The sequence below is a fragment of the Peribacillus frigoritolerans genome (assembly GCF_001636405.1).
GTDB lineage: Bacteria > Bacillota > Bacilli > Bacillales > DSM-1321 > Peribacillus > Peribacillus frigoritolerans.
Genome location: NZ_KV440950.1, coordinates 4,061,195 through 4,118,865, shown reverse-complemented (window position 1 = coordinate 4,118,865; position 57,671 = coordinate 4,061,195). Strand labels below are relative to the sequence as shown.

Genomic DNA, 57,671 nt, shown 5'->3' with positions numbered 1-57,671 from the left:
GAATGGCTCCAAAAGATGATCCGCAGTTGGTCATGTATGTGGCGGTCAAGCAGCCCAAGTTAGGTGTATCTTATGTTGGGGCTGATCCATTGTCAGAGATTTTCAATCCTGTCATGCAAAATAGCCTGCAATATCTAAACATAAAACCTTCTGAAGTTAAAAAACAAAAAGCAAATAAAATTAAAGACTATACGAATCAAACCGAGAGTTCAGCTGTTACAGAACTGAAGGAACTTGGTTATGATGTAAGTATGATCGGAAGTGGACGTAAAGTGCTCGACCAATCCCCGAAAGCGGGGAGTGTACTCTTACAAGGTGAAAAGATAATCCTCAGGACGGAAGGCGAAATGAAAGTCCCTGACATGAAGGGATGGTCCTTGCGCGATGTCATGAAATTGGCTAAGGTTGCAAAACTGGATCTGAAAACCGAAGGTACTGGATACGTGAGTAAACAGAGTCTTAAGGCCGGGAAAAAGGTAAATGAAGGGGAAACCTTCAATATTGAATTATCCCAGCCTGATGGGGCTGGTGAAGATATACCGACAAAAGAGAAAACAGAGTGAAGATAAAGAGGGGATCCAAATGGATTCCCTCTTTGTTTCTTTCAAAGTTTCTAGTCTAGCATCGAGTAGACAAGCATATATTGAAGCATGTATGAAATGGAGGTGCCTGTTTTTGCGTGTTTCGAATGTTACTGTCCGAAAACGGCTGGCAATCGCATTGGCGATCGGTATCGTTGTTTTTTTTATCATTGATATCCGATTGGGAATTGTACAGTTTTATCTAGGGGATAAGTTGACGGGGCTGGCTAAAGATTCCTGGAGCAGGAATATTCCTTTTGAAGCCAAACGAGGAGAAATCCTTGATCGGAATGGTGTCGAGCTGGCAACGAATATATCTGCGCCAACAGTCTATGTCATACCTAGACAGATTGAGAATCCTGGGGAGACGGCGGAACAGCTTGCTTCAATATTGGATATGACAAAGGAAAAGGCTTATCAATGGTTAACGAAACAGGCGATGAGCGTCAGAATTCCGGAAGGCAGAAAGATATCTCACGAAAAGGCGAAGGAAATTAAAGCATTAGGGATAAAGGGCGTATACATCGCTGAAGATTCAAAGCGCCATTACCCATTTGGTGAATACCTTTCACATGTTCTTGGCTTTACAGGCTCTGACAATCAAGGGTTGATGGGTATTGAATTGTCTTATGATAAGGAACTAAGCGGGGAAAAAGGATTCGTTAAATTTTACTCCGATGCGAAAGGGAAAAGGCTTGAGAATATGGCCGATGACTATAAGCCCCCTGTTGATGGTGATAATTTGAAGCTGACCATCGATAGCAAAATCCAGACAATTGTGGAGAGGGAGCTCGATAATGCGGAGGCGACATATGATCCCGATGGTATAATTGCCATTGCAATGGACCCGAACACCGGGGAAATATTGGCAATGTCCAGCAGGCCAACCTTCGACCCTGCCAATTTTCAAAATGTCCCCTCGGAAGTGTATAATCGTAATTTACCAGTTTGGAGTATATATGAACCAGGATCGACTTTTAAGATCATCACGCTTGCTGCAGCGCTTGAGGAAGGGAAGGTCGACTTACAAAAGGAACATTTTTATGATTCCGGACATGTGGAAGTGTCAGGATCAACGCTGCATTGCTGGAAAAGCGGAGGACATGGCGATCAAACTTTTCTTGAAGTGGTCGAGAACTCATGTAACCCGGGTTTTGTGGAATTAGGGAACCGGCTTGGTAAAGACAAGCTGTTTAAATATATAAATGATTTCGGTTTTGGTCAAAAGACGGGAATTGATTTAACCGGAGAAGGAAAAGGAATCATGTTCAACATGGATCGAGTGGGTCCGGTTGAGCAGGCAACTACTGCGTTTGGACAAGGTGTAGCCGTAACGCCCATTCAGCAGGTGACAGCGGTATCGGCAGCCGTGAATGGCGGGACTTTGTATACACCATATATCGCGAAGGAACTCGTGAATCCAAAAAATGGGGAAGTGCTGATGCGAAAGACCCCTCAGGCGAAGAAAAAGGTGATTTCAGAAGCAACCTCGAAGAAAGTCCGGGAAGCGCTTGAATCCGTTGTCGCCCAAGGAAGCGGCAAAGGAGCATTCGTGGAGTCGTACCGCGTCGGCGGGAAAACGGGTACAGCCCAAAAAGCTGAAAATGGCAGATACCTTGAAAATAATTATATTCTCTCATTCATTGGTGTCGCTCCAGCGGATGATCCGCAAATCGTCGTTTATATAGCTGTGGATAATCCGAAAGGAACGGTACAATTCGGCGGGGTCGTTGCCGCACCGATCGTTGGGAATATCATGGAGGATTCACTTAGGGCCATGGGCGTCAAGCCAAGGAAAAACCAGATTGAGAAGGAGACGGTCTGGACGGATCCCGTCATGGTCGAGGTACCAGACGTCGTGGGTCTCAGCAAAAAAGAATTGCAAACCCAGCTCATCGACCTTAAGCTTGATATTGCCGGAAATGGGGATAAAGTCATAAATCAAGCCCCAGATCCAGGTGTTAAAGTAAAACAAGGCTCTACAATAAGAATTTATCTTGGCGAAAATACAGAATAAGTATAATATAATATATGAATAGTTAAAGCGGCTGAAGATTCATCAGCCGCTTTGTTTACGGAGTCGGGATAACCCCGTATAATTGAAATTGGTTTCTCGACAAGCCAAGGCTAATCACATATAATGAATCCTCAAATTAAGTTGAGAGGGATGGAAAAATGAAGCTTCACAAATTACTATCTTATTTACACTCCTTATTTACGTATGAAGGAGAAAATCCTGAAATCACCTCCATTGAAAATGATAACCGTAAAGTCATAGACGGAAGTTTATTTGTTTGTATAAAAGGTTATACAGTCGATGGTCATGATTTTGCCCAACTTGCTGTAGAGCATGGAGCTGCAGCAGTCATTGCCGAAAGGCCGCTTGACCTCGATGTTCCCGTGATCGTAGTCAGGGATTCGAGCAGGGCGATGGCGGTTCTTGCCGATGCATTTTATGGCCATCCGACTCAAAAGATGCGCTTGATCGGAATTACAGGAACGAATGGAAAGACGACGACCAGTCACTTATTGGAAAAGATTTTCGAGGATCGACATGAAAAAACAGGCTTGATTGGCACGATGTATACAAAAATCGCCGATACGGTATATGAAACCAAGAATACGACGCCAGATAGCGTTACACTGCAGAAGGCTTTTCATGAAATGGCCGAAACATCCGTCTCCACGGCCATTATGGAGGTTTCATCGCATGCACTTGAGCTTGGGCGCGTCCATGGCTGTGATTATGATATTGCCGTCTTTACGAATCTCACACAGGATCATTTGGATTTTCATAAAACCATGGACAGATACAGGCAGGCAAAATCCTTATTTTTCTCACAGCTTGGCAATGCTTACATAGAAAATCGCCCTAAATATGCTGTGCTTAATGCTGATGATGAGGCAACTGCCGATTTCATTAAGGCGACTGCCGCTACAGTCGTTACATACGGCATAGACAATGAAGCGGATATCAGGGCCAAAGATATAAAAATTGATGCAAATGGCACATCGTTCACCTTGACAGCAGGTAAAGAAGAGCGATACATTCAGCTGAAGCTAATTGGTAAATTCAGTGTTTATAATGTACTCTCTGCCATCTCTGCTGCTTTGTGTGCCGGTAACGATCTGGATGAGACAATTAGATCCATCGAGGATATAAAAGGTGTTGCAGGCCGTTTTGAGCTCATTTCAGCGAATCAGGACTTCCCGGTCATTGTTGACTATGCCCATACTCCGGACAGTTTGGAAAATGTTCTGAAGACTGTTGGTGAGTTTGCTAAAAAGAAAATTTACGTGATAGTGGGCTGCGGCGGGGACCGAGACAAGACAAAGCGTCCAATCATGGCGCAAATTGCATGCAGCTTGGCGACTGACCCGATCTTCACTTCGGATAATCCACGCAGTGAAAATGCTGCCCAGATTCTCCGGGATATGGAAGCTGGTGTAGCAGGCAAAGAATATACGGTTATTGAAGACCGCAGGCAGGCAATAGCTTACGCAGTTTCCAAGGCGGAAGAGGGCGACGTTATATTAATTGCTGGAAAAGGACATGAAACCTATCAATTGGTCGGTGACGAAGTGCTTCACTTCGATGACCGTGAAGAAGCGGAAAAGGCGATTCAAAGTCGTTTGGGTTCAGTTTGAACCAACGCTGAAATTGACCTGCAACAAAATAGGAAAAGACATCAAGCAGAATTTAATATTTGAATTGTGTTAGGAATGAGGGAATAAGGAATGTTGGAACAAGTGATTTTTTATACGATTTTGGTGGCGTTTTTAGTAACCGTTCTTCTTTCGCCGATTTTCATCCCGTTTTTAAGAAGATTGAAATTCGGGCAAAGTATTAGGGAAGAAGGCCCGCAATCGCATTTGAAAAAAACGGGAACACCCACCATGGGCGGTTTGGTCATATTATTATCTGTTACCATCGCTACACTAGTCATGACTTTGAAATTTTCGGCACCTTCAACCGAAACGTATTTATTATTATTCGTTACTTTAGGTTTTGGTTTATTAGGTTTCCTTGATGATTTCATCAAAGTGGTCATGAAGCGTAACCTGGGACTGACTTCCAAGCAAAAACTGCTTGGACAAATTGTGATTTCGGTCATCTTTTACTTCGTATTCAAGCAGACAGACCGTTTTAATCCTGAATTGACGATTCCAGGCACTGACTTTGCTTTTGATTTTGGCTGGTTTTATCTGTTCATCGTTATATTCTGGCTGGTAGGCTTTTCGAATGCCGTCAATTTGACGGATGGGCTTGATGGACTTGTCTCAGGGACATCAGCCATTGCCTTTGGTGCTTTTGCCATTTTGGCCTGGAGTCAGTCACAATATGATGTCGCCATTTTTTCGGTGGCGGTTGTCGGTGCAGTACTCGGATTCTTGGTATTCAATGCACACCCGGCAAAGGTTTTCATGGGGGATACGGGTTCCTTGGCCCTTGGGGGAGCGATCGCAACCATCGCCTTGTTAACGAAGCTTGAAATCCTCCTGGTAATCATTGGCGGAGTCTTCGTCATTGAAACGCTCTCGGTCATCCTTCAGGTAGGATCTTTTAAAACGACTGGTAAACGTATATTTAAAATGAGTCCGCTTCACCACCATTATGAGCTTTCCGGCTGGTCGGAATGGCGTGTCGTCGTCACTTTCTGGACAGTGGGGCTGCTGTGTGCGGTACTCGGAATCTATTTAGAGGTGTGGATATAATTGAAAGAGACTGCAAAGTATTCAGAGAAAAAGATATTAGTATTGGGTTTGGCAAAAAGCGGAGTGATGGCAGCTTCGCTTCTACATAAATTAGGTGCTTTCGTGACGGTTAATGACATGAAGCCATTATCGGAAAATCCTGAGGCGCAAGGACTTCTTGAACAGGGTATCAAAGTCATCTGCGGCAGTCATCCAATCGAGCTTCTGGATGAGGGGTTCGAGCTGATCGTGAAAAATCCGGGAATCCCCTATCGGAACCCTATCGTAAAAGGGGCATTGGAAAAAGGGATTCCTGTTATCACGGAAGTTGAACTGGCCTACCAGATAAGTGAAGCACCTTTCATAGGAATCACTGGTACAAATGGGAAAACGACCACGACAACATTGATATACGAAATGTTGAAGTCCGGTGAAAAATCCCCGCTGATTGCCGGTAATATCGGGACAGTGGCATCTGGTGTTGCTGAACATGCAAAACCAGATGACTCGATCGTCATAGAATTATCATCGTTTCAGTTAATGGGAATAGACGAATTTCGTCCTGAAATCTCAATCGTGACAAATTTATATGATGCACATTTGGATTATCACAGTTCCAAACAGGAATATGTCGAAGCAAAAGCTGCCATCACGAAAAATCAAATAGCATCAGATTTCATGATTTATAATGCAGATCAAGATCTTGTTTTATCCATGGCGAAAGAGACCAAGGCACAACTTGTACCATTTTCAGCTGAAGTGAAACATGAGAATGGAGCCTATGTGGAAGATGGTGCCGCCTGTTTCCGAGGGGAAAAAATCATTGAAGTTTCAGAGATAGCCCTTCCCGGGAAGCATAATTTGGAAAATGTACTCGCCGCCATCTCAGCGGCCAAGCTTAAGGGTGTAGCTAATGAAGCCATTCAGACTGTATTGAAAACATTTTATGGTGTGGAGCACCGTCTGCAGTTCGTGGCAACGATCGATAACCGTAAATTTTATAATGATTCGAAAGCGACGAACATTCTTGCAGCGTCCAAAGCGTTAACATCCTTTACGGAACCGGTCATCTTATTGGCAGGCGGTCTGGATCGCGGAAATGAATTTGATGAGTTGAAACCGGCGATGAAAAATGTCAAAGCCGTGATAACTTTTGGCGAAACGGCGGAAAAAATTGAACGGGTAGCCAAAGAAATAGGAATAGCGAATATAAAACGTGTCGATAATGTAGAAAAGGCCGTACCGGCTGCATTTGAATTATCAAATGAAGGCGACTGTATTCTTCTCTCCCCGGCTTGTGCAAGCTGGGATCAATATAAAACTTTTGAGCAAAGAGGAGACATGTTTATGGAGGCCGTGCATAAACTTAAGTAAGAGCTTTCGCAGAGAGAAGTGAACCTGCTTCTACGTTGACACCATGAAAAAAAGCGATAATGAGCCGTTATCGCTTTTTTTTTGACTAAAGTGCTGACAAGCAATAAGCACTGATGTTTATATTCGTAGGCTAAAAACTTCCTAGAGGTGGATGTCCGTGCCATTAAAAAAATCGAATCCTGATCTCATTCTCATTATCGTCACCTTAAGTCTTTTGACTGTTGGATTAATCATGGTTTACAGCGCGAGTGCCATTTGGGCAACATATAAATTTGATGATTCGTTTTATTTTGCTAAAAGGCAGTTGCTTTTTGCCTGCGTCGGTGTCATAGCCATGTTTTTCATCATGAATGTGGATTACTGGACGTGGAGGACATGGGCCAAAATCCTTATCATCATTTGTTTCATTATGTTACTGGCTGTGCTTGTACCAGGTATAGGGATGGCGAGAAATGGTTCGAGGAGCTGGATTGGTGTAGGTGCTTTTTCGGTCCAACCCTCTGAGTTCATGAAGCTGGCGATGATCGCTTTTTTAGCTAAGTTTTTATCAGAACGGCAAAAGCTGATCACCTCCTTTAAAAAAGGGATGCTTCCATCCTTGGGTTTAGTGTTTTTGGCATTTGGTTTGATCATGTTACAGCCAGACCTTGGAACGGGAACGGTAATGGTTGGAACGTGCATTGTCATGATTTTTATTTCCGGGGCAAGAATCAGTCATTTTGTCGGCTTGGGGCTAATTGGGGTAGCGGGTTTTATCGGTCTGATTTTGTCAGCGCCTTACCGGATAAAAAGGATCACGTCTTTTCTGGATCCATGGGAAGACCCTTTGGGCAGTGGATTTCAGATGATTCAATCGTTTTATGCAATCGGGCCAGGGGGATTGTTCGGATTGGGGCTCGGGCAAAGCCGCCAAAAGTTTTTCTATTTACCCGAACCGCAGACTGATTTCATTTTTGCCATACTTTCCGAGGAACTTGGCTTCATCGGGGGATCTCTTGTCATTTTATTATTTGCGCTAATGCTTTGGCGGGGCATTCGTATCGCACTTGGTGCCCCTGATTTATACGGGAGCCTTGTAGCGGTGGGAATCATTGCGATGGTAGCCATTCAAGTGATGATCAATATAGGAGTGGTAACGGGACTTATGCCGGTTACGGGTATCACCTTGCCCCTCTTAAGTTATGGCGGTTCATCGCTGACGCTCATGCTGATGGCGATTGGGGTGCTCCTGAATATTAGCCGATATTCGAGGTTCTGAAATAAGTAAAAAATGTGGTTTGGCAAAAGGGAAGTCCTGTTAAACGCAGGGCTCCCCTTTTTTTTCGTTGAAAACCCTTCCAGGAAAAACGATTTTTTTGGGGGGGATTGCCGAAATTTAGAAATAAATGAAATGCCGCTTAAATATTACCATGTATGAATGTTGGAGAATCCACAATAAATATTGGCAATACGTCTTTGTTTAGACTATAGTATAAGAGGGTTAGGCCGTACTGGGGCTTGCTTCTGTTCATTTTTCTGCTAAAAAGGCGTTATTAATCTTGTAATATAAGTGACCTCATGGAAGAGGAAATGAAAATTATAACTTGGAATTTTGGAACAACAAGGAGGTTTATCATGGATAATGTGATAAAGCAATTAACTGAAATGAAAATCGGCAAAGTTCTTGAACAGGAACCGCTTGCAAATCATACAACTATGAAAATTGGGGGGCCGGCTGATTTATTCATCATGCCGTCATCCATTGAAAATATAGAAAAAACGATGCAGGTCATCAAAGAAAATGGGATGCCGTGGAGGGTGATCGGCAGGGGCTCGAACCTGCTGGTCAGTGATGGCGGAATTGAAGGTGCCGTGCTTAAATTGGGTAGAGGACTTGATCATCTCGAGATAAATGGGACGGAGATCAAAGCAGGAGCTGGGGTATCACTTGTCAGCCTCTCCGTACAAATCAGTAAAAAAGGATATGCAGGATTGGAATTTGCCAGTGGGATTCCTGGTTCCGTCGGCGGAGCGGTCTATATGAACGCTGGTGCACATGGTTCCGATATGAGTGAAATCCTCAAGCAGGCACATGTTCTTTTTGAAGATGGAACTCTAGCTTGGCTTTCGAAAGAGGAAATGGAGTTTTCTTATCGAACTTCTCTGCTTCAGAAGAAAAGACCTGGTATCGTACTGGAAGCAATTTTTCAATTGACAGAGGGGGATAAAACCGAAATCGTTGAAAGAATGCAAAATAACAAGAATTATCGTAAAGATACCCAGCCATATAATCTTCCATGTGCCGGGAGCATATTTAGGAATCCACTTCCACACCATGCTGGTAAATTGGTCGAGAATGCAGGCCTGAAGGGACATTCTATTGGCGGAGCTCAGATTTCTCCGATGCACGGGAACTTCATCGTTAATACAGGTAATGGAAGTGCAGCGGATGTTCAAGCCTTGATACAGCATGTGAAGGATACTGTATATGATAAATTTGAAGTTGAAATGGAAACAGAAGTGGAAATTATCGGAAGAAAATAACGGGATTCATTATATCCAAATATTGTGATATAATGTGTTACCTTTAAAGTTTGTTAAGAACATAATATTGAGTTTGTCTTGATTTCGCACTGTCAAGAACCATCCATTTTTTCAGGAAGAGGTGAAGGGGATGGAAAAGGGAAAAATCGTTTCCATTGAGGACCGCATCCCGAAATTAAAACAATTAAGAAAAAGCAAAGCAAACAGGCGACTTGTTCTTTTGCTGTCCCTTTTCTTCATTCTTGTTGCTTGTGTGCTATATTTCCTATCCCCGTTGAGCTATGTGAAATCCGTGCAGGTAGAGGGGAATCGTTATATTACTTCCAAACAGATCATTAAATTGAGTAAGGTGAAGAAGGATCGAAGCATCTGGAAGGTTGATACAGGGACAGCGGCAGCCAATATCAAAAAAAATCAAGAAATAAAAAGCGTTAAGGTGACACCGGTATTTCCTAATTCCATTAAAATTACGGTTTCGGAACATAACAGGATGGCATATCTGTCCAATAATGGGAAGTTTGCACCCATTTTGGAAAACGGGTCCGTTTTAGAGGAGTTAGCAACAGGAGAAATTCCAGTATTTGCCCCTGTTTTAATTGGTTTCAAAGAGGGTAAAGCATTAAAGTTGCTTTTAGAAGAGCTGGACAAGCTTCCTGTCGAGATTCAGAATGCCATTTCGGAAATTCATTACGCTCCTACAAAAACCGATGAATACCATATCGTCATGTTCATGAACGATGGGTTTGAAGTAAGTGCGACAAGCCGGACTTTATACGAGAAAATGATTCACTATCCATCGATAGTCAGCCAGCTGGATCCAAATGTAAAGGGAGTCATCGATCTGGAAGTGGGTTCTTATTTTAAAGCATATGAAGACGCTGAACAAAAGGAAGACACCAATGAGGAAAATTAATGGCAACCGGGTGGTTTTACCCCTGGTTTGCGTGGTTCTCGGATTCATGATTGCCTTCTCTTACAATCTGACCAAAGAAGGTGAAGGTGCAGGGAAGGACAAAGCCTGGGACCAGGAATATGAGCTCAGGCAGCGGCTGATCGAACAAGAGAAGCAGAACCGGGAACTTCAGAAGGAACTCCTCCAGAAGCAAGAAAATGTATCCCAAATAGAAAAAGACCTAGCTCAGGAAAAGCAGCTTTTTTTCAATTTGGCAAAGGAAACGGAAAAATACCGAATGTTTCTCGGAAAAGTGAAAGTGAAAGGCTCAGGCCTTCAGGTGACGCTTGAAGATGGTACAGATATGGAATCAGAAGCCAATGTTAATAATTACCTCGTCCATGAACAGCATGTCTTCAAGGTCGTCAATGAACTATACATATCAGGTGCAGAGGCTGTTGCGATTAACGGCCAAAGGTTAAATCATGATTCATACATAATCTGTAATGGGCCTGTGATTACAATCGATGGCCATCAGCATCCTGCTCCCTTCATCATATCTGCGATAGGGGACCCGGAAATCCTGGGTGCTTCACTGGATTTACCGGGTGGCATCAAGGAACAGCTGGTTAATGAGAATATTATCTTTACAGTGGAAAAGCAAAAGAATATCATTTTTGATCCAATTATTGGAGGGTGATCGTGACCGCCGGATTCGATGAAAGATTGGTGAGAAACTGGAAATGAAAAAAAAGCTTTCTTTTAGTTTGGTTACGTTGATTGCTGGCTTCATGCTCGCTATTCAATTCAATTTGGTGAATCAGCCTGTCGTATCCGATACAAGGGATATGTGGGAACTGAAAAATGATTTATTGAAAGAACAGCAGACCCAGGCGGAATTAATAGAGGGTATCAGTAAGCTTGAGGGAAAAATAGCATCTTATGAAACAAAGAAAAATGAGAGTAAAGAAGAAGTCTTGCGTGACACCCTGACCGAATTGAAGACTGACGCAGGTTTGACCGAAATAAGAGGTAATGGGGTAATCGTATCTATACAGCCTATCAAAGCTGATATCCTTCTTGGTGAGAAGGTCGAGTATATTTCACCAGTATTGATCATTCGGCTTATTAATGAAATGTATAGATATGGCGCTGACGAAATTTCCATTTCAGGACAAAGGTATATATCAACATCGGTTATTCGTGATATTAATGGGCAGCCGAAAATGGACGGATATCCTCTGGTTCATTACCCGGTTGAAATGCAGGCAATAACCGTTAATCCAAAGAAACTGAAGCAGCGCATTGAAGGTTCCGAACTTATGGATGATTTCTTTATAGATAATTTTGAAGTGCAGATTAAGGTGCCTTCCGGCAAGTTGACATTGCCGGCTTACCAAAATGCTATTAACGTGGAACATATGGAACCCATTATGGATGGGGGGTAATCGTGATGTGGCTTTCAGTTTTTGGTCTGTTGATTGGAATCACCCTTGGTTTTTTGGTGGATTTTGATATTCCCCATGAATATTCAAATTATCTCTCCATAGCCGTACTTGCTGCTTTTGATACCTTATTTGGGGGAATACGGGCTCATTTGCAAAATCTTTATGATGAAGTTGTATTTGTAACAGGATTCTTCTTTAATATTATTTTAGCCGCAGGTTTGGCTTTTCTAGGTGTACATCTTGGTGTAGACTTATATTTAGCCGCAATCTTTGTATTCGGTGTCAGGCTCTTTCAAAATATTGCCCTGATTAGAAGGATCCTGATTGAAAAATGGTCCATCTCCCGGAAAAAGCAGAAAAAAAATCTATAATTTTAAAGGGAATTAAGTTATAAATGACGAATAGTTTATGGCAGTATCTAGTTTTTTTAGTAAATCAGTCTCGTAGAGAAGCGAACAATATGCATCATAAAGTACGAGTTTTGTTCGGGAAATACAAAATGAAACGCTTATCTATGAAATTCGTCAGTTGTTGTAAACAGTTCTGTTATTCTATAATGTATAAGTCTTCGATATAAAAATGTTATTCTACTAATACATGTATAAAACTGAAGGAGGTGCCATGGAATGAACAGCAACGAAATATACGTAAGTCTTGACATCGGTACATCCAGTGTAAAAGTTATCATTGGGGAAATGGTCAATGACACATTAAATATAATCGGTGTAGGAAATGTTAAATCAGAAGGGCTCAAAAAGGGTTCGATCGTCGGTATAGATGAAACCGTCCAATCCATTCAAAAGGCTATAGAGCAAGCAGAACGGATGATAGGGATGGAGATTACAAAGGTAATCGTCGGCATAAGTGGAAATCATGTGACGCTTCAGCCGTGTCATGGGGTAGTAGCGGTATCCAGTGACAATAAAGAGATTACCGAGCATGACGTTTTCCGTGTCAGGGAAGCAGCGGAGTTAATAACGATACCATCCGACAGGGAAATCATCGACGTGGTGCCGATTCACTACAAAGTTGATGAACTTGATGAAATCAGTGATCCACGGGGCATGATAGGTGTCCGGTTGGAAATGAGAGGGATTTTAATCACAGGTCTTCGGACAATTTTACATAATACGCTGCGCTGTGTGGAAAGGGCAGGATTGGAAATAACCGATATCGCCCTTCAGCCTTTAGCCGCAGGTTCCCTTGTTTTATCCAAGGATGAAAAAGAACTTGGTGTGGCACTTGTCGATATTGGCGGAGGTTCCACGACCCTGGCAATTTTCGAACAAGGCTATTTACAATATACGTCTGTGATACCTATAGGCGGGGAAACACTTACGAAGGACCTTTCCATCGTTCTAAGGACGACTATGGAAGAAGCTGAGAAAATAAAAGTAAAGCATGGACATGCCTATTATGATGACGCGTCTGAAGATGAAGTATTCCAAATACCGATCATCGGCAGCGATCAGCAACAGACCTGCAACCAGTTAATGCTTTCGGATATCATTGAAGCGCGGGTGACCGAAATATTCGAGTTGATTCAAGATGATTTGAAGAGACTTGGCTTCCAGGATATACCGGGTGGTTTCGTGTTGACCGGGGGCGTCGTCAAGATGCCGGGTGTCCTGGAGCTAGCTCAATATGTGTTCCAAAACCGAGTAAGGACAGCTGAACCCAATTACATCGGTGTTAGGGAACCCCAATACACCACGGCTGTTGGTTTGATTAAACACGCATGCAAGAAAGAGAGAATGCAAAAAAACACCGCTAATAAAACTCCTGTAGCAGCTGGACAAGCTCAAGAAGATAACGACCAGCGCAGCCAGAAGGTTTCTCAGAAAAATAAAGAGAACACGGCTAAAAAACAAGGTGAAAAAGGTGAATCTAAATTCAAAAAAATCCTGGGTTACTTTTTTGAATAACAATCATTAAGAATCGGGAATTTCGTCAAAATAGGAGGATTGTCATGTTGGAGTTTGATTCTAATCTAGAACAATTAGCAACGATAAAAGTAATAGGTGTTGGCGGCGGCGGAAACAATGCGGTAAACAGAATGATCGAGCATGGTGTACAGGGTGTTGAGTTTATTTCTGTCAATACTGACGCACAGGCTCTTAATCTATCAAAAGCAGAAATCAAAATGCAAATCGGTGGGAAGCTTACACGCGGTTTGGGTGCAGGTGCCAATCCAGAGGTAGGAAAAAAAGCTGCTGAAGAAAGCAAAGAGCAGATTGAAGAAGCGCTTAAAGGTGCCGATATGGTATTCGTAACGGCTGGAATGGGCGGCGGTACGGGAACGGGGGCAGCTCCTGTCATAGCGGGCATTGCTAAAGATCTAGGGGCCCTTACAGTGGGTGTAGTTACCCGTCCATTTACTTTCGAAGGCCGAAAACGGGCAACACAGGCACAAGGCGGCATTTCATCCATGAAGGAATCGGTTGACACACTGATCGTCATTCCGAACGACCGCCTCCTTGAAATCGTCGATAAAAGCACGCCAATGCTTGAAGCATTCCGTGAAGCGGATAATGTACTTCGCCAGGGTGTACAAGGGATTTCAGATTTAATTGCTGTTCCAGGTCTTATTAACTTGGACTTTGCCGATGTGAAGACGATCATGTCCAACAAAGGTTCCGCTCTTATGGGAATCGGGATTTCCTCCGGGGAAAACCGTGCAGCGGAAGCGGCGAAAAAAGCCATTTCCAGTCCGTTGCTTGAAACATCGATTGATGGCGCCCAAGGTGTACTGATGAATATTACCGGTGGTACGAACCTAAGTCTTTTTGAAGTCCAGGAAGCGGCCGATATCGTGGCTACAGCATCCGATCAAGACGTCAACATGATTTTTGGTTCTGTTATCAATGAAAACCTTAAAGATGAAATCGTCGTTACGGTAATTGCTACAGGCTTTAACGAGGTTGAAGCTTCAATTCGGCCTACTGGACGTCCAACACTCGGACAGCAGCAGCAATCAAGACCTCAGACACAACAAACGCCACAGTCTAACGTGAAGCGTGAAGTGAAGAGGGAAGAAGTCAATGAACAGCCTGCACGTAATGCCAATCAAGGCGATGAGGCTTTGGATATTCCAACCTTCCTCCGTAACCGTAACAGACGCCGTTAATAACGACGTCATATGCCGTTCCCATTTGGGGACGGTTTTTTGTCGTTAATAAAATGCATCCCTAGACGGAATTGTGCTGGATGTTGCCTGGGCAGAAGGGAGCTTCCATCTTTTGCTCACTTCCATTTATTAATGTAAAAAGATGAGAGAGAAATTATTAAACGTTTATAACATAAATCGACAGAAGTAAAAGGGAGCAGGATAGTCTCTAAGACAGTATTGAAAATATCAATAGCTGATTTTCTACAAAAAGGGTAAAAATGACTGAAAAACTCTTAAGTTTTCAGTACAAAAAGTGACACACTTTCTTAGGGCAGGTACGCTATACTTTTTGCTAGTGGAAGGTTAGTTCATATAAGGAGGGGAGGGTGTTTGACTTTATATTTAGATGTGATCTGGTTATTGAATTGGTTATTTGACTGCCTCCTTTTATATTGGACCGCAATCATTCTCAAACGAAGGGTAGCTCTTTGGCGGGTGTGCATCGGCGGATTGATTGGTTCCTTCATTATCGTATTGGCATTCACTCCTTTTTATGCAATTGCCGACCGGGCATACATGAAGATTTTAGTATCCATGGTCATGGTGCTGGCAACCTTTGGGTTTAATAGGCTAAAAATTTTCGTGAAATCGGTGGCCACTTTATATTTTGTGACATTTTTATCGGGAGGAATCCTTCTGGGACTTCATTACCTATTTGAATTCCAAATCGTGTCCAAGGACCCTGGTCAATATGCCGGAATCAATCGTTTTGGCGACCCTGTCAGCTGGATATTCGTCATGATCGGGTTCCCGCTCGCATGGCAATTTTCCAAGCGAACATTAGAAGGGATGGAAATGACCAAGCTTACACATGAACAAATGGTTTCGGTCTCGGTTAAAATTTCTGACTTTGAAGGAACGTTTCATGGATTGGTGGATAGCGGCAATCAGCTATATGACCCGATTACACGTTCCCCAGTAATGATCATTTCTCTTTCAGGCGAGGAAACGGGAATCCCGATTGATATGCTAGAGCTCTTTAAAAACCCCGATACCCTGATTAGTCAGGAAGTGCAGCCCGAATATTCATGGACGGGAAGAATGCGTGTCATCCCTTATAAAGTCGTAGGTCATGAACATCAGCTGTTAACCGCAATCAAACCGGATTATATTAAAATCGTTCAAGGAGAAAAAGAATTTCATGTCAAGCAGGGTCTCATTTCGTTTACCTTTCAGCAACTCTCTCCCGACAATAGCTATCAATCTATCGTTCACCCGAAGATGTTAACCGGCATACCGGTGCAAACTGCCTCCTGAACCATCGATTCACTCTTAAATTTGACCCATAATCCGTTTATTAGAAGGGAGAATTATTTTGAAGAAATTCATTCTTCGGCTTACTTACTTTTGGTACAAACTATTGTTCAAGCTCGGATTGAAAACGGACGAAATATTTTATATAGGAGGGAGTGAGGCACTGCCGCCGCCCCTTTCAAAGGAAGAAGAGGCAATACTGATCAATAAATTACCAAATGGCGATGAAGCTGCACGCTCGATCTTGATCGAACGTAATTTAAGGCTGGTTGTTTATATTGCCAGGAAATTCGAAAATACAGGCATAAACATTGAAGATTTAATCAGCATAGGCACCATAGGTTTGATCAAAGCTGTGAATACATTCAATCCTGAGAAGAAAATAAAACTGGCTACATATGCATCGAGATGCATCGAGAATGAAATATTGATGTATTTACGCAGAAATAACAAAATCCGCTCTGAAGTTTCTTTTGATGAACCTCTGAATATTGATTGGGATGGAAATGAACTACTGTTATCAGATGTACTTGGAACGGATGATGACATTATCACGAAAGACCTTGAGGCAAACGTTGACCGTAAGTTGCTGACAAAAGCACTTACACAGTTATCGGAACGTGAAAAACAGATAATGGAACTCCGTTTTGGACTTGCAGGAGGAGAAGAAAAAACCCAAAAGGACGTTGCCGACATGCTGGGGATTTCCCAATCTTACATTTCGCGTTTGGAAAAACGGATTATTAAGAGGCTTCGTAAAGAATTTAATAAAATGGTGTAAAAAAATAAAGTGCTTAAATGTCAATCAAATCAATACTTCGGTAGTAATATTGAAAAATAATCGGGATTTTCTGTTCTAGCCATGTGCATATTTTTTCCTCCCGCGGAAATACTGTTTTTTGTACAGCGCTCCTGTGAGGAGGGAATAATTTTGTCTCGTAATAAGGTTGAAATCTGCGGTGTGGATACATCAAAATTACCGGTTTTAAAGAATGAAGAAATGAGAAAACTCTTTAAAGAACTGCAAGATGGCGATATTTCAGCAAGAGAGAAACTGGTAAACGGGAATCTTCGACTCGTTCTAAGCGTCATTCAACGCTTCAACAATCGGGGAGAGTATGTAGATGATCTATTTCAGGTAGGCTGTATAGGGTTGATGAAGTCGATAGATAACTTTGACCTAGGTCAAAATGTTAAGTTTTCAACGTATGCTGTACCGATGATTATTGGAGAAATCAGAAGATATCTTCGTGACAATAATCCGATTCGGGTATCCCGTTCTTTAAGAGACATCGCTTACAAAGCTTTGCAGGTAAAAGAAAAGCTCATAAGCCAGACCCTTCGTGAGCCGACAGCTGAAGAAATCGCCAAGGTGTTGGAAGTACCTCATGAAGAAATTGTTTTTGCACTAGATGCTATACAAGATCCAGTTTCACTTTTTGAACCGATTTATAATGATGGCGGGGATCCGATTTATGTACTCGACCAACTGAGTGATGAAAAAAATAAAGATAGTACCTGGATTGATGAAATAGCTATAAATGAAGGCATGAGACGGTTGAATGACCGGGAAAAAATGATCCTTCGCAAACGGTTTTTCCAAGGGAAGACGCAAATGGAGGTAGCCGAGGAAATCGGCATTTCACAAGCACAGGTCTCCCGCTTGGAAAAAGCGGCAATCAAGCAAATGAATAAAAATATCCAACAGTAGAAGCTGAGCATGAGAAAAAGTTAGCTGAAGCGGGCAGGGCAAAAATGTCGATACCCGCTTCATAGCTACTTATCCATTGCGGCTTTTTTATTTTGTTGAAAATCCCTTCCGGATGGGATCGTGAATCGGGGACGTTTATTTATCGTAATCTTCATCCTTGAGCGCATCTTGTCATATACATAGGAATAGGACCTTCATCTATGATGAATTTTTGAGGAGCTGAGTGATGTGACCAGGATTTCAGAATTTCAAATAAAGGATATCGTCAATATAGCGGATGGGAAGAAGTTGGGTAATATGTCAGACCTTGAAATAAATACGGCCACTGGGAAAATAGAGGCTATCGTCGTTTCAAATGGCACCCGATTAATGGGTTTTTTTGGAAGAGAACAAGACATTGTGATTCCATGGCGCAAAATAAAAAAAATCGGTGCGGATGTCATACTTGTTGAACATCAGACAGTATTTCAAGGAGAACTGAAAGATGAACGTTTTTAAAGGTGCATGGCGCAAATATATGATACACTAGACTAAAAATAAAGAGGTTTATAGCATGAAAGAGCCATTTGTTTTAATAAAAGACCAATATATGCTCATTGACAGCTGGAGACAAAAAAATCTCCAGCTCGTAGCGGGCTTCACCACAAAAAATGGGGGAGTCAGTACAGGTGATTTTCAAACATTGAATACCGGTTTTCATGTCGGGGATAAACTTGGTGATGTCCAGGGAAACCGCAGGATTATAGCCGATAAGCTGATGTATCCGCTAAATGAATGGATAGGGGCCGAGCAGACACATGAAACGAATATCCATCAGGTTACCAGCCTCGATTGCGGGAGAGGTGCTGCGGATTATGATTCAGCCTTTAAAGCGACTGATGGATTCTATACGAAGGACCCAAACGTTCTATTGACCCTTTGCTATGCAGACTGCGTGCCCTTATACTTTCTTGCTCCGGCACATGGTATGATTGGGGTGGCACATGCTGGCTGGAAGGGCACGGTTAATGGGATTGCACGAAAGATGGTTGAGGCATGGCTGAATGAGGGTATAAAAGCAAGTGAGATATTTGCTGTTATTGGACCTTCGATTTGTTCAAAATGCTATGTAGTTGATGATTATGTCATGGATTTAGTGCAGAATTTGCTGGTAGATATTGACGAAAAGCCCTATAATTTAATCAGTGAAGGACAATATCAGTTAGACCTTAAGCAACTTAATGCATTGATTCTTCAAAAATCAGGAATTCCAAATAGTCAGATCGACGTTACATCATACTGTACAAGCTGTGATCATGAATTGTTTTTTTCACATCGCCGTGATAACGGGAAGACAGGCAGATTGATGAGTTTTATCGGTTGGAAGGAGGATTTAGAGTAACAGTGAAAGTAGTGGACAATTTAAAAAACATCGAAGAAAAAATAAATATAGCATGTAAAAATAGCGGAAGGGACCGTGATGCGGTAAAGTTGATCGCAGTGACGAAATATGTTTCGGTCGAGAGAGCGAATGAAGCATTGGAAGCGGGAATACTTGATTTGGGCGAAAACCGTGACGAAGGGCTATTGGCTAAATATGAAGTGCTGAAGGACAAGCCAAACTGGCATTATATTGGTTCCATGCAAACACGCAAAGTTAAGAATGTCATCGATAAAATTTCTTATATCCATTCATTGGATCGCATTTCTTTGGCAGAAGAAATTCAAAAACGCGCTAATGATCCGATAAACTGTTTAGTGCAGGTGAATGTATCTGGTGAGGAATCAAAACATGGTCTGAATCCAGAGGCGACTATTGATTTCATAAAAGGGTTATCTGCTTTTGATAAGGTGAATGTTGCAGGATTGATGACGATGGCTCCATTGACCGATGATGAACGGATTTTGCGGGAATGCTTCCGGAAACTTAAAGGCATCCAGGCTGAAATACAAGCTTTGGAGTTGAAGCATGCCCCCTGTACTGAATTGTCCATGGGTATGTCCAATGATTTCATGATTGCCATTGAGGAAGGCGCTACAATGATCCGGATTGGTACAGCACTTGTAGGCGAATAATTTTAAGGAGGTACGCTATAGATGTCGTTCGTATCAAAATTTAAATCTTATTTCGCGCTGGATGATGAGTATGAGTACAGGGAAGAAGTGGTGGAAGAAGAGGAGGCTGAACCAAAAGTCGTGAAGTCAGCTAAACAGCAGCAGTCCGCTTCTGCAGGGAATAATACCAATCAGAATATCGTAAGTTTGCAAAGCGTACAGAAATCTTCTAAAGTAGTATTATTGGAGCCGCGTGCTTATGCAGAAGCCCAGGAGGTAGCTGATCATTTGAAAAACAGGCGCGCAGTAGTCGTGAACCTTCAACGGATCCAGCATGACCAAGGAAAGCGAATCATCGATTTTCTAAGTGGGACTGTCTATGCAATCAGCGGGGATATCCAAAAAATCGGAACAGATATATTCTTATGTACCCCGGACAACGTCGATGTTTCCGGTAATATTACCGGCTTCGCCGCCGAAGAGGAGTACGAAGAAGCGAGGTGGTAATGGTTAATGGGTCTAGTGCTTCAGGGTTTATATTATTTAATTGAAATTTATTCAATGGCATTAATCGTTTACATATTGATGTCATGGTTCCCCAATGCAAGGGAGACATCAATCGGTCAGTTTTTGGAAAAAATTTGCGAACCTTATTTGGAACCGTTCAGAAAGTTCATTCCGCCACTTGGCATGATTGATCTTTCACCTCTTGTGGCCTTGCTGGTTCTTAATTTTGCCAGCGGTTATGGAATTTATTACTTACAGACATTAATTGGCTGATCAACAATTAACCTGACATGCATATTACTACACAGTCGGAACATTTTCCGCTGTGTAGTTGCAACGCAGAATGAGTTCAATCAATTCCATATGATCGACCATTAATTTGATAACTAAGGAGCATTTATTCAATCATGAGTATTTATCAGCATTTCAGGCCGGAGGAAAAAGATTTTATCGACCAGGCCATGAATTGGATTGATCAGGTTAAACATTCCTACGCTCCGAAACTATCTGATTTTCTTGATCCGCGTCAGCAGGAAATCCTTACTTCCCTAATAGGGAATGATCCGGAAGCGAAACTGCAATTCAATGGCGGGAGCGATTTTGTAGAGCGAAAACGTGTGCTCATTTACCCTGATTATTACTCTCCTGAACCATCTGATTTCAATATCTCCTTATACGATATCTCCTATCCAAAAAAATTTGTAACGCTTGAACATAGGCAAATACTTGGAACCTTGATGTCACTAGGGGTAAAACGTGAAAAATTTGGTGATATAATAGTGACGGAAGAGGATATTCAATTTATAGCTGCCGAAGAGATGGATTCATATCTCACTGGAAATCTGGAGAAAATAGGTAATGCTTCCGTTTCCATAAAACGGCTTCCAATCGGGAATATCGTTCAAGTTAAGGAAAAATGGGAAGAGCAAGTAACCACCGTCAGTTCTCTTAGGCTTGACAGTGTACTATCGGCCGTCCTGAATTTGTCCCGTCAAAAAACCCAGTCCTTGATAACGTCAGGAAAAGTAAAGGTGAATTTCAAGCAAACGGAAAACGTCTCGGAAGAATGCCGTGAGGGTGACACACTTTCCATCAGAGGTTTTGGCAGATGTAAAATAGCTTCAATCGATGGGAAAACCAAGAAGGATAAGTGGAGAATCTCGTTAGGCAGACAAAAATAATTCAAGAAAAAGCAGGAATCATAAATTTATTGTCGAATATAGAGTTTTAACATACTAGAGTAGAAACCGTTCTGGAGGTGCCGTAATGCCCTTAACCCCGATAGATATACATAACAAGGAATTTAACAAAGTATTTCGAGGGTATGATGAAGATGAAGTAAATGAATTTCTCGACCAGGTCATTAAAGATTATGAACTGATTTTGAGGGAGAAGAAGGAACTTGAAGATAAACTGAACGAGACTTTTGATCGTTTGGGACATTTTACGACAATTGAGGGTACACTTAACAAGTCGATTATTGTCGCACAGGAAGCAGCCGAAGAATTAAGGCGCAATGCCCAAAAAGAAGCGAAACTGATCATAAAGGAAGCAGAGAAAAATGCTGACAGGATCGTAAATGAGTCACTTGTGAAAGCAAGGAAAATAGCGATGGATATTGAAGATTTGAAAAAGCAATCCAAAGTATTCCGGACACGTTTCAAAATGCTTGTCGGTGCACAGCTGGATTTGCTGGACAATGACGATTGGGATCATCTTCTGGATTATGAAGTGGATGCGACTGAAATAGAATTAAATGAGAGAGTGGAAGAGGAAATTTAAACGATTCCTTGACTTTGAACACTTTTTTCGCATATAATTTTTTAACAATACAATTCATTATGAAATTAGACGATGACAGGGAAAGTAAATTCTTCACACACTTATTTTTAGCGAACCGGGGATGGTGAAAGCCCGGAATAAGCGAAGATATTGAAGATCACCCTTGAGTTCTGAGTTGAACCTGCTTTTGCAGTAAGTAAATGAAGCGTTTCATTCACGTTACGAATGCTCGAGAGGTTGGATTCACTTTTGTGAATCTTTCTAGCCAGGGTGGTACCGCGGGAAGCAAAGCTTTCTCGTCCCTTTTTTAGGGATGAGAGGGCTTTTTATTTTGGCCGGATATCAAGTCATCGGTTCGAATGAATTTTTTTAAAAGACGGATGGAGGATTTTATGATGGAATACAAAGATACCTTATTGATGCCTAAAACTGAATTTCCAATGCGGGGGAATTTGCCGAAGCGTGAACCGGAAATCCAAGAAAAATGGAAAGAAATGAACATCTATAAAAAAGTGCAAGAACAAACGGAAGGACGTCCTTTATTCATTTTGCATGATGGACCTCCATATGCCAACGGCGATATCCACATGGGCCATGCAATGAATAAAGTTTTAAAGGATTTCATTGTCCGATTTAAATCGATGAGCGGTTTTCAAGCACCGTATGTACCTGGCTGGGATACACATGGGCTTCCAATCGAAACGGCATTGACGAAAAAAGGCGTGAAACGGAAAGAAATGAGCGTTGCCGAATTCAGAAAGCTTTGTGAAGAGTATGCTTATGGCCAGATTGACAATCAACGGGAGCAGTTTAAGAGAATAGGGGTCCGTGGTGATTGGGAAAATCCTTATATCACATTAAAGCCTGAATATGAAGCACAGCAAATCAAGGTATTCGGTGAAATGGCGAAAAAAGGCTACATTTATAAAGGGAAAAAACCTGTTTACTGGTCCCCTTCAAGTGAATCGGCGCTAGCCGAAGCTGAAATTGAATATCAAGACAAACGCTCTGCGTCGATCTATGTTGCTTTTGAAGTCACAGATGGCAAAGGTGTGATCGATGAAGGCGTCAAGATCATCATCTGGACAACAACTCCATGGACGATTCCGGCTAATCTTGGTATTTCATTGCATCCGCAATTAAATTATGTAGTAGTGGCTGTCGAAAATGAAAAATTCTTAATTGCTGAGGCACTTCTTGAATCGGTTACGGAAACATTAGGCTGGGAAAACCCGTCCATCCAAAAAACAGTAAAAGGGAGCGAGTTGGACCGTGCTGTTGCCAAACACCCTCTTTATGACCGTGAATCTTTAGTGATGTTAGGTGAGCACGTAACGACTGAAGCTGGAACGGGTTGTGTTCATACTGCGCCAGGCCATGGTGAAGACGACTTTATCATTGGGCAAAAATATGGCTTGGACGTACTTTGTCCTGTAGATGAAAAAGGGGTCATGACGGAAGAAGCAGGGGAATTTGCCGGATTATTTTATGATCAAGCGAATAAACCGATTACCGAAAAATTAACTGAAGCAGGCGCGTTATTGAACTTGACGTTCATCACCCATTCTTATCCACATGACTGGCGGACGAAGAAGCCAACGATCTTCCGTGCAACAGCACAATGGTTCGCGTCAATCAAGGACTTCCGCAATGAACTTCTGGAAGCGATTGAAGAAACGAAATGGGTACCGGCTTGGGGCGAAACGCGTCTATTCAATATGGTCCGTGACCGTGGGGATTGGTGTATTTCCCGCCAACGCGCTTGGGGCGTGCCAATTCCAGTGTTTTATGCAGAAAATGGCGAGCCGATCATTACGGATGAAACCATCGACCATATTTCAAACCTATTCCGCGAACACGGTTCAAACATCTGGTTTGAGCGTGAAGCGAAAGATCTTCTGCCTGAAGGCTATACACATGAAGGCAGCCCGAATGGTATCTTCACGAAAGAAACGGATATCATGGACGTATGGTTCGATTCCGGTTCTTCTCATCAAGCGGTACTTGAAGAAAGAGACGACTTGCAACGCCCTGCTGACCTTTATTTAGAAGGGTCCGATCAATATCGCGGCTGGTTTAACTCATCACTTTCAACAAGCGTTGCCGTTACAGGCAAAGCACCATATAAAGGTGTACTTAGCCACGGGTTCGCATTGGATGGCGAAGGCCGTAAAATGAGTAAGTCGATTGGGAACGTAGTACTGCCATCGAAGGTCATGAATCAACTTGGTGCAGATATCTTACGCCTTTGGGTAGCTTCGGTGGATTACCAATCGGATGTCAGGGTTTCCGATCCTATTTTAAAACAAGTTTCGGAAGTTTACCGCAAGATCCGTAATACATTCCGCTTCCTGTTAGGGAACCTGGATGGATTCAATCCTAAGACCGATAAAGTGGCTGTTCAAGAATTGCCTGAAGTCGATCGATACATGCTGGTTAAATTAAATAAACTGATCAAACAGTCGAAGCTAAGTTATGAAAATTATGAGTTTGCCACCATTTATAATATGGTCAATAATTTCTGTACACAGGATTTAAGTTCGTTCTACCTTGATTATGCAAAAGACATTCTTTATTGTGAAGCACCAAATGGGAAAGAGCGTATGGCCATTCAAACGGTCCTTTACGAATCATTGGTCAGCTTGACCAAATTGGTATCACCGATCCTCTCTCATACAGCTGATGAAGTATGGGCGTTCATTCCGGGTGTAACGGAAGAAAGCGTGCAGTTGACATTGATGCCTGAAGAAATTTCCATTGAAGATGCTGAAGATATTGAAGCAAAATGGACGGCGTTCATGGATGTCCGGGATAATGTTCTGAAAGCATTGGAAGAAGCCCGTAACCAGAAGGTCATCGGAAAATCACTGAATGCTAAAGTGACGGTATATGTTAATGAAGAAACGAAAAGTCTGCTTGATGGCATCAAGGAAAGCTTTGAACAGCTATTCATCGTATCCGAATTTGAAATCGCTGGAGATGTGGCAAGTGCCCCAGCCGAAGCAGTTAAACTTGAGGATATAGCGATCCTTGTTACAAAAGCAGAAGGTGAAACGTGTGAACGTTGCTGGAATGTTTCGAAGGAAGTAGGTCAAGTGGAGGATCATCCAACACTTTGCCCGCGTTGTGCTACAGTTGTGAAAGAACATTACGTGAATCAATAATTCCTGCAAAAATGCCGGTCCCTATATGAAGGGCCGGCTTTTTTGTGTGAATGAAAGCTAAAACCCCAGTCGTGGAATTTTGCCTTTACCAATCTTCCCGATATTCTTAAGGAGCAGTTAGCGGACTTCTGTTTTTCGGATTAGTCATTATTTCTAGTTTATGCTACAATTCAAAAGTGAAGATTTGATTAGTTTGGGGGAAAAAATGTGTTTTATTATTTGATTGCCCTTTTGGTCATAGCTCTCGATCAGCTGACAAAATGGATGATTGTGAAAAAAATGGAGTACGGAGAAAGCATTGAAATTATTGAAAACCTTCTATATATCACCTCGCATCGTAATCGTGGGGCAGCATGGGGAATTCTACAAGGTCAAATGTGGTTTTTCTACATCATCACCATCGCTGTCATTATTGGACTTGTCTATTATATTCAGAAAATGGCGAAGGAAAGCATTTTGCTTGGAGTTGCACTTGGTCTCATGCTAGGCGGTGCGATTGGTAATTTCATCGATCGTGTTGCTCGTCAGGAAGTAGTGGATTTCGTTCATACCTATATTTTCAGCTACAGTTTCCCGGTATTTAATGTTGCTGATGCTGCGCTTTCAATTGGTGTCGGACTGCTCGTGATTCATATGTTTTTAGAAGAAAAAAACGCTAAGGAGAAAGATAATGGATAAAAGGTTATACAGCATCGATGAAACACTAAAAGGAGTTAGGATTGATAAGGCCCTTTCCACTTTGAATGAGGAATGGTCTCGCACGCAGGTCCAGCAATGGATCAAGGAAGATCATGTTTTGGTAAATGGCGCGGTTATTAAGACGAATTACAAAGCTGTTCCTGGCGATACAATCGAAGTGACGATTCCAGAACTTGAGGAATTGGATGCGGTAGCAGAGGAAATGGATTTGGATATCTATTATGAAGATGCAGATGTACTCGTGGTTAATAAACCGAGCGGTATGGTCGTCCATCCGGCACCGGGACATGTATCTGGCACGCTTGTAAATGGATTGATGGCTCACTGCAAGGATCTTTCTGGAATCAACGGTGTCATGCGTCCTGGAATCGTCCATCGGATCGACAAAGATACATCAGGTCTATTAATGGTTGCCAAAAATGATATGGCACATGAGAAACTGGTACAGCAGCTCGTTGACAAAACGGTTACCCGTAAGTATCAAGCTGTAGTTCATGGTGTGATCCCTCATGATTTCGGAACGATCGATGCACCGATCGGCCGCGATAAAAAAGATCGCCAAAGCATGACTGTCACAGATTCGAATGCCAAAAATGCCGTCACGCATTTCCGTGTCATCGAACGCTTCAAAGATTTCACTTTGGTGGAATGCCAGCTTGAAACGGGAAGGACACATCAAATCCGCGTTCATATGAAATACATTGGCTTCCCACTGGCGGGAGATCCGAAATATGGTCCGAAAAAGACCCTGAAATTGGATGGACAAGCGTTGCACGCCGGTCTTCTAGGTTTCATTCATCCACGTACTAATGAGTATATGGAATTCGAAGCTCCGATTCCGGAGGAGTTTGAAAATCTAATTAATCAATTACGTAGAAGTAAGGATTGACAAATTCACTTTTTTGATATATTATAATAACAACTTAATAAGAACCTTTAACACAGTTCAGAGAGACTGAGAAGGAAACGGATACGCAAAGTGGGATAATTATGCCCACGGCGATAAAATCCTCATGCCTTCTTGGCATGAGGATTTTTTTGTTGAAATGGACTTATCAGAAAAAAGAATCGGGGTGGCCGACGTGTTGAATGAGAAAGCCATAGTACTTGATGAGCAGGCCATTAGCAGAGCCTTGACAAGGATTGCCCATGAAATCATTGAGAAAAATAAGGGGATTGAGGATTGCGTCTTAATCGGGATACGTACACGCGGGATTTTCCTCGCTGACCGACTTGCAAAGCGCATCAATCAAATAGAAGGCAAGGAAATAGAGCTGGGTGAACTGGATATTACTCTTTATCGCGACGACCTTTCGAAAAAGAGCAATGATGGGGAACCCATCGTAAAAGGCTCAGACATTCCGGTCAATATCACTGACAAGAAAGTGATTTTAGTGGATGATGTTCTTTTCACAGGCAGAACCGTTAGAGCGGCAATGGATGCTCTGGTGGATTTGGGAAGACCTTCGCAGATCCAGCTTGCCGTATTAGTGGATAGGGGACATAGGGAATTGCCGATTCGCGCGGATTTCGTCGGTAAAAACGTTCCGACTTCACAATCTGAAAAAATTACAGTTACTTTAACAGAAGTAGATCAAGTAGATCAAGTTACTATATTAGAAAACTAAACACCATGAAAATTTCATATTACCCTTTTAAAGACAGTCCAGAGAGGCTGGCAAAGGGGAGTCAATCGGAAGAGCTGTGCCCTATGTATAGGCATTTACCTTCTGAGAAACCCTCTTTGTATATAGCAAAGAGGGTTTTTACAGTTTTGATGGAATTTTCATGAGGGGGATACGGAAATGGAAGAAACGAAAAGGGACATCGTACTGGATGTCGAGGACGTGCCAAAGGCTGGACAGTGGATTACGTTAAGCATCCAGCATTTGTTCGCCATGTTCGGTGCAACGGTGCTGGTGCCATTCCTGGTAGGTTTAAGCCCGGCGGTAGCACTGGTTTCAAGCGGGTTGGGAACACTTTCATACTTACTGATAACGAAAGGTCAGATACCAGCTTATCTCGGTTCATCTTTCGCTTTCATTGCGCCAATCATCGCGGCTAAGGCTTTGGGAGGTCCGGAAGCAGCCATGATCGGCTGTTTTGCGGCAGGGTTCATATATGGGATTGTAGCTTTGATCATCCAGAAAGTCGGTTTGCGCTGGTTAATGAATATACTTCCTCCGGTTGTGGTGGGTCCGGTGATTATCGTAATCGGATTAAGCCTTGCCGGAACGGCAGTGGACATGGCAATGTATGATCCGCAAGATAAATACAGCGTCACTTATATAATTATAGCGCTGATCACTTTAGCGGTAACCATCATCTGCAACGTGTTCTTTAAGGGATTCATTAACTTGATCCCCATTTTAATGGGGATCATAGTGGGCTACGGCTGTTCGGCTGTAGCGGGAATAATAGATTATGAACCGATTAAGGCAGCAAAATGGTGGGAAATGCCTGAATTCATGTTTCCGTATGTAACCTATACACCTACCTTCTCATGGGAAGTCATTGCCATCATGGTACCGGTTGCCATCGTAACTTTATCAGAACATATCGGACATCAGATGGTACTGAGCAAAGTAGTCGGCAGAAACTTTTTGGAAAAGCCAGGCTTGCATCGCTCGATTTTAGGAGATGGCGCAGGAATCATGATTGGGTCCTTCATCGGTGGGCCGCCGCTGACTTCGTATGGTGAAAATATTGGGGTCCTGACCATGACGAAGGCGTACAGTGTCTATATCATCGGAGGGGCAGCATTGACTGCCATCATCTTTGGCTTTAACGGTAAGATTTCAGCAGTCATCAGCTCGATACCTACAGCTGTGATGGGCGGCATTTCCATCTTGCTCTTCGGTATCATCGCCTCAAGTGGATTGAGGATGCTGATTGATAATAAGGTCGACTTTGACAAAAAAAGAAACTTGATGATAGCTTCAGTCATCCTGGTGTTAGGAATCGGAGGAGCGTTCGTACAACTATCGGAAACGGTATCGCTTTCCGGAATGGCACTTTCAGCCATCGTCGGAATCCTTCTTAACTTGATTCTTCCTGACCGGGAAAAAATATCCGGAGATATATTTGGAAAATAAGATATTGCATCAAAACAATAGATCACCTTTTAAAAGAAGTCCAGAGAGGCTTAAAAGGGTGTTGCTGTAAAGATGAATGAGAACGGGGAAAAGTGTAAACCAATCCGTGTCCTCACAATCTTTATGACCTACACCCTGTCCTTAATGGCGGGGTGTTTTTTATACCCCGCATCACAAATGTGAGAGGAGCAGGATCGATGAAAAAATTATTGACCATGAATGAATTGACGATAAGTGAAATTGAAAGGATTTTACATGAGGCAGAGTGTTTTGCCAACGGAACCAGCTGGATTCCAAAGCAGCTGACCACAGTTGCCAATCTCTTCTTTGAACCAAGTACACGTACAAAATCAAGCTTTGAAATGGCTGAAAGAAAATTGGGACTTGAGGTCATTCCTTTTGATGCGGGTACATCATCCGTGTTAAAAGGCGAAACCTTATATGACACAGTTAAAACGTTAGAAGCGATAGGTGTAAATGCCTTGATCATCCGTCATGAACAGGATAATTATTTTGACGAATTGAATGAGAAGATCGGGATTCCAATAATAAATGCAGGGGATGGCTGTGGAAATCACCCAACCCAATCATTACTGGACTTATTGACGATTAAACAAGAGTTTAAAAGTTTCAAAGGTCTTAAGATTGCGATAATCGGTGATGTAAGGCATAGTCGGGTTGCGAAATCGAATGCAGAAGCACTGACTCGTTTAGGAGCGAATGTCGTATTTTCGGGCCCGCCTGAATGGTTTGACAGATCAAACAGTTTAGGAAGGTATGAAGACATCGATCATGCGGTAGCTACATCGGATGTGGTCATGCTGCTCAGAATACAGCATGAAAGGCATATTGATAAATACGATCAGGCAAATGGAGACTACCTGGAAAGATTCGGCCTGACTAAACAACGTGAAAAAAATATGAAACCGGATGCGATCATCATGCATCCTGCACCAATAAACCGCGGTGTTGAAATAGACAGTGATTTAGTCGAATGCAGCCGCTCGAGAATTTTTAAACAAATGAAAAATGGCGTATTCATTAGAATGGCCGTATTAAAAAATGTGCTTGAACAAACCGAAGGGGGAAACATCCATGAAAACAGTAATCAAAAATGGAGTATTGCTAGATAATCAAAACTCATTCAAAAAAGCGGACATTGAGATAGAAGGCAAGGTCATCACAAAGATCGGCGAGAACTTGGAGACGGAAAATTGTAACGTAGTTGACGCTGGAGGATTACTGATTACACCTGGGCTTGTTGACCTGCATGTCCATTTACGCGAACCGGGCGGTGAACATAAGGAAACAATCGCAAGCGGGACGCTTGCAGCGGCAAGAGGCGGTTTCACTACGGTAGCGGCGATGCCTAATACTAGGCCAGTTCCTGATACAGTGGAGAACCTAGAAGCGCTTAACAGGAAAATTGAAGAAACGGCTCATGTCAGGGTACTCCCATATGCATCCATCACGATTAGGGAAGCTGGCAAGGAGCTGACCGACTTTTCTTCACTAAAACAAACGGGTGCTTTCGCCTTTACGGACGATGGCGTAGGAATTCAAGAAGCCGGGATGATGCTGGAAGCGATGAAACGGGCAGCAGCTCAAGATATGGCCATTGTTGCTCATTGTGAAGACAATAGCTTAATCAATAAAGGCTCCGTCCATGAAGGAAGATTCTCAAAAGAACAGGGAATCAATGGGATTCCGTCGGTATGTGAAGCTGTACATATCGCCCGGGATATCCTTCTTGCCGAAGCGGCGGACTGCCATTATCACGTTTGCCATATTTCCACGAAGGAATCGGTAAGGACGGTAAGGGATGCCAAACGCGCCGGTATCCGTGTCACCGCCGAAGTTACACCGCATCACTTATTATTGTGTGAAGATGATATACCGGGACTTGATACGAATTATAAAATGAACCCGCCATTAAGGGGCCGTGAAGATCGGGATGCTTTGATAGAAGGATTGCTTGACGGAACCATCGATTTTATAGCAACAGACCATGCCCCGCATGCGGCAGAGGAAAAGGCGCAGGGAATGCAGCTGGCTCCTTTCGGAATAGTAGGATTGGAAACGGCCTTCCCGCTGCTTTACACCGAATTGGTTAAAAAGGGCATCATAACATTAAAGCAATTGATCGATTTCATGACAATCAAACCATCTGAAAGCTTCTCCCTTCCTTATGGAGAGCTAAAAGAAGGTGCTACTGCGGATATCGTACTCATCGATTTGGAAACGGAAAAAGAAATCAATGCTGAAGAGTTTGCTTCAAAAGGGAAAAATACACCTTTTAATGAAAAGAAATGTTATGGCTGGCCAGTCATGACGATTGCAGAAGGAAAAATAGCTTGGGAAAAAGGACGTGTTCAAGGATGAAAAGACAGCTAATTTTAGAAGATGGGACAGTATTCCTTGGGGAAGCATTCGGAGGGGACGTAGAAAAAATAGGTGAAGTCGTTTTTAACACAGGAATGACGGGTTACCAAGAGATTCTATCCGATCCATCGTATTGCGGTCAAATCGTTACGCTTACGTATCCATTAATCGGGAACTACGGGATAAACCGCGATGACTTTGAATCCATCAATCCAGCGATAGCAGGATTCGTCGTTAAGGAAACAGCAGAACTTCCTTCCAACTGGCGAAACCAATTATCACTAGATGAATATCTGAAAATGAAGAACATACCTGGAATAAGCGGAATCGATACGAGAAAGCTGACAAGAATCATCAGGAAATCAGGTGCACTGAAAGGGGCGCTTTGCAATATCAATAAAGATGCAAATGAAGTGGTTTCCCAATTGAAGGCAACGGTGATTCCTTCTAATCAGGTAAAACAGGTTTCAACAAAAGCACCTTATTCCAGCCCGGGCAGAGGCCCGCGGGTTGTTCTTGTAGACTACGGCATGAAGCATGGGATTTTACGTGAGTTGACGAAGCGCGGCTGTGATGTCGTGGTTGTACCTTATAACGTCACGGCCGAAGAAGTGATGCAATACCACCCGGATGGCGTGATGCTTTCAAACGGCCCTGGAGATCCGAAAAGTGTTCATGAGACGCTCGAAATGATCCGTACAATCCAAACGCAAGTACCGTTATTCGGAATCTGTTTAGGACATCAATTATTCGCACTTGCAAACGGGGCGGATACGGCAAAGTTAAAATTCGGCCATCGAGGTTCGAATCATCCGGTTAGGGACCTTCGTACCGGAAAGGTATCCATCACATCTCAAAATCATGGATATACAGTTGAAGAGACTTCCATTGAAAGTACAGATCTTATTGTGACACATACAGCATTGAATGACGATACGATTGAAGGCCTGCGCCATAAAAAGTATCCTGCTTTCACCGTACAATATCACCCGGAAGCATCACCAGGTCCGGAAGATGCCAACTACTTATTCAATGAATTCTTACAAATGATTGAAGCTGCAACCAACAAGGGGGAAGAAACATGCCAAAACGCAATGATATAAAAAGCATCCTAGTAATTGGTTCCGGTCCGATCGTCATCGGACAGGCCGCCGAGTTCGATTATGCAGGAACCCAAGCGTGTATAGCCTTAAAAGAAGAAGGCTATCGAGTGATCCTGATTAACTCTAACCCTGCGACAATCATGACAGACACTGAAATGGCTGACGCGGTTTATATCGAACCGATCACATTGGAATTTGTCAGCAAAATCATTCGTAAAGAGCGCCCGGATGCACTGTTACCTACCTTGGGCGGACAGACTGGCTTGAACATGGCAGTTGAGCTTGCCGAATCAGGAATTCTGGAAGAATGCAATGTCCAAATTCTTGGGACCAAACTTTCGGCTATCCAACAAGCGGAAGACCGTGACCTTTTCCGTACGCTAATGAACGATCTGGGGGAACCAGTGCCTGACAGCGACATTATTCATAACCTGGAAGAAGCTTATACATTCGTTGAACGAGTCGGCTACCCGGTCATTGTTCGTCCAGCCTTCACGCTTGGCGGAACAGGCGGTGGGATTTGTGATAACGAAGAGCAGCTTATCGAGATCGTTGAGGGTGGCCTGAAAAGCAGCCCGGTTCACCAATGTCTGCTTGAGAAGAGCATTGCCGGTTTCAAAGAAGTGGAATATGAAGTGATGCGTGATTCCAATGATAATGCAATAGTCGTTTGTAATATGGAAAACTTCGATCCTGTCGGTGTCCATACAGGCGATTCAATCGTTGCGGCACCAAGCCAAACATTAAGTGACAGAGAGTATCAAATGCTTCGAAATACGTCTTTGAAGATTATCCGCGCCTTGAAAATTGAAGGTGGATGTAATGTTCAGCTTGCGCTAGATCCAAACAGCTATCAATATTATGTCATTGAAGTGAACCCAAGGGTCAGCCGTTCTTCGGCACTTGCTTCAAAAGCGACTGGTTATCCAATTGCAAAGCTAGCAGCAAAGATAGCCGTTGGTTTGACGCTCGATGAAATGATGAACCCTGTCACTGGCAAAACCTATGCCAGCTTTGAACCGGCACTGGACTATGTCGTTACGAAAATTCCGCGCTGGCCTTTCGATAAGTTCGAAAGCGCCAACCGTAGGCTCGGTACCCAAATGAAAGCGACCGGAGAAGTCATGGCAATCGGCCGTACATTCGAGGAATCGATCTTAAAAGCTGTGCGTTCCCTTGAAGCGGGTATATTCCATCTTAATTTGAATGACGAGTTTGAGGATGGAAAGATAGAGAAACGGATCAGAAAAGCCGGAGATGAACGGTTATTCTATATCGGCGAAGCGTTAAGAAGGGGAAAAACGATCGAAACCATCCACGAATGGAGCCAGATCGATTTATTCTTCTTGCATAAGTTGAAAAAGATAATCGACTTTGAAAAGCAGCTTAAAGAACATTCTTTTGATTGTGAAGTATTGCAAAAGGCTAAAGAACTAGGGTTTTCTGACAAAACGATTGCGGAAATATGGGGAGTTCCCGAAATTGATGTCTATGAATACCGGAAACAGCAAGGAATCATCCCTGTTTACAAAATGGTTGATACATGTGCTGCCGAATTCGAATCGGAAACTCCGTATTTTTATGGGACATACGAAGATGAGAATGAATCCATCGTCACTGACAAGAAAAGTGTCATTGTTCTGGGATCAGGCCCAATTCGGATCGGGCAAGGAGTAGAGTTTGATTATGCGACCGTACACTCGGTATGGGCCATTAAGGAAGCGGGATATGAAGCGATCATCATCAACAACAATCCCGAAACAGTTTCGACGGATTTCAGTATCTCCGACAAACTTTATTTCGAACCATTGACTATTGAAGATGTCATGCATGTCATCGATTTGGAAAAACCGGAAGGGGTCATCGTCCAGTTTGGCGGACAGACAGCAATCAACCTTGCAGATGGTCTGGTTGAAAGAGGAGTGAAAATCCTAGGTACTTCACTTGAAGACCTGGATAGGGCGGAAAATCGCAATAAATTCGAAAAAGCACTTCAGGATTTAGGCATTCCTCAGCCAAAGGGTAAAACTGCAACATCGGTTGATGAAGCGATCGTCATCGCTGAAGATATCGGGTACCCGGTTTTAGTAAGGCCATCGTATGTCCTCGGAGGAAGAGCGATGGAAATCGTCTATAAACAAGAAGAATTGCTGCATTACATGAAAAATGCCGTGAAAATAAATCCGGATCATCCTGTCCTGATAGACCGCTACTTAACCGGTAAGGAAATCGAAGTGGATGGTATTTCCGATGGCGAAACGGTCGTTATCCCTGGGATCATGGAGCATATTGAGCGCGCCGGCGTCCATTCAGGTGACTCGATTGCAGTCTATCCGCCACAAAACTTAACGGAAAAACAAAAAGAAGTAATCATTGATTATACGACCCGGTTGGCAAAAGGCTTGAATATAATCGGTCTCTTGAACATTCAATATGTCATCAGCAATGAAGAAGTGTATGTGATTGAAGTAAATCCACGTTCCAGCCGAACCGTTCCATTCTTAAGTAAAATTACGAATGTGCCGATGGCTAACTTAGCCACGAAGGTCATCTTGGGCCACACACTTGAAAGCCAAGGTTACAAATCGGGGTTAGTGCCTGAACAAACAGGGGTCTATGTAAAAGTGCCGGTCTTCTCATTTGCGAAATTAAGAGGTGTGGACATCTCACTCGGACCTGAAATGAAATCGACTGGTGAAGTAATGGGGAAAGATACCACCCTTGAAAAAGCTTTGTATAAAGGCCTGGTCGCTTCCGGTTTCAAGATCAAGGGGCATGGTTCGGTGTTATTGACGATATCGGATAAAGATAAGCAGGAAGCGCTGCTTTTAGCAAGGCGTTTCCATAATATCGGCTTCAAGCTGATAGCCACCAGCGGAACTGCTGCCCTATTGGAGCAATCAGGAATCCCGACTGCGATTGTTGGAAAAATTGGCGAAGAAGGTACAAACCTGCTGGATGTCATCCGGAACGGGGAAGCGCAATTTGTCATAAATACTTTGACAAAAGGTAAGCAGCCGGCACGGGATGGTTTCAGAATCCGACGTGAATCGGTTGAAAATGGAGTGACATGCCTAACATCACTTGATACGGCAGAAGCCATTTTAAGAGTGATAGAATCCATGACCTTCTCGGCAGAAGCAATGGGAAAAACGGAAAAAAGTCGTGAGGTGAGCTATATATGATCAAGAAGGAAAGAATGAAGGTGTTAAATCATAAGGAACTGGCCCCATCCATCTTTGAACTTACCCTGCAAGGTGAATTGGTTTCAGAGATGAATCAACCAGGCCAGTTTGTCCAAGTCAAGACAACAGAAGGCACTGAGCCATTGTTAAGACGCCCGATTTCGATTTCTTCTTACAACAGGAGTGAAAATCAGTTCACGATGATATACCGGGCTGAAGGTAAAGGAACGACACTGTTATCGCAGCGTAAAGAGGCGGAAGCGGTCGATATCCTTGGACCCCTTGGCAACGGATTTCCCGTTCATGAGGCTAAACAGGGTGAAACGGCATTATTGGTTGGCGGCGGGATTGGTGTCCCGCCCCTGTATCAACTATCACAAATGTTGGTTGCGAAAGGTGTTACGGTAATCCATGTATTGGGCTTCCAGACCAAGTCAGCCATCTTTTACGAAAAAGAATTCAGTGAATTAGGTGATACCTATATTGCCACGGTGGATGGTTCATACGGGACAAAAGGATTTGTTACGACGGTAATAGACAATCTGGAGCAAGAGTTTGCAACGATCTTTTCATGCGGGCCTACACCAATGTTAAGAGCTTTGGAATCGGGCTATCGTGAGAAAAAGCTTTTCCTGTCCCTTGAGGAAAGGATGGGATGCGGCATCGGTGCATGCTTTGCTTGCGTGTGTCATACAGGGGATGACCCAACTGGTTTCAGTTATAAAAAGGTTTGCAGCGATGGACCCGTATTCCGGGCAGGAGAGGTGGTATTATGAGCAGGCTTTCAGTTGAATTACCAGGATTACACTTGAAAAACCCGGTCATGCCAGCATCTGGGTGCTTTGGATTCGGCCGTGAATACAGTCAATTTTTCGACTTGGATATTCTTGGGGCGATCATGATCAAAGCGACCACTCCTGAGCCGAGGTTCGGCAACCCGACTCCGCGTGTTGCGGAAACCTCTTCGGGAATGCTGAACGCCATCGGTCTTCAGAATCCAGGCTTGGAAAAGGTCATCAGTGAAGAGCTGGCCTGGCTAAGTAGGTATGATGTTCCCATCATTGCCAACGTTGCAGGTTCGCAAATAGATGACTATGTAAAAGTTGCCAGTGAAATAAGCAAGGCGGGGAATGTGAAAGCACTTGAATTGAATATCTCTTGTCCGAATGTAAAAGAAGGAGGCATAGCTTTCGGTACGGTACCGGAAGTTGCCAAAGAGGTAACCAAGGCGGTAAAGGAAGTATCTTCCGTCCCAGTCTATGTGAAGCTTTCACCGAATGTCAGTAATATTGTGGATATGGCCAAAGCAGTTGAAGATGGCGGGGCCGACGGGTTGACAATGATAAATACATTAGTCGGCATGCGATTGGATTTAAAAACGGGCAAACCGATCCTTTCTAACAGAACGGGGGGATTATCTGGTCCTGCAATAAAACCTGTAGCGCTCCGGATGATTTATGAGGTTAGCCAGCAAGTTTCTATTCCAATAATCGGAATGGGCGGCATCGCTACGGCGGAAGACGTCATTGAATTTTTCTATGCGGGTGCCAGTGCTGTTGCAGTGGGAACCGCGAACTTCGTGGATCCCTTTGTATGCCCGACCATCATCGAAGAATTACCGAAATTGTTGGATGAGCTGGGATTTGACCATATTTCAGAATGTACCGGAAGGAGCTGGAAGCAAAATGAAACAGTCACTAATAATCGCTCTTGATTTCCCTGACCTCCTTCAAACGGAGACATTCCTAAAACAGTTCCATGCGGAAAAACTGGCTGTAAAAGTGGGGATGGAATTATTTTATCAGAATGGTCCATCAATCGTTTCTTTCGTAAAGGAGCAAGGCCACGATGTGTTTTTGGACTTGAAGCTTCATGATATTCCAAATACCGTTAAAATGGCCATGACCGGATTGGCAGCTTTAGGCGCTGACATGGTCAATGTACATGCGGCAGGTGGACAAAAGATGATGGAAGCAGCCATGGAAGGTCTGGATAAGGGTACGTCCGCTGGTAAAAAACGTCCATTATGCATTGGGGTTACCCAACTGACGAGTACGTCACAAGAACAAATGAATGCTGAGCAAAACATTGCCGGGTCTCTGGAAGATTCGGTCCTCCATTATGCAAAACTTACTAGACAGGCAGGATTGGATGGCGTCGTCTGTTCTACCCATGAAGTAAAGAACATACATGAACGCATCGGTCATGAATTCTTGACCGTCACACCTGGAATCCGAAGTGCAGGTGGACCGACGCATGATCAAAAGAGAATTGCCACGCCTGAACAAGCTAGGGATTTTGGAGCGGATGCCATCGTTGTAGGGAGAGCCATAACGGGGGCGGCAGATCCATTAAGGGCGTATTTGGATATGAAAGCAGCTTGGGAGGGAATATCATGTTAAATAATAAGATAGCTGAACATCTATTGGAAATAAAAGCAGTGTACCTACAGCCGAATGACCCCTTTACTTGGGCATCTGGAATTAAATCACCCATTTATTGTGATAATCGCTTGACCCTTTCATACCCAGAGGTTCGCAATGAAATAGCGGAAGGATTGAAAGGTTTGATTGAACAGCATTTCCCTGATGCTGAACTGATTGCAGGCACAGCAACTGCCGGCATTCCGCATGCAGCTTGGGTGAGTGAAAAATTAAATGCACCGATGTGCTATGTTCGATCCAAGGCCAAGGAGCACGGAAAGGGCAATCAGATCGAAGGCCGCGCAGTTCCAGGACAAAAAGTGGTCGTTGTTGAGGACTTGATTTCAACCGGCGGAAGTGTAATTACTGCTGTTAACGCGCTGAAAGAGGCTGGATGTGATGTTCTAGGAGTCGTTTCGATCTTTACTTACGAATTGGAAAAGGGAAAAGAAAAATTCGAAGCTGAGGGCATTATTAATCATTCGTTGAGTGACTACTCTACTTTGATAAAAGTCGCTAATGATAAAGGGTATATCACGGCAGAAGAATTGGAAAAGCTAAAAAAATGGCGGGAGAATCCGGCTGATACAGCTTGGATTTCGGCATGAAAATAGAGGGGGCCCAATCACTCAGGACTGGGCCCCCTCTATTTTTTTACTCTTTTACCGCTTCCTTTAAGCGTATGACAGTGTCGGTATCCGGTGTAATATAAACGGTCTGCTGCTGGTCATAGATTACGAACCCGGGCTTGGAACCATTGGGTTTCTTAACATGGCGAACCTGTGTGAAATCAACGGGCACTGAACTCGATTGCTTTGCTTTACTGAAGAAAGCTGCTAATACGGCGGCCTCTTTTATTGTTTTTTCACTTGGCGATTCATTTCGAATCACAACATGTGAGCCGGGTATATCCTTGGTATGAAGCCATATTTCATCACGGCGTGCAAACTTATTCGTTAAATAATCATTTTGTTTATTATTCTTCCCGACAAAAATGAGATCTCCATCCGTAGCATAATATGTTTCAAGCTGCGGTTTTGCATTTGCAGGCTTTTTCATGCCTTTTTTCTTTTTTTGCCTAATGTAACCTTCTTCCTGAAGTTCTTCCCGAATCTCCTCTATATCCCTGGGTGACGCTGATTGGAGCTGCTGATGCAAGGCTTCGAAGTAGGCCAATTCCAATTTTGTCTTTTCGATTTGTTCTTGGACGACTCCGACTGCATTTTTGGACTTTTGGTATCTTGAGAAGTACTTTTGTGCATTATCTGACGGATTTTTTAATGGGTCAAGCGGGATGGTGACCATACTTTGTTCTTCATCATAATAATTGACGACTTCTATTTCCTTCATTCCTTTTTTCATTTGATATAGATTAGCTGTAAGCAGCTCACCGAACAACTGATACTGTTCACCGCGTTCCGTATCTTTCAATGTACGTTCGAGCTTGCCGATTTTTTTTGAGTTCTTTTCGATTTCATTAGTAATGAAACGTTCTACATCCTGGCTCTTTTGCTTAACCCGATCTCTTTCTGCCTTTCCGAAGTAATAGCGGTCGAGCATCTCGCTCAATGAAGAAAACGTACGTTGATTCCCAGACAGATGCTCTAGTGAAAGCATATAAAAAACTTCTTTATTTCCATCTTGTTTGATCGTGGCAGCATATTTCTGTTCCGAGATTTCCTGGATAATCTTTAAAAAGGCTGTTGGAAGGGTCGTGCTGTTGGCAAGTCCGGCCCGGTAGACGGCTTCCTTTGCAACTAATGGTGAAACTCCTGAAAAATGGGCAACAAGCTGTCGATCCAGCTTTCCTGCATTGAAGTCAATATTCTTCCTGATATCGTCCTCGGTAGCCTTGAAGGGATCATTCTTTTCCTGTGCGGGTGGAGCCTTATATTCCTGGCCGGGCAATATCGCCCGATAACTGTTGACGGCATGTGAAACATGCTTAATGCTGTCCAAAATCATATTTCGTTCTTTATCTACTAAAACAATGTTGCTGTGTCGCCCCATGATTTCGATGATTAACTGCTTTTGAGAGACATCGCCAAGCTCATTACGGCCCTTCACTTCAAAAATGATCATCCTATCAAGTTCATATTGATAAATGTTTTCTATCGTATAGCCTTCGAGGTGCTTCCTAAGAAGCATGCAGAACATGGGTGCCTCTTTGGGATTTTCATAACTTTCTTCGGTCAATTGCACCCTCGAATAGCTTGGATGGGCTGATAATAAGAGCTTATGGTTCTTACCTCCAGCACGAACAACCAGTATTACTTCATTTTTATAAGGCTGATGTACCTTATTGATTCGTCCACCTTCTAATAAAGAAGCGATTTCTTCCGTCATCGCTTTCGTAAATAATCCATCAAATGACATTCTATTTTTACTTCCTTTACATAAGATTTTCTAAGAACTCATTTTTGCCGGGCGTTATAAATGCATCACGGCTGCCCATTTTAGTTAATCACAATTTTTTTAGCCAACTGGGTGAAAGCAGCAGTTCAGGTACAGTGAATGGATGTTTTTTTATTTCCTGATAGTGAATACAAAATTGGTCCATTCATCATGATTACAGTTCGTTCATTCAAAAAATTATCCGGATCGTTCTTCTTTCCGCAATTCTGTTTAATTATAGCATTATTTTGGACGAGTCTGAATAATCATGGAAGAAGAGCAGGTTGTTTTATGTATCGGTAAGCAGGCAGGTGTTGGAAGAGTAAAGCAAAAAGCGCCTGTTGAGATGTATACAGGAGCCTATTTCATTCTATTCAAAGGGATGTGTGATACTTGATGGAGTTCAGGGAAATGAATAATCAAGAAATGGAGAAAGCGCTTCAAACAAACGTTACACACGGTTTGGACGATGATGTAGTAAAGGACAGGCTGCGAAAGAATGGTTTTAACGAATTGAAGGAAGGAGAAAAACAGTCAGCCATTCTTTTATTTTTCGCCCAATTCAAAGATTTCATGGTCATAGTTTTACTTGCCGCGACATTGGTTTCCGGGATATTGGGTGAATATATCGATGCGATTGCCATCATGGCGATTGTTTTTTTGAATGGATTACTTGGTTTTTTCCAAGAACGGAAGGCAGAAAAATCCTTGGATGCCTTAAAGGAAATGGCTGCACCGCAAGTTAACGTGCTTCGAGATGGCCAGTGGATGAAAATCCCATCGAGAGAAGTGGTTGTTGGGGATATCCTGAAGTTTTCGAGCGGTGACCGTATTGGTGCCGATTTACGGATCATCGACCATTCAAGCCTTGAAATAGAAGAGTCGGCACTTACCGGCGAGTCACTCCCGGCCGTTAAATGTTCTGATCCATTGATGAATGAGGTTGAAGGTATCGGTGATCAGGAAAATATGGCGTTTATGGGAACGATGGTGACAAGAGGGAATGGAGTCGGAATCGTAATCGCCACTGGAATGAATACGGCGATGGGAAAGATTGCGGATCTCCTGCAGACTGCGGAAACAAAAGAAACACCGCTTCAACGGAGGTTGGAGCAGCTAGGCAAAATTTTGATCGTCACGGCCTTAATATTAACTGTAATCGTAGTCCTGACTGGTGTCATTCAAGGGCATGACCTCTATACGATGTTTTTGGCCGGGGTATCTCTGGCTGTTGCGGCGATTCCCGAAGGCTTGCCGGCCATTGTGACCGTAGCCTTGTCTTTAGGTGTTCAGCGTATGATCAAACAAAAAGCGATTGTCCGTAAGCTTCCTGCCGTAGAAACGCTTGGCTGTGCAACAGTGATTTGCTCAGATAAAACAGGTACACTGACACAAAACAAAATGACGGTGACGAAGGTTTGGAGTGGAGGGAAAACTTGGGATGTCGGCGGTACTGGTTACAATCCGGTCGGAGAATTTTCTTTAGATGGAGTTTCAGTTGCACCGAAAAACCATAATGCCTTGCTTCAAATAATTACATTCGGCATGCTCTGTAATAAAGCTGAGTTAAAGGAGAATGGTAAACAATATATTCTAGACGGTGATCCGACAGAAGGGGCGATGTTGGTCGCGGCAATGAAAGCTGGATTGACGAGGGAACACCTATCTAAGAGGTTTACGATAGTAAAGGAGTTTCCATTTGACTCGAGCCGCAAAATGATGAGTGTCATAGTGAAGGATGATAAAGATAATCATTTCGTTATCGTAAAAGGTGCCCCGGACGTATTGATTGCCCAGTCCGACACGATTCTTTGGGAAGGAAGGTCGGAAATATTAAATCGGGAGAGCAAGGAAAGGGTGCAACAGGACATGAATGGGCTTGCTTCGCAGGCACTTAGAATGATTGCGGTAGGTTATAAACCTCTTTCAAAAGGAACGATTTTGCTGCATGAAACCGAAGCCGAGCGTAATTTGACCTTCATGGGACTTCAGGGCATGATCGATCCCCCGCGTCCGGAGGTGAAACAGGCAGTTAAGGAATGCAGGGACGCCGGGATCAAAACTGTCATGATTACAGGCGACCATGTGATAACTGCAAAGGCAATTGCTAAAGAGCTTGGAATTTTAAAAGGAAAAGACCGTGTACTTGAAGGACGGCAATTGGCGGACATGGAAGTCGGGGAACTTGAGGAAGTTGTTGAAACTGTTTCGGTATTTGCCCGAGTTTCCCCGGAACATAAGTTGAAAATCGTAAAAGCCTTGCAAAATAAAGGACATGTCGTTGCAATGACAGGGGATGGTGTCAATGATGCCCCTGCGATAAAATCAGCGGATATTGGTATATCCATGGGCATCACGGGGACTGATGTTGCTAAAGAAGCTTCTTCCTTGATATTGGTTGACGATAACTTTGCAACAATAAAATCGGCCATTAAAGAAGGCAGGAATATTTACGAAAACATCAGGAAGTTCATCCGTTACCTGCTTGCATCCAATGTTGGGGAGATTTTGGTCATGTTTTTTGCGATGCTATGTGCCTTGCCTTTACCATTGATACCAATCCAGATCTTATTCGTGAACCTTGTAACCGACGGACTGCCCGCGATGGCATTGGGCCTGGATGCCGCAGAAGAAGATGTAATGAAAAGGAATCCAAGAAATGCCAATGAAGGTGTGTTTGGAAGGGGGCTTGGCTGGAAGATCATCTCACGCGGTTTTCTGATAGGGGTTTCCACATTGATTGCATTTTATGTTGTATATCGTGCAAATCCGGATAATCTTGCTTATGCACAAACGATTGCTTTCGCTACCTTGGTCTTGGCTCAGCTTATACATGTATTCGATTGCCGAAGTGAACGTTCGATCTTCTCAAGAAATCCATTCGGTAACCTTTATCTAGTGGGGGCGGTACTATCCTCCCTATTATTGATGGTAGCCGTCATGTATGTGCAGCCTTTACAAACCATCTTTCATACGGTACCGATTTCGGGAAGGGATTGGCTATTAGTAATAGGAATGGCATCCATACCAACTTTTTTACTGGCTGGAACCTTTTTAGCAAGAAAAGCACAGTGATATATGGTATAATCTTTAAGGTGGTAGAGTCTTGCTCTATTGCCTTTTTATTTTTGTGGTATTTTATTTGTAAGCTAATGTTTCCGTACTTTAGCTAATATATAATGAATGTCAAAAGGCCAAATTACTACATTATGTTTTGATAGGATGTGGAACCATGGTTACCAGTATGACGGGCTATGGAAGAGAAGAAGCGGAAAACGAACAGGTCAGGGTTTTTGCTGAAATCAAGACCGTTAACCATCGTTTTTGTGAATATACGATTCGAATGCCGCGCCAGCTTTTGGTTTTGGAAGAAAAGGTGAAAAAGAAGGCGAATCAATACATAAGAAGGGGACGGGTGGAACTCTTCATTACAGTGGAAGGTGAGAGCCTGGTTTCCAAAAAGGTGAAGATCGATTGGGATCTTGCTGATCAATATGTGGGATTGATGGATGAAGTCAAGGGAAAATACAATCTGGAAAGTTCAATTACATTACAGGATATGCTGCAACTTGAATCGATTTTCATGACGGAAGAAGTACCTGCGGTTCCTGCCGATTTGGAATCCCTTTTAATGAAGGCCGTCACGGGGGCATTGGAAAATCTGAAAAAAATGCGGGATCTCGAAGGTCAGGAACTTGCCTCGGACATGAAACGCCAGCTTGAAAAGTTTGGTGAGATTGTAGCAGGAGTCAAAATGCATGCACCTTCAGTCGTCGAAAAATATAAAGCCCGATTGGAAATCAAACTGGCCGAGTTGACTGATGGATTGATTGAAGATAGCCGTATTGTGACAGAAGCGGCCATTTTTGCTGATAAATGTGATATAAATGAAGAACTGACCAGACTCGATAGCCATTTACAGCAATTTTCATGGACCCTTACCCATAGTGAACCAATTGGAAGGAAACTTGACTTCCTTGTCCAGGAAATGAATAGGGAAGTCAATACGATTGGATCAAAGGCAAATGATTCGGCCATTACGAAAGAAGTGGTGGAAATGAAAAGTTTGCTTGAAAAATTAAAGGAACAGGTTCAAAATATCGAGTAGTCGGTTTATGATGAACCTAACAAGGTGACAATAGATATGAATGGGGGACAAAAATGTCAATTAAGCTCATTAATATTGGTTTTGGGAATATCGTTTCCGCGAACCGGATCGTATCCATCGTGAGCCCTGAATCGGCTCCGATAAAAAGGATCATCCAAGACGCCCGAGATCGCGGATCCTTAATAGATGCTACATATGGCAGAAGAACCAGGGCCGTTATAATTACAGACAGCGACCATGTTATCTTATCTGCCGTTCAACCGGAAACGGTTGCTGCACGGCTACAAGATAGAGATGACAGCGTAGAAGAGGGGTAACTGAAACAATATGAGAGAAAAAGGTTTATTAATCGTTTTGTCCGGACCATCCGGTGTTGGTAAAGGAACTGTTAGGAAGGCGATTTTTTCTCAGCCAGGAACGGCATTCGAATATTCAATTTCGATGACGACAAGGCTGCCTCGCCATGGTGAAGTGGACGGAGTGGACTATTTCTTCAAAAAACGCGAGGAGTTCGAAGCACTGATCGAAGAAGGCAAATTGCTGGAATATGCTGAGTTCGTCGGTAATTATTATGGAACACCCGTGGATTATGTCCGTGAAACAATCGATTCCGGAAAAGATGTATTTCTGGAAATAGAAGTTCAAGGAGCTAAACAGGTCCGGGAGAAATTCCCTGAAGGACTTTTCATTTTCCTTGCTCCTCCGAGTTTGACTGAACTCGAAAGCCGCATCGTTACTCGCGGAACCGAGACGGAGGAAGCGATAAAAGGCCGGATGAAAGTGGCCAAGGAAGAAATAGAACTTATGGATCTGTACGATTATGTTGTTGAAAATGATCATGTGGATGCAGCATGTGCTAGAATTAATGCAATTGTAATTGCCGAGCATTGCCGTCGGGAAAGAGTTGCAGTTTTATATAAAAAAATGTTGGAGGCGGAATAAACCATGTTATATCCATCAATTGATTCTCTATTACTTAAAATCGATTCTAAATACTCACTTGTATCGGTGGCAGCTAAACGCGCCAGGGAAATGCAAATTAAAGATAATTGCCTTATTAAACCGGTTTCCCATAAATCGGTAGGCCGTGCCCTTGAAGAAATTCATTCCGGTAAATTGACTTACGATAATTCTTACGAGGAAAACTAAGAGAACACAGAGCTTGACCTATCGGGCCTGACACCCTAAAGCAAACAGGAGCGTTACATTTGGAAAGTGCTTCCTTCCTGCGGCCAAGGTGTCAGGCCTGTTTGTTTTGATTTTTTTTAAAGTAATGTTTGGGGGAATCCATAGGTTATTGCGCATTTCAAATGAAATTTCTTCGGTTTTCCGTCATAATTAGAAAGAATAGAATGTATAGTTAGGGGAAATTTGCATGCTTATCGATAAAAAAGTACTTCTTTGTGTCACCGGCGGGATTGCTGTATATAAGGCTGCTGCCCTGACAAGTAAATTAACTCAGGAAGGTGCGCATGTTAAAGTGATCATGAGTGAATCGGCACGTAAGTTCGTGACGCCGCTCACCTTTCAAGCACTTTCGAGAAATGATGTGTACACAGATACTTTTGATGAGAAGGATTCTTCAGTCATTGCCCACATCGACTTGGCTGATTGGGCTGATATCATCCTGTTGGCTCCAGCTACAGCCAATGTCATTGGCAAAGTAGCCAATGGAATCGCGGATGATATGATCACGACCACCCTATTGGCAACGGAAGCACCTGTTTGGGTTGCGCCGGCAATGAACGTGCACATGTACGCACATCCAGCGGTTCAGAAAAATATGGAGACACTTCGGTCGTTTGGATATCAATTCATTGAACCTGGTGAAGGGTATTTGGCCTGCGGATATGTAGGGAAAGGGCGATTGGAGGAACCGGAAACAATCGTAGAACATCTTAATCGATATTTCAATGAACGCAAATTACAGCAACAGCCTCTTAAAGGAAAGAAATATTTAATTACGGCAGGGCCGACACGTGAAGCGATTGATCCGGTTCGTTTTGTGACGAACCATTCCAGTGGCAAAATGGGCTATGCCCTAGCCGAAGCGGCAATTGAAATGGGCGCTGAGGTGACATTGATTACCGGCCCAGTGAACTTGACGCCACCTCCCAAGGCCAGAGTAATACCAGTGGAATCAGCAGCAAATATGTATGATGCGGTATTCGATCGGTTCGCTGCCAGTGATGTCGTAATCATGACGGCTGCAGTGGCGGATTATAAACCGAAGGTCTATCATACTCGAAAGATGAAAAAGCAGCCAGGGGAAAATGTGATTGAATTTGAACGGACAAAGGATATCCTAAAGGAACTCGGTGAAAATAAAACGCATCAGATTTTGGTGGGCTTTGCGGCTGAAACGAACAACGTTGAAGAATACGCAAGAGGAAAATTGGTCAAAAAGAATGCAGATATGATCGTTGCCAATAATGTTACCGTCGCAGGGGCAGGATTTGGAACGGATACGAACATCGTGACCATTTACGATAAAGATGGAAGTGCGACCGAACTTCCAAAAATGAGTAAAGCGGATATAGCTAAAAGCATCCTGGCAGAAGTATCTCGCAAGCAAAAGGAATGATGTCTTATGGATATAGCATCCGTCATCGTGGATGTACCTGCTAAACAAACGGATCGAGAATTCGACTATCGCATCCCTGAAAAGTGGAACCAAGTCATCAAGCCCGGAATGAGAGTCATCGTCCCATTCGGTCCAAGAATGGTGCAGGGGTTCGTCACAGGCTTAAAAGCTAAAAGCGACTTTGCGAAATTACGCTTTATAAAGGAACCAATGGATTTGGAGCCCATAATCAATGATGAATTGCTTCAGCTCGGTGACTGGTTGACCAAGGAGGCGATGTGTTTTAAAATTTCAGCGCTACAGGCCATGCTTCCGGCAGCGATGAAAGCAAAGTATGAAAAAGTCATTAAAGTCGTTGAAGATAAAAAGGACCAGCTCCCTCCCTCCATTCAAAACCTTTTCGGGAAAAATGATTCACTATCTTGGAAAGACGTGATTGAAGGGGAGAATGCCTCCCTGGTCCAAAAGGAAATGCAAAATGGCAATCTTGAGCTCGAATACAATGTGAAAAACCGACTTAACAAGAAGACGGTCCGAGTCATTAAATCTTTGCTTTCCCCTATGGAACTGAAAGAAATGGCATCAGCCATATCCAGCCATGCAAAAAAACAACAGGAACTCCTTCAATACTTTATTGAACATCAAGAACCCATCCCGTTAAAGGAATTGCTTGAATTGATGAACACATCAAGCGGTACCGTCAAATCCCTAGTGTCAAAAGGGGCCTTGGCTGAAATGGATCAAGAGGTATACCGTGATCCTTATGAAAACCGTGTGTTCGAAAAATCCATTCCCTTTACACTGACAGCTGAACAAACCGCTGCATTGAAGCCGATCCAAGAGAAAATACATCATGATGAACATGATGTCTTCCTTTTATATGGTGTAACCGGCAGCGGGAAGACGGAAGTGTATCTACAGGCAATTGCCTCTGTCATTGAAAAAGGGAAGGAAGCAATCATGCTTGTACCTGAAATCTCCTTGACGCCACAGACGGTGAAGAGGTTTAAGGAACGATTTGGGGAGCAGGTAGCTGTCATGCATAGCGGTTTATCCGTAGGTGAAAAATATGATGAATGGCGGAAAATTCACCGCAAAGAAGTAAAAGTGGTGGTCGGGGCGCGTTCTGCCGTGTTTGCTCCTTTTGAAAGCCTGGGGCTGGTCATCATTGACGAAGAGCATGAATCCAGTTATAAGCAAGAAGAAACGCCAAGGTACCATGCTAGGGATGTTGCCATTGAAAGAGCAAAATCATATGGTTGCCCGGTTATTCTTGGCAGCGCCACACCTACACTTGAATCTTTTGCGCGAGCCAAGAAAAATGTCTATAAATTATTGACCCTTAGCCAGAGGATGAATAAAAATGCTTTGCCAGCAGTGGATATTGTAGATATGAGGGAAGAACTAAGAACTGGAAATCGTTCCATGTTTTCGGAGCTGCTCTTTACCAAGCTGAAAGACAGGCTTGAGAAGGGGGAGCAAACTGTCCTGATGCTAAATAAAAGGGGGCATTCTTCCTTTGTGATGTGTCGAAGCTGCGGATTGGTCATCAACTGCCCTAATTGTGACATTTCACTTACATATCATCGCTTTAATGATATAATGAAATGCCATTATTGTGGGTTTGAAGAGGGAATGCCCTCCGTTTGCCCTGAATGTGAAAGTGAACATATAAGGTTCTTTGGTACAGGAACTCAAAAGGTTGAAGAAGAGCTTGCAAAAATCCTGCCTGAAGCAAGGGTCATACGAATGGATGTTGACACGACGAGTAAGAAGGGTTCACATGAGCGATTGCTGAATGCCTTTGGTGAAGGAAAAGCGGATATATTGCTAGGCACCCAAATGATAGCCAAGGGCCTTGATTTTCCTAATATCACTCTTGTTGGAGTCCTTTCAGCCGATACGATGCTACATCTGCCTGATTTCCGTTCTTCGGAAAAGACATTTCAGCTGCTGACGCAGGTCAGCGGAAGGGCGGGACGTCATCAGCTTCCGGGAGAAGTGGTCATCCAAACCTATACGCCTGAGCACTACAGCATCGAGCTTTCTGCCCTGCAGGATTATGATGCTTTTTATGAACGGGAGATGTATCTAAGGAGGCAAAGTCATTACCCTCCATATTATTATGTCGTCCTTATAACCGTTTCACATGAAGATTTAATGAAGACGGTAAGTGTTACTGAGAAAATCACCAATTATTTAGGCTCGCGATTGAATCGGGATTCTGTCGTACTAGGTCCGGTTGCTTCGCCCATTAGTCGAATCAACAATAGATATCGCTATCAATGTCTGATAAAATACAAACGAGAGCCGGACCTGAATCAGCATTTACGCACACTTTTAGAGCATTACCAAAAAGAAACCGCTCAGAATCATCTGCAGATTTCAATAGATTTAAATCCACAGATCATGATGTAATTATTTTAGAGATGGATGATTACCGCGAGCTGTAACAGCTTGCGTTTTTATATAATGAAGTGTTGTTTTTCATATCTAGGAGGGTACCTTTAATTTTGGCTATTTTACCGATTGTTTTGTTTCCTGAAAAAATTTTACAACAAAAATGCGATAAAGTAACAAGTTTTGATAAAAAGTTGGCAAAGCTGTTAAATAACATGTATGAAACGATGGTGGAGGCGGATGGCGTTGGACTTGCAGCACCTCAAGTTGGCGTGAAAAAGCAAGTGGCCGTCGTTGAAATAGAGGAAGGATCAGGTGCAATCGAACTGATTAATCCGGAAGTGCTGGAATTGGAAGGAGAACAGACAGGTGTTGAAGGATGCTTGAGCTTCCCGAGTTTATATGGTGAAGTAGTGCGTCCTTACCGTGTCAAAGTCCGAGCACAAGACCGAAAAGGATCTTATTTCGAGATAGAAGCGGAGGATTTCCTTGCAAGGGCCCTTCTACACGAAATCGATCATCTGCAAGGAGTCTTATTTACAAGTAAGGTTTCCCGGTATATTTCGGAAGAAGAGTTAGAAAGGTATGGAGAAGAATGACAAAAATAATTTTTATGGGTACACCGGACTTTTCGGTGCCGGTATTGAAAAGAATCATTGATGAAGGGTATGATGTGATCGCTGTTGTCACACAGCCAGATCGTCCAGTGGGCCGCAAAAAGGTGCTTACGCCGCCGCCAGTTAAAGTCGAAGCCGAAAAGCATGGGATACCCGTTTATCAGCCTGAAAAAATCCGGGAAAAAGAAGAACTTGAAAAAATCATTGCATTGAATGCTGATTTAGTGGTGACGGCAGCATTCGGACAAATTCTTCCGAATGAATTGTTGGATGCCCCTAAGTACGGTTGTATTAATGTACATGCCTCCCTGCTTCCTGAACTGCGTGGAGGGGCGCCAATTCATTATTCCATTTTACAGGGGAAAGAAAAGACAGGGATAACCATCATGTATATGGCAGAAAAATTGGATGCCGGTGATATATTGACTCAGGCGGAAGTTACTATAGAGGAAGAAGACAATGTTGGTACACTGCATGATAAATTAAGCAAGGTAGGGTCGGATTTACTTGCGGACACACTTCCAAAACTTATAAATGAAGAGTTACAGGCAATCAAGCAAGATGATGCTAAAGCATCTTTTGCGCCTAACATCAAACGGTCGGAGGAAAAAATCGACTGGTCGAAATCAGGGGAAGACATCTATAACCATGTACGCGGCTTGAATCCTTGGCCTGTTGCTTATACAACCTTAGACGGTTCCATTATGAAAATATGGCAAGTAAAGAAATTAGAAGCTGGCAAGCAAGCCTTGCCGGGCATGATCGTTGAGGTACAAAATGATGGTTTCATCGTTTCGACAGGCAATGAGACGGCAATACTAGTAACAGAACTGCAGCCTTCAGGAAAGAAAAAAATGCCGGCGAAAGATTACTTGCGCGGAGCCGGATCGTTCATTAAAGCAGGCATGAAGTTAGGAGAACAGAATGAAGCAAACTAAAAAGGGAGTACGTGAAATCGCTCTCGATATTTTGGAATCTGTAGAGAAAAACCAATCCTACAGTAACCTATTATTGAACAACTTGATTAAAAAGCACCAGTTATCCGCCGTGGACAGCGGTTTGCTTACAGAGATAAGCTACGGTACCATCCAGCGGAAAATGACTTTGGATTATTTTTTGAACCCGTTTATTAAACAACCTAAAAAAACGCAAAGCTGGGTCATCAATTTACTTAGACTTTCCGTTTACCAAATGGTCTATTTAGATAAAGTTCCCGATCATGCAATCATTTTCGAGGCCGTAGAAATTTCCAAAAAGCGCGGACACAAGGGCACCTCTTCGATGGTCAATGGTGTGCTTCGTAATATTCAAAGAAATGGTGTCCCTTCTTTAGAGGAAATTAAAAATGATCTGGAACGGCTTTCCATAGAGGTGAGTCATCCTATTTGGCTGGTCCAGCGTTGGGTAGAGCAATTTGGCTATGAAAAAACCAAGGAAATGTGTGAAATCAACTTAACTGCGCCATTACAGACAGGACGTGTTAATTTAAAAAAGATCTCACGCCGTGAACTGATCAGCATATTAACAGAAGAAGGATATGATGTTGAAGCGAGTGAAGTCGTTCCCGAAGCAATCGTCAGCTATAAAGGGAATCTTGCTCATTCAGAAAGCTATAAAATGGGGTATTTATCGATTCAGGACGAGAGTTCAATGCTAGTTGCCCATGCATTGGGTGCGAATGAAAATGATGCTGTGCTCGATTGCTGTGCTGCACCTGGAGGGAAAACGACCCATATCGCAGAAGGCTTGACCACAGGACAAGTATATGCACTAGACCTTCATGAACATAAGGTCAAGCTAATTAAAGAGCAGGCGGAGCGCCTAAAACTCAGAAACAATATTAAGACAATGGCCCTTGATAGCAGAAAAGTGCAAGAGCACTTTAATAAGGAAGGGTTTGACAGGGTCCTGATCGATGCACCATGTTCCGGGTTGGGAGTCATGCGCCGGAAACCTGATGTAAAGTATACTAAAACAAAAGATGATATAATGAAACTCTCAAGTATACAACAACAATTATTGGAATCGGCTGCCCCGCTTGTTAAGCAAGGAGGACGGTTAGTATATAGTACCTGTACGGTGGATAAAGAAGAAAATGACAAAGTCGCTGCAGCATTTTTGGAAAGCCATCCGGATTTTGAAAGCGATGCAACCTTGTCCACAAGAATGCCTGAAAGCGTTCAGCCATATATCGAGGGTCATACGCTGCAAGTTTTTCCGCAATATTTTAGCAGTGACGGATTCTTTATTGCGAGTTTTAGAAAGAAGGTGCTGTAATGGCAGAAATCACTAAATCATCTAGAGTAAGAAAAGACACGACACCAGAAAAACCATCGATCTACTCATTGGAGCTTCACCAAATTAAAGAATGGCTTCTTCAAAATGGAGAGAAGGCATTCCGGGCCGAGCAAGTATATGACTGGCTTTATAAAAAGCGTGTCTCCAGTTTTGAAGATATGTCCAACCTTTCGAAATCATTACGGGATAAGTTGGAGTCGCAATTCACCTTCACAACATTGAAGACTTTGATTCAGCAAACGTCCAATGACGGAACGATGAAGTTTTTATTTGAACTCCAAGATGGATATTCGATTGAAACGGTGCTGATGCGTCATGAATACGGAAACTCCATTTGCGTGACAACGCAAGTAGGATGCAGAATTGGCTGTACATTCTGTGCTTCGACACTAGGCGGTTTAAAGCGGAATCTTGAATCAGGGGAAATTGTTGCCCAGGTCGTTAAAGTTCAGCAAGCACTTGACGAGTCGGAAGAGCGTGTTAGTTCCGTCGTTATCATGGGAATCGGTGAACCGTTTGATAACTACGATAATATGATGTCATTCTTGAAGAATATAAACCATGAAAAGGGCTTGAACATCGGGGCGCGTCATATTACCGTTTCCACAAGTGGGATCATTCCTAAAATCTATAAGTTTGCCGAAGAAAGTATGCAAATAAACTTTGCTGTTTCCCTTCATGCACCGAATACGGAATTAAGAAGTAAATTGATGCCGATCAATAAGGCCTACAAACTTCCAGACCTGATTGAGGCCATCAAATACTATACAGAAAAAACAGGCCGCCGTGTAAGTTTTGAATATGGTCTATTCGGTGGCGAAAATGATTCAGTGGATCACGCTGAAGAATTAGCAGCTTTAATAAAAGGGATAAAATGCCATGTTAACTTAATACCGGTAAACTATGTACCGGAACGCAACTATGTACGAACACCTCGGGACCAGATTTTTGAGTTTGAAAAAACATTGAAGAAGCGCGGCATTAATGTAACGATCCGAAGGGAACAAGGCAGTGATATTGACGCAGCCTGCGGCCAGCTTCGGGCCAAGGAGCGCAAAGAAGAGACGAGGTGACCCTATGAGGGCAATATTTAAGACAGACCGTGGAAAAGTCCGCCAGCATAATGAAGATAATGGCGGAATCTTTAAGAACTCGGAAGGCGTTCGCCTTGCCATCGTTGCAGATGGCATGGGCGGCCACCGTGCCGGGGATGTAGCCAGTGCAATGACGATAGACCTTCTGAAAAAGGGCTGGGAAGTATCCACCGGAATCGAAACGGCAAATGATGCCGAAGATTGGCTTAAGCAGCAAATCTTCACGGTCAATCAGTTGCTTTTTGAACATGCAGAAGCGAATACGGAATGTAAGGGCATGGGGACCACCATTGTTGCAGCCATTTGCACCGACAAGTTTGCTACCATTGCCAACATCGGGGACAGCCGGTGTTATTTGTATAATGAGAGTGGTTTTAAGCAGGTCACGGAAGATCATTCACTCGTTAATGAATTGGTCCGTTCCGGTCAGATTTCGAAAGAAGATGCCGAAAACCATCCACGGAAAAATGTTTTATTACGAGCCTTGGGGACAGAAATGCAAGTGGAAATGGACATTATGACGGTCATCTTCGAAGAAAATGATTTACTATTGCTTTGTTCGGACGGATTGACGAATAAAGTGAGTGAACTGGAACTGGAAGAAACGGTAACCAATGCACAGTCACTTGAAGAAAAGGCGAATTCATTAATAGATAAGGCCAATCACTACGGTGGGGAAGATAATATCACCCTTGTGCTTGTTCAATTTACTGAAGAAAGTGAAAGCAGGTGAATTGAATGTTGATTGGCAGAAGGATCAACGGCCGTTATAAACTGATCCAGATGGTCGGCGGCGGCGGTATGGCTAATGTTTACCTTGCTAGGGATATGATCTTAGATAGGGATGTTGCATTGAAAATCCTTCGCATGGATTTTAATAATGACGAAGAGTTCATCAAGCGCTTCAATCGGGAAGCCCAATCGGCAACCAGTTTGGCCCATCCCAATATCGTAAGTATTTATGATGTTGGTGAAGAAGATTCCATCTATTATATTGTAATGGAATACGTTGACGGTTTTACACTTAAGCAATACATACAAAAATATTATCCAATTCCAGTTGATGAAGCCTTGGATATCATGAGGCAAATCACGGCAGCGATTTCCCATGCCCATCATAATGGGATTATCCATCGTGACATCAAACCACAGAACATTTTGATTGATAAGGAAGGAACCGTCAAGATTACGGACTTTGGCATTGCATTGGCCCTAAGTGCAACAAACATAACGCAGACCAACGCAGTCTTGGGTTCGGTTCATTATTTATCTCCGGAACAGGCCAGAGGCGGTATGGCCAATAAGAAATCGGACATTTATTCACTTGGCATCGTCATGTTTGAATTGTTGACGGGGAGATTGCCTTTTTCAGGTGAATCAGCCGTGTCGATAGCTCTTAAACATTTACAATCGGAAACTCCTTCACCAAAACGCTGGAATTCTGAAATACCCCAGAGTGTGGAAAATATTATCTTGAAAGCAACAGCCAAAGATTCATATTACCGCTATGAGAGCGTGGACTCGATGGAGGATGATATACGGACGTCGCTTAATCCGGAGCGTTCAAATGAACTTCCTTTTGCGATTCCCGAAGATCATGATGCAACAAAAGCCATCCCTGTCATAACGGATGATCAGCTTTCAAGCATCGATGAGACAATCATAAGGGGTCCTGAAAAAAATACGTTAGTTTATGCGGACGATGAGGAAAGTGAATCAGAAGCAGAGAGTAATTCAAAAAAGAAACAGAAGAAACAAAAGAAACAGAAAAAACAAAAAAACAAGTCGGAACACAAAGGTAAAAAGCGAAAGAACATGCCTGCGATCTTGGTGACCACCTTTTTAGTTCTCGCACTGCTTGCTGTTTTATCTGTCACAGTTTTACCTCCCCTCCTTGTCTCGAAGGAAGTGACGATCCCTGACCTTAAAGGGGAAGAATTGGATGACGCCATTACTGAATTGCTTGAAATGGATTTGGAAATTGGAGAGACGATCGAGATTGAAGATGAAGAGGTTGAAGCTGGTCTTGTGATCAAAACCAATCCTAAGGAAGGTAAGACGGTCAAGGAAGGTGCAGTGATCGATATTTATCAAAGCGTTGGTAAAGAGACGATTTCATTGTCCAGCTATGAAGGTCGAGATTACTCTGATGTTAAATCCCTGCTTGAAAAAATGGGATTCAAAAACATAAGCGTTACTGAAAAATATGATGACAGTGCTCCCGGCACGATCATAGATCAATCTCCCTCGGGTGCCACTGAGGTCGTACCATCCGAAACGGAGCTTGAGCTGACGGTCAGTAAAGGGGCAGATCTGTTGAGCTTGAAGAACTTAACGGGGTTCAATAAAGCTGCCCTTGATGATTATTCCAGTGAAAGCGGAATAAAGATCGATGTCGAAGAAGAAATCTATGATGATTCCGTAGCTGAGGGGCTTGTCATTTCCCAATCACCGGAACCTGCTACGAAGGTGGAAAAGGGCAGTACTGTGAAAGTGGTCATTTCAAAAGGGAAGGAAGAGATTCCGCCCAAGAGTGTAACGGAGGAAGTCAAAATCGAGTATGATCCGGTTGAGCCAGGCAAAACACAAAAAATACAAATTTTCATCGAGGATATCGACAATAGCATGACGGAGCCTCAAGAAACATTCTATATATTGGAAGATGCGGAGAGAACGATCGAATTAATGGTTTCCCCGGATAAGAAAGCAGGATATAAAGTCATGCGGGACAATCAGGTCATCATTGACGAATCCGTCTCATATCCAGAATAAATTTAAGAATTAGGAGTGTGGTTATGCCCGAAGGAAAAATAATCAAAGCATTAAGTGGATTTTATTATGTCCTTGATGGTGAAGAGGTCTATCAATGCCGTGGAAGGGGCCTGTTCAGGAAGAATAAGGTGACCCCGCTCGTTGGTGATTATGTTGTTTTTGAAGCGGAAAATAAAACGGACGGGACCGTGACCGAAATAAAACCGCGAAAGAACGAATTGATACGTCCGCAAATCTCGAATGTAGACCAGGCAATCCTTGTCTTTTCGGCAGTGGAACCTGATTTCAGTCCAGCCTTGCTTGATCGATTTCTCGTATTGATCGAAGATAACGAAATCGAACCGATTATCGTCGTGACGAAACTGGACTTGGTTACAGCTGAAAATCAAAAGAAATTGTCTCAGTATATCAAGGACTATCAGAAACTTGGCTATACTGTTCTGGAGACATCTTCCGTTACCGCCGGAGGGATTGAAGAACTAGTGCCGTATTTAGAAGGAAAAACCAGTGTATTTGCAGGTCAGTCCGGTGTTGGGAAATCGTCTTTGCTGAATGCGATCAATCCGGAATTGGCTTTAAAGACGGATGATATTTCTTCACACCTGGGACGCGGGAAGCATACGACCCGGCATGTTGAATTGATCCATATCGGCTCTGGACTTGTCGCGGATACTCCAGGGTTCAGTTCACTTGAATTCATGGAAATGGAAGCTGAACGGCTATCCTATTGCTTCCCGGAAATGCATAAGCATGGGGAAGACTGTAAATTCAGGGCCTGTCTCCACGATAAAGAACCGAAATGTGCAGTGAAGGAAGCGGTTGATTCCGGGGAAATTCCCCGTTATCGATACGAGCATTATATGCAATTCTTAGAAGAAATAAGAGATAGAAAGCCGAGGTATTAAAATGGTTAAAATCGCACCATCCATTTTATCAGCTGACTTTGCAAAATTGGGAGAAGAAATTCTTGATGTGGAAAGGGGCGGAGCGGATTTGATCCATGTGGATGTCATGGATGGGCATTTCGTGCCGAATATAACGATAGGCTCACTAATTGTTGATGCTATCCGCCCAGTAACGAAGCTTCCGCTTGATGTTCATTTAATGATCGAACAACCTGATCGTTATATCGAGTCCTTTGCCAAAGCGGGAGCTGATTATATAACTGTACATGTAGAGGCCTGCACACATTTGCATCGAACGGTTCAATTGATCAAATCTTTTGGTGTAAAGGCAGGCGTGGTGCTTAATCCAGCCACTCCGGCTTCCTTGATACAACCTATAATCGAAGATATTGACATGGTATTGTTGATGACGGTTAATCCGGGTTTTGGGGGGCAAAAGTTCATTAAATCCGTTCTTCCGAAAATTGCCGAAGTGAAG

General features: G+C 43.1%; 53 protein-coding genes (2 of these 53 running past the window's edge). 52 read left to right on the top strand and 1 reads right to left on the bottom strand.

Annotated elements, in window-relative coordinates:
- From A6755_RS19385 to pyrE, 36 genes are all read left to right on the top strand, one after another.
- A protein-coding gene (locus tag A6755_RS19385; protein ID WP_063591692.1) for a penicillin-binding protein crosses the window boundary here: on the top strand, positions 1 to 563 show its end. The gene continues 1,594 nt to the left of window position 1, outside the view; only the last 563 of its 2,157 coding nucleotides appear in the window; its start codon lies beyond the left edge, outside the window; the stop codon is at positions 561 to 563.
- A 112-nt stretch (positions 564 to 675) separates the two neighbouring features.
- On the top strand, positions 676 to 2,598 hold the full coding sequence (locus A6755_RS19380) for a stage V sporulation protein D (RefSeq protein WP_034313905.1): 1,923 nt from the start codon (positions 676 to 678) through the stop codon (positions 2,596 to 2,598).
- A gap of 158 nt (positions 2,599 to 2,756) precedes the next feature.
- A complete protein-coding gene (locus A6755_RS19375) occupies positions 2,757 to 4,229 on the top strand; it encodes a UDP-N-acetylmuramoyl-L-alanyl-D-glutamate--2,6-diaminopimelate ligase (RefSeq protein ID WP_063591691.1) in 1,473 nt (490 codons plus the stop codon).
- 90 nt (positions 4,230 to 4,319) lie between these two features.
- Positions 4,320 to 5,297 carry a phospho-N-acetylmuramoyl-pentapeptide-transferase gene (gene mraY / locus A6755_RS19370; RefSeq protein WP_034313901.1) on the top strand — a complete coding sequence of 326 codons (978 nt, stop codon included), beginning with the start codon at positions 4,320 to 4,322 and terminating at the stop codon, positions 5,295 to 5,297.
- Complete coding sequence (gene murD, locus A6755_RS19365; RefSeq protein ID WP_063576913.1) at positions 5,298 to 6,650, top strand: UDP-N-acetylmuramoyl-L-alanine--D-glutamate ligase; 1,353 nt, start codon at positions 5,298 to 5,300, stop codon at positions 6,648 to 6,650. It abuts the gene before it with no gap.
- Positions 6,651 to 6,807: 157 nt separating this feature from the next.
- Positions 6,808 to 7,908, top strand: a complete 1,101-nt coding sequence (gene spoVE, locus A6755_RS19360; protein ID WP_095389937.1) for a stage V sporulation protein E — start codon at positions 6,808 to 6,810, stop codon at positions 7,906 to 7,908.
- A 356-nt stretch (positions 7,909 to 8,264) separates the two neighbouring features.
- On the top strand, positions 8,265 to 9,173 hold the full coding sequence (gene murB, locus A6755_RS19355; protein ID WP_034313894.1) for a UDP-N-acetylmuramate dehydrogenase: 909 nt from the start codon (positions 8,265 to 8,267) through the stop codon (positions 9,171 to 9,173).
- 130 nt (positions 9,174 to 9,303) lie between these two features.
- Positions 9,304 to 10,086, top strand: coding sequence for a cell division protein FtsQ/DivIB (locus tag A6755_RS19350; RefSeq protein WP_034313893.1), 783 nt, complete (start codon positions 9,304 to 9,306; stop codon positions 10,084 to 10,086).
- Complete coding sequence (locus A6755_RS19345) at positions 10,073 to 10,765, top strand: DUF881 domain-containing protein (RefSeq protein ID WP_063591690.1); 693 nt, start codon at positions 10,073 to 10,075, stop codon at positions 10,763 to 10,765. Before A6755_RS19350 ends, A6755_RS19345 begins: the two co-directional genes overlap by 14 nt.
- A 43-nt stretch (positions 10,766 to 10,808) precedes the next feature.
- Positions 10,809 to 11,513, top strand: coding sequence for a DUF881 domain-containing protein (locus A6755_RS19340; protein ID WP_084737976.1), 705 nt, complete (start codon positions 10,809 to 10,811; stop codon positions 11,511 to 11,513).
- Between the two features lie 5 nt (positions 11,514 to 11,518).
- Entirely contained in the window at positions 11,519 to 11,884 is a 366-nt protein-coding gene (locus tag A6755_RS19335; protein ID WP_034313884.1) for a small basic family protein, read from the top strand.
- Between the two features lie 255 nt (positions 11,885 to 12,139).
- Positions 12,140 to 13,438 (top strand): cell division protein FtsA, encoded by a 1,299-nt coding sequence (ftsA, locus tag A6755_RS19330; protein WP_057278442.1) that lies wholly within the window; start codon positions 12,140 to 12,142, stop codon positions 13,436 to 13,438.
- A 44-nt stretch (positions 13,439 to 13,482) separates the two neighbouring features.
- Positions 13,483 to 14,640, top strand: a complete 1,158-nt coding sequence (gene ftsZ / locus A6755_RS19325; RefSeq protein ID WP_034313879.1) for a cell division protein FtsZ — start codon at positions 13,483 to 13,485, stop codon at positions 14,638 to 14,640.
- A gap of 372 nt (positions 14,641 to 15,012) precedes the next feature.
- Entirely contained in the window at positions 15,013 to 15,939 is a 927-nt protein-coding gene (gene spoIIGA / locus A6755_RS19320) for a sigma-E processing peptidase SpoIIGA (protein ID WP_063591688.1), read from the top strand.
- A gap of 58 nt (positions 15,940 to 15,997) precedes the next feature.
- On the top strand, positions 15,998 to 16,717 hold the full coding sequence (gene sigE / locus A6755_RS19315) for an RNA polymerase sporulation sigma factor SigE (RefSeq protein WP_034313874.1): 720 nt from the start codon (positions 15,998 to 16,000) through the stop codon (positions 16,715 to 16,717).
- 150 nt (positions 16,718 to 16,867) lie between these two features.
- On the top strand, positions 16,868 to 17,647 hold the full coding sequence (sigG, locus tag A6755_RS19310) for an RNA polymerase sporulation sigma factor SigG (RefSeq protein ID WP_034313871.1): 780 nt from the start codon (positions 16,868 to 16,870) through the stop codon (positions 17,645 to 17,647).
- A gap of 228 nt (positions 17,648 to 17,875) precedes the next feature.
- Positions 17,876 to 18,145, top strand: a complete 270-nt coding sequence (locus A6755_RS19305) for a YlmC/YmxH family sporulation protein (protein WP_034313870.1) — start codon at positions 17,876 to 17,878, stop codon at positions 18,143 to 18,145.
- A gap of 55 nt (positions 18,146 to 18,200) precedes the next feature.
- A complete protein-coding gene (gene pgeF / locus A6755_RS19300; RefSeq protein WP_063591687.1) occupies positions 18,201 to 19,028 on the top strand; it encodes a peptidoglycan editing factor PgeF in 828 nt (275 codons plus the stop codon).
- A 2-nt stretch (positions 19,029 to 19,030) separates the two neighbouring features.
- The gene (locus A6755_RS19295) at positions 19,031 to 19,702 is read left to right on the top strand and encodes a YggS family pyridoxal phosphate-dependent enzyme (RefSeq protein ID WP_063591686.1); all 672 of its coding nucleotides are present in this window, start codon (positions 19,031 to 19,033) and stop codon (positions 19,700 to 19,702) included.
- 21 nt (positions 19,703 to 19,723) lie between these two features.
- Complete coding sequence (locus A6755_RS19290; RefSeq protein ID WP_057278438.1) at positions 19,724 to 20,188, top strand: cell division protein SepF; 465 nt, start codon at positions 19,724 to 19,726, stop codon at positions 20,186 to 20,188.
- A gap of 6 nt (positions 20,189 to 20,194) precedes the next feature.
- Complete coding sequence (locus A6755_RS19285) at positions 20,195 to 20,461, top strand: YggT family protein (RefSeq protein WP_034313862.1); 267 nt, start codon at positions 20,195 to 20,197, stop codon at positions 20,459 to 20,461.
- A gap of 134 nt (positions 20,462 to 20,595) precedes the next feature.
- Positions 20,596 to 21,369, top strand: a complete 774-nt coding sequence (locus A6755_RS19280; protein ID WP_057278437.1) for a YlmH family RNA-binding protein — start codon at positions 20,596 to 20,598, stop codon at positions 21,367 to 21,369.
- Positions 21,370 to 21,454: 85 nt separating this feature from the next.
- Positions 21,455 to 21,970 (top strand): DivIVA domain-containing protein, encoded by a 516-nt coding sequence (locus A6755_RS19275; protein ID WP_034313857.1) that lies wholly within the window; start codon positions 21,455 to 21,457, stop codon positions 21,968 to 21,970.
- Between the two features lie 395 nt (positions 21,971 to 22,365).
- On the top strand, positions 22,366 to 25,134 hold the full coding sequence (gene ileS, locus A6755_RS19270; protein ID WP_063591685.1) for an isoleucine--tRNA ligase: 2,769 nt from the start codon (positions 22,366 to 22,368) through the stop codon (positions 25,132 to 25,134).
- Positions 25,135 to 25,341: 207 nt separating this feature from the next.
- Positions 25,342 to 25,812, top strand: coding sequence for a signal peptidase II (gene lspA, locus A6755_RS19265; protein WP_034313851.1), 471 nt, complete (start codon positions 25,342 to 25,344; stop codon positions 25,810 to 25,812).
- A complete protein-coding gene (locus A6755_RS19260; RefSeq protein ID WP_034313849.1) occupies positions 25,805 to 26,722 on the top strand; it encodes an RluA family pseudouridine synthase in 918 nt (305 codons plus the stop codon). Before lspA ends, A6755_RS19260 begins: the two co-directional genes overlap by 8 nt.
- A 157-nt stretch (positions 26,723 to 26,879) precedes the next feature.
- A complete protein-coding gene (pyrR, locus tag A6755_RS19255) occupies positions 26,880 to 27,461 on the top strand; it encodes a bifunctional pyr operon transcriptional regulator/uracil phosphoribosyltransferase PyrR (RefSeq protein ID WP_057278480.1) in 582 nt (193 codons plus the stop codon).
- Positions 27,462 to 27,638: 177 nt separating this feature from the next.
- Positions 27,639 to 28,928: a solute carrier family 23 protein gene (locus tag A6755_RS19250; RefSeq protein WP_034313846.1), complete on the top strand. Its 1,290-nt coding sequence runs from the start codon at positions 27,639 to 27,641 to the stop codon at positions 28,926 to 28,928.
- Positions 28,929 to 29,125: 197 nt separating this feature from the next.
- Positions 29,126 to 30,061 carry an aspartate carbamoyltransferase catalytic subunit gene (locus A6755_RS19245; RefSeq protein ID WP_063591684.1) on the top strand — a complete coding sequence of 312 codons (936 nt, stop codon included), beginning with the start codon at positions 29,126 to 29,128 and terminating at the stop codon, positions 30,059 to 30,061.
- Positions 30,024 to 31,310, top strand: a complete 1,287-nt coding sequence (gene pyrC, locus A6755_RS19240) for a dihydroorotase (RefSeq protein WP_063576906.1) — start codon at positions 30,024 to 30,026, stop codon at positions 31,308 to 31,310. Before A6755_RS19245 ends, pyrC begins: the two co-directional genes overlap by 38 nt.
- Positions 31,307 to 32,413: a carbamoyl phosphate synthase small subunit gene (locus tag A6755_RS19235; protein ID WP_063591683.1), complete on the top strand. Its 1,107-nt coding sequence runs from the start codon at positions 31,307 to 31,309 to the stop codon at positions 32,411 to 32,413. The genes pyrC and A6755_RS19235 overlap by 4 nt, the downstream gene beginning before the upstream one ends.
- Complete coding sequence (carB, locus tag A6755_RS19230; RefSeq protein WP_057278431.1) at positions 32,392 to 35,598, top strand: carbamoyl-phosphate synthase large subunit; 3,207 nt, start codon at positions 32,392 to 32,394, stop codon at positions 35,596 to 35,598. The genes A6755_RS19235 and carB overlap by 22 nt, the downstream gene beginning before the upstream one ends.
- The gene (locus A6755_RS19225) at positions 35,595 to 36,374 is read left to right on the top strand and encodes a dihydroorotate dehydrogenase electron transfer subunit (RefSeq protein WP_063591682.1); all 780 of its coding nucleotides are present in this window, start codon (positions 35,595 to 35,597) and stop codon (positions 36,372 to 36,374) included. The genes carB and A6755_RS19225 overlap by 4 nt, the downstream gene beginning before the upstream one ends.
- Complete coding sequence (locus tag A6755_RS19220) at positions 36,371 to 37,312, top strand: dihydroorotate dehydrogenase (protein ID WP_063591681.1); 942 nt, start codon at positions 36,371 to 36,373, stop codon at positions 37,310 to 37,312. The genes A6755_RS19225 and A6755_RS19220 overlap by 4 nt, the downstream gene beginning before the upstream one ends.
- Complete coding sequence (pyrF, locus tag A6755_RS19215) at positions 37,284 to 38,000, top strand: orotidine-5'-phosphate decarboxylase (protein ID WP_063591680.1); 717 nt, start codon at positions 37,284 to 37,286, stop codon at positions 37,998 to 38,000. Before A6755_RS19220 ends, pyrF begins: the two co-directional genes overlap by 29 nt.
- Positions 37,994 to 38,629 carry an orotate phosphoribosyltransferase gene (gene pyrE, locus A6755_RS19210; protein ID WP_054396935.1) on the top strand — a complete coding sequence of 212 codons (636 nt, stop codon included), beginning with the start codon at positions 37,994 to 37,996 and terminating at the stop codon, positions 38,627 to 38,629. The genes pyrF and pyrE overlap by 7 nt, the downstream gene beginning before the upstream one ends.
- 46 nt (positions 38,630 to 38,675) lie before the next feature.
- Here pyrE and A6755_RS19205 read toward each other — a convergent pair whose 3' ends face one another.
- The gene (locus A6755_RS19205) at positions 38,676 to 40,397 is read right to left on the bottom strand and encodes an Rqc2 family fibronectin-binding protein (protein WP_063591679.1); all 1,722 of its coding nucleotides are present in this window, start codon (positions 40,395 to 40,397) and stop codon (positions 38,676 to 38,678) included.
- Positions 40,398 to 40,683: 286 nt separating this feature from the next.
- On the opposite strand from A6755_RS19205, the gene A6755_RS27995 reads away from it, so the two are divergent.
- The 16 genes from A6755_RS27995 to rpe all read left to right on the top strand — a co-directional run.
- On the top strand, positions 40,684 to 40,812 hold the full coding sequence (locus A6755_RS27995) for a hypothetical protein (RefSeq protein WP_262869245.1): 129 nt from the start codon (positions 40,684 to 40,686) through the stop codon (positions 40,810 to 40,812).
- Complete coding sequence (locus A6755_RS19200; RefSeq protein ID WP_034315402.1) at positions 40,812 to 43,490, top strand: calcium-translocating P-type ATPase, SERCA-type; 2,679 nt, start codon at positions 40,812 to 40,814, stop codon at positions 43,488 to 43,490. The genes A6755_RS27995 and A6755_RS19200 overlap by 1 nt, the downstream gene beginning before the upstream one ends.
- 157 nt (positions 43,491 to 43,647) lie before the next feature.
- Positions 43,648 to 44,523 carry a YicC/YloC family endoribonuclease gene (locus tag A6755_RS19195; protein WP_034313816.1) on the top strand — a complete coding sequence of 292 codons (876 nt, stop codon included), beginning with the start codon at positions 43,648 to 43,650 and terminating at the stop codon, positions 44,521 to 44,523.
- 53 nt (positions 44,524 to 44,576) lie between these two features.
- Entirely contained in the window at positions 44,577 to 44,840 is a 264-nt protein-coding gene (gene remA, locus A6755_RS19190) for an extracellular matrix/biofilm regulator RemA (RefSeq protein ID WP_034313813.1), read from the top strand.
- A gap of 10 nt (positions 44,841 to 44,850) precedes the next feature.
- Positions 44,851 to 45,465 (top strand): guanylate kinase, encoded by a 615-nt coding sequence (gmk, locus tag A6755_RS19185; protein WP_034313809.1) that lies wholly within the window; start codon positions 44,851 to 44,853, stop codon positions 45,463 to 45,465.
- 3 nt (positions 45,466 to 45,468) lie between these two features.
- A complete protein-coding gene (gene rpoZ / locus A6755_RS19180; protein WP_034313807.1) occupies positions 45,469 to 45,672 on the top strand; it encodes a DNA-directed RNA polymerase subunit omega in 204 nt (67 codons plus the stop codon).
- A 226-nt stretch (positions 45,673 to 45,898) separates the two neighbouring features.
- A complete protein-coding gene (coaBC, locus tag A6755_RS19175) occupies positions 45,899 to 47,107 on the top strand; it encodes a bifunctional phosphopantothenoylcysteine decarboxylase/phosphopantothenate--cysteine ligase CoaBC (protein WP_063591678.1) in 1,209 nt (402 codons plus the stop codon).
- 6 nt (positions 47,108 to 47,113) lie between these two features.
- A complete protein-coding gene (priA, locus tag A6755_RS19170; protein ID WP_057278427.1) occupies positions 47,114 to 49,525 on the top strand; it encodes a primosomal protein N' in 2,412 nt (803 codons plus the stop codon).
- Between the two features lie 95 nt (positions 49,526 to 49,620).
- The gene (gene def, locus A6755_RS19165) at positions 49,621 to 50,106 is read left to right on the top strand and encodes a peptide deformylase (RefSeq protein WP_034313798.1); all 486 of its coding nucleotides are present in this window, start codon (positions 49,621 to 49,623) and stop codon (positions 50,104 to 50,106) included.
- Positions 50,103 to 51,062, top strand: coding sequence for a methionyl-tRNA formyltransferase (fmt, locus tag A6755_RS19160; protein ID WP_034313796.1), 960 nt, complete (start codon positions 50,103 to 50,105; stop codon positions 51,060 to 51,062). The genes def and fmt overlap by 4 nt, the downstream gene beginning before the upstream one ends.
- Entirely contained in the window at positions 51,049 to 52,401 is a 1,353-nt protein-coding gene (gene rsmB / locus A6755_RS19155) for a 16S rRNA (cytosine(967)-C(5))-methyltransferase RsmB (RefSeq protein WP_057278424.1), read from the top strand. Before fmt ends, rsmB begins: the two co-directional genes overlap by 14 nt.
- Positions 52,401 to 53,495, top strand: a complete 1,095-nt coding sequence (gene rlmN / locus A6755_RS19150) for a dual-specificity RNA methyltransferase RlmN (protein ID WP_063591677.1) — start codon at positions 52,401 to 52,403, stop codon at positions 53,493 to 53,495. The genes rsmB and rlmN overlap by 1 nt, the downstream gene beginning before the upstream one ends.
- Positions 53,496 to 53,499: 4 nt before the next feature.
- Positions 53,500 to 54,249 carry a Stp1/IreP family PP2C-type Ser/Thr phosphatase gene (locus tag A6755_RS19145; protein WP_034313784.1) on the top strand — a complete coding sequence of 250 codons (750 nt, stop codon included), beginning with the start codon at positions 53,500 to 53,502 and terminating at the stop codon, positions 54,247 to 54,249.
- Positions 54,250 to 54,254: 5 nt separating this feature from the next.
- Entirely contained in the window at positions 54,255 to 56,288 is a 2,034-nt protein-coding gene (pknB, locus tag A6755_RS19140; RefSeq protein WP_063591676.1) for a Stk1 family PASTA domain-containing Ser/Thr kinase, read from the top strand.
- 23 nt (positions 56,289 to 56,311) lie between these two features.
- On the top strand, positions 56,312 to 57,193 hold the full coding sequence (rsgA, locus tag A6755_RS19135) for a ribosome small subunit-dependent GTPase A (RefSeq protein ID WP_053534359.1): 882 nt from the start codon (positions 56,312 to 56,314) through the stop codon (positions 57,191 to 57,193).
- 1 nt (position 57,194) lies between these two features.
- A protein-coding gene (gene rpe, locus A6755_RS19130; RefSeq protein WP_063591675.1) for a ribulose-phosphate 3-epimerase crosses the window boundary here: on the top strand, positions 57,195 to 57,671 show its 5' portion. Its footprint extends 171 nt past the window's final position; the window shows 477 of its 648 coding nt (coding positions 1-477); it begins with the start codon at positions 57,195 to 57,197; the stop codon falls past the right edge of the window.

Bases quoted from the DNA above. Each gene is read 5' to 3' on its own strand.
- pyrF (WP_063591680.1), top strand. From the start codon at position 37,284: ATGAAACAGTCACTAATAATCGCTCTTGATTTCCCTGACCTCCTTCAA.
- carB (WP_057278431.1), top strand. From the start codon at position 32,392: ATGCCAAAACGCAATGATATAAAAAGCATCCTAGTAATTGGTTCCGGT.
- A6755_RS19340 (WP_084737976.1), top strand. From the start codon at position 10,809: ATGAAAAAAAAGCTTTCTTTTAGTTTGGTTACGTTGATTGCTGGCTTC.
- A6755_RS19235 (WP_063591683.1), top strand. From the start codon at position 31,307: ATGAAAAGACAGCTAATTTTAGAAGATGGGACAGTATTCCTTGGGGAA.
- ftsZ (WP_034313879.1), top strand. From the start codon at position 13,483: ATGTTGGAGTTTGATTCTAATCTAGAACAATTAGCAACGATAAAAGTA.
- mraY (WP_034313901.1), top strand. From the start codon at position 4,320: ATGTTGGAACAAGTGATTTTTTATACGATTTTGGTGGCGTTTTTAGTA.
- A6755_RS19260 (WP_034313849.1), top strand. From the start codon at position 25,805: ATGGATAAAAGGTTATACAGCATCGATGAAACACTAAAAGGAGTTAGG.
- fmt (WP_034313796.1), top strand. From the start codon at position 50,103: ATGACAAAAATAATTTTTATGGGTACACCGGACTTTTCGGTGCCGGTA.
- coaBC (WP_063591678.1), top strand. From the start codon at position 45,899: ATGCTTATCGATAAAAAAGTACTTCTTTGTGTCACCGGCGGGATTGCT.
- pyrR (WP_057278480.1), top strand. From the start codon at position 26,880: ATGGACTTATCAGAAAAAAGAATCGGGGTGGCCGACGTGTTGAATGAG.
- rlmN (WP_063591677.1), top strand. From the start codon at position 52,401: ATGGCAGAAATCACTAAATCATCTAGAGTAAGAAAAGACACGACACCA.
- A6755_RS19250 (WP_034313846.1), top strand. From the start codon at position 27,639: ATGGAAGAAACGAAAAGGGACATCGTACTGGATGTCGAGGACGTGCCA.
- A6755_RS19225 (WP_063591682.1), top strand. From the start codon at position 35,595: ATGATCAAGAAGGAAAGAATGAAGGTGTTAAATCATAAGGAACTGGCC.
- priA (WP_057278427.1), top strand. From the start codon at position 47,114: ATGGATATAGCATCCGTCATCGTGGATGTACCTGCTAAACAAACGGAT.
- rpoZ (WP_034313807.1), top strand. From the start codon at position 45,469: ATGTTATATCCATCAATTGATTCTCTATTACTTAAAATCGATTCTAAA.
- A6755_RS19345 (WP_063591690.1), top strand. From the start codon at position 10,073: ATGAGGAAAATTAATGGCAACCGGGTGGTTTTACCCCTGGTTTGCGTG.
- A6755_RS19195 (WP_034313816.1), top strand. From the start codon at position 43,648: ATGGTTACCAGTATGACGGGCTATGGAAGAGAAGAAGCGGAAAACGAA.
- pyrC (WP_063576906.1), top strand. From the start codon at position 30,024: ATGAAAACAGTAATCAAAAATGGAGTATTGCTAGATAATCAAAACTCA.
- remA (WP_034313813.1), top strand. From the start codon at position 44,577: ATGTCAATTAAGCTCATTAATATTGGTTTTGGGAATATCGTTTCCGCG.
- rsgA (WP_053534359.1), top strand. From the start codon at position 56,312: ATGCCCGAAGGAAAAATAATCAAAGCATTAAGTGGATTTTATTATGTC.
- ileS (WP_063591685.1), top strand. From the start codon at position 22,366: ATGGAATACAAAGATACCTTATTGATGCCTAAAACTGAATTTCCAATG.
- A6755_RS19350 (WP_034313893.1), top strand. From the start codon at position 9,304: ATGGAAAAGGGAAAAATCGTTTCCATTGAGGACCGCATCCCGAAATTA.
- ftsA (WP_057278442.1), top strand. From the start codon at position 12,140: ATGAACAGCAACGAAATATACGTAAGTCTTGACATCGGTACATCCAGT.
- murB (WP_034313894.1), top strand. From the start codon at position 8,265: ATGGATAATGTGATAAAGCAATTAACTGAAATGAAAATCGGCAAAGTT.
- A6755_RS19335 (WP_034313884.1), top strand. From the start codon at position 11,519: ATGTGGCTTTCAGTTTTTGGTCTGTTGATTGGAATCACCCTTGGTTTT.
- A6755_RS19275 (WP_034313857.1), top strand. From the start codon at position 21,455: ATGCCCTTAACCCCGATAGATATACATAACAAGGAATTTAACAAAGTA.
- A6755_RS19280 (WP_057278437.1), top strand. From the start codon at position 20,596: ATGAGTATTTATCAGCATTTCAGGCCGGAGGAAAAAGATTTTATCGAC.
- A6755_RS19145 (WP_034313784.1), top strand. From the start codon at position 53,500: ATGAGGGCAATATTTAAGACAGACCGTGGAAAAGTCCGCCAGCATAAT.
- A6755_RS27995 (WP_262869245.1), top strand. From the start codon at position 40,684: ATGGAAGAAGAGCAGGTTGTTTTATGTATCGGTAAGCAGGCAGGTGTT.
- A6755_RS19220 (WP_063591681.1), top strand. From the start codon at position 36,371: ATGAGCAGGCTTTCAGTTGAATTACCAGGATTACACTTGAAAAACCCG.
- gmk (WP_034313809.1), top strand. From the start codon at position 44,851: ATGAGAGAAAAAGGTTTATTAATCGTTTTGTCCGGACCATCCGGTGTT.
- A6755_RS19375 (WP_063591691.1), top strand. From the start codon at position 2,757: ATGAAGCTTCACAAATTACTATCTTATTTACACTCCTTATTTACGTAT.
- A6755_RS19200 (WP_034315402.1), top strand. From the start codon at position 40,812: ATGGAGTTCAGGGAAATGAATAATCAAGAAATGGAGAAAGCGCTTCAA.
- A6755_RS19245 (WP_063591684.1), top strand. From the start codon at position 29,126: ATGAAAAAATTATTGACCATGAATGAATTGACGATAAGTGAAATTGAA.
- A6755_RS19205 (WP_063591679.1), bottom strand. From the start codon at position 40,397: ATGTCATTTGATGGATTATTTACGAAAGCGATGACGGAAGAAATCGCT.
- pgeF (WP_063591687.1), top strand. From the start codon at position 18,201: ATGAAAGAGCCATTTGTTTTAATAAAAGACCAATATATGCTCATTGAC.
- pyrE (WP_054396935.1), top strand. From the start codon at position 37,994: ATGTTAAATAATAAGATAGCTGAACATCTATTGGAAATAAAAGCAGTG.
- A6755_RS19285 (WP_034313862.1), top strand. From the start codon at position 20,195: ATGGGTCTAGTGCTTCAGGGTTTATATTATTTAATTGAAATTTATTCA.
- pknB (WP_063591676.1), top strand. From the start codon at position 54,255: ATGTTGATTGGCAGAAGGATCAACGGCCGTTATAAACTGATCCAGATG.
- A6755_RS19290 (WP_057278438.1), top strand. From the start codon at position 19,724: ATGTCGTTCGTATCAAAATTTAAATCTTATTTCGCGCTGGATGATGAG.
- rsmB (WP_057278424.1), top strand. From the start codon at position 51,049: ATGAAGCAAACTAAAAAGGGAGTACGTGAAATCGCTCTCGATATTTTG.